The 56,530-nt window shown below is 68.3% G+C and carries 52 protein-coding genes and 1 pseudogene (2 of these 53 running past the window's edge); 22 read left to right on the top strand and 31 right to left on the bottom strand.

Translation table 11 applies throughout. From position 1 onward, the window contains the following. A protein-coding gene (locus ABN273_RS16465; protein ID WP_349449710.1) for an A24 family peptidase crosses the window boundary here: on the bottom strand, window positions 1–56 show its start. It extends 199 nt beyond the left edge of the window; only the first 56 of its 255 coding nucleotides appear in the window; the start codon lies at window positions 54–56; its stop codon lies beyond the left edge, outside the window. A 701-nt stretch (window positions 57–757) separates the two neighbouring features. Here ABN273_RS16465 and ABN273_RS16460 point away from each other — a divergent pair. Next, a complete protein-coding gene (locus tag ABN273_RS16460) occupies window positions 758–1,954 on the top strand; it encodes a tyrosine-type recombinase/integrase (RefSeq protein WP_349449709.1) in 1,197 nt (398 codons plus the stop codon). A gap of 244 nt (window positions 1,955–2,198) precedes the next feature. Here the strand turns inward: ABN273_RS16460 and ABN273_RS16455 are convergent, their stop codons facing one another. Next, window positions 2,199–2,432 (bottom strand): hypothetical protein, encoded by a 234-nt coding sequence (locus ABN273_RS16455; protein ID WP_349449707.1) that lies wholly within the window; start codon window positions 2,430–2,432, stop codon window positions 2,199–2,201. A 49-nt stretch (window positions 2,433–2,481) separates the two neighbouring features. Between ABN273_RS16455 and ABN273_RS16450 the strand changes: the two genes are divergently transcribed. The 3 genes from ABN273_RS16450 to ABN273_RS16440 all read left to right on the top strand — a co-directional run bounded on the left by ABN273_RS16450 (window position 2,482) and on the right by ABN273_RS16440 (window position 8,938). Next, entirely contained in the window at window positions 2,482–3,288 is an 807-nt protein-coding gene (locus ABN273_RS16450) for an AraC family transcriptional regulator (protein WP_349449705.1), read from the top strand. A 335-nt stretch (window positions 3,289–3,623) separates the two neighbouring features. Then, entirely contained in the window at window positions 3,624–5,843 is a 2,220-nt protein-coding gene (locus tag ABN273_RS16445) for an FAD-dependent oxidoreductase (protein ID WP_349449704.1), read from the top strand. Between the two features lie 173 nt (window positions 5,844–6,016). Beyond that, window positions 6,017–8,938, top strand: coding sequence for a hypothetical protein (locus tag ABN273_RS16440; RefSeq protein WP_349449703.1), 2,922 nt, complete (start codon window positions 6,017–6,019; stop codon window positions 8,936–8,938). Window positions 8,939–8,969: 31 nt separating this feature from the next. Here ABN273_RS16440 and ABN273_RS16435 read toward each other — a convergent pair whose 3' ends face one another. From ABN273_RS16435 to ABN273_RS16420, 4 genes are all read right to left on the bottom strand, one after another. Next, window positions 8,970–9,983: a LacI family DNA-binding transcriptional regulator gene (locus ABN273_RS16435; protein WP_349449702.1), complete on the bottom strand. Its 1,014-nt coding sequence runs from the start codon at window positions 9,981–9,983 to the stop codon at window positions 8,970–8,972. Window positions 9,984–10,053: 70 nt separating this feature from the next. Next, a complete protein-coding gene (locus ABN273_RS16430) occupies window positions 10,054–10,923 on the bottom strand; it encodes a carbohydrate ABC transporter permease (RefSeq protein WP_349449701.1) in 870 nt (289 codons plus the stop codon). After that, window positions 10,920–11,891: a carbohydrate ABC transporter permease gene (locus ABN273_RS16425; RefSeq protein WP_349449700.1), complete on the bottom strand. Its 972-nt coding sequence runs from the start codon at window positions 11,889–11,891 to the stop codon at window positions 10,920–10,922. Before ABN273_RS16425 ends, ABN273_RS16430 begins: the two co-directional genes overlap by 4 nt. A 46-nt stretch (window positions 11,892–11,937) precedes the next feature. Further along, complete coding sequence (locus ABN273_RS16420; protein ID WP_349449699.1) at window positions 11,938–13,314, bottom strand: ABC transporter substrate-binding protein; 1,377 nt, start codon at window positions 13,312–13,314, stop codon at window positions 11,938–11,940. Between the two features lie 205 nt (window positions 13,315–13,519). On the opposite strand from ABN273_RS16420, the gene ABN273_RS16415 reads away from it, so the two are divergent. The 5 genes from ABN273_RS16415 to ABN273_RS16395 all read left to right on the top strand — a co-directional run bounded on the left by ABN273_RS16415 (window position 13,520) and on the right by ABN273_RS16395 (window position 21,387). Further along, complete coding sequence (locus tag ABN273_RS16415) at window positions 13,520–15,931, top strand: glycoside hydrolase family 2 protein (RefSeq protein ID WP_349449698.1); 2,412 nt, start codon at window positions 13,520–13,522, stop codon at window positions 15,929–15,931. A gap of 5 nt (window positions 15,932–15,936) precedes the next feature. Then, window positions 15,937–17,601, top strand: coding sequence for a DUF8769 domain-containing protein (locus tag ABN273_RS16410; RefSeq protein ID WP_349449697.1), 1,665 nt, complete (start codon window positions 15,937–15,939; stop codon window positions 17,599–17,601). A 51-nt stretch (window positions 17,602–17,652) separates the two neighbouring features. Further along, window positions 17,653–19,215 carry a hypothetical protein gene (locus ABN273_RS16405; RefSeq protein WP_349449696.1) on the top strand — a complete coding sequence of 521 codons (1,563 nt, stop codon included), beginning with the start codon at window positions 17,653–17,655 and terminating at the stop codon, window positions 19,213–19,215. Between the two features lie 137 nt (window positions 19,216–19,352). After that, window positions 19,353–20,486, top strand: coding sequence for a Gfo/Idh/MocA family protein (locus ABN273_RS16400; protein ID WP_349449695.1), 1,134 nt, complete (start codon window positions 19,353–19,355; stop codon window positions 20,484–20,486). Next, window positions 20,479–21,387, top strand: coding sequence for a DUF6807 domain-containing protein (locus ABN273_RS16395; RefSeq protein ID WP_349449694.1), 909 nt, complete (start codon window positions 20,479–20,481; stop codon window positions 21,385–21,387). The genes ABN273_RS16400 and ABN273_RS16395 overlap by 8 nt, the downstream gene beginning before the upstream one ends. 514 nt (window positions 21,388–21,901) lie before the next feature. Here the strand turns inward: ABN273_RS16395 and ABN273_RS16390 are convergent. Continuing rightward, window positions 21,902–23,134 carry a molybdopterin-binding protein gene (locus ABN273_RS16390; RefSeq protein ID WP_349449693.1) on the bottom strand — a complete coding sequence of 411 codons (1,233 nt, stop codon included), beginning with the start codon at window positions 23,132–23,134 and terminating at the stop codon, window positions 21,902–21,904. A 195-nt stretch (window positions 23,135–23,329) separates the two neighbouring features. Between ABN273_RS16390 and ABN273_RS16385 the strand changes: the two genes are divergently transcribed. Further along, complete coding sequence (locus ABN273_RS16385) at window positions 23,330–23,848, top strand: site-specific integrase (protein ID WP_349449692.1); 519 nt, start codon at window positions 23,330–23,332, stop codon at window positions 23,846–23,848. After that, the gene (locus ABN273_RS16380) at window positions 23,772–24,065 is read left to right on the top strand and encodes a tyrosine-type recombinase/integrase (RefSeq protein ID WP_349449797.1); all 294 of its coding nucleotides are present in this window, start codon (window positions 23,772–23,774) and stop codon (window positions 24,063–24,065) included. The genes ABN273_RS16385 and ABN273_RS16380 overlap by 77 nt, the downstream gene beginning before the upstream one ends. A 964-nt stretch (window positions 24,066–25,029) precedes the next feature. Here the strand turns inward: ABN273_RS16380 and ABN273_RS16375 are convergent. Next, window positions 25,030–25,638, bottom strand: coding sequence for a TetR/AcrR family transcriptional regulator (locus tag ABN273_RS16375; RefSeq protein ID WP_349449691.1), 609 nt, complete (start codon window positions 25,636–25,638; stop codon window positions 25,030–25,032). A gap of 117 nt (window positions 25,639–25,755) precedes the next feature. On the opposite strand from ABN273_RS16375, the gene ABN273_RS16370 reads away from it, so the two are divergent. From ABN273_RS16370 to ABN273_RS16350, 5 genes are all read left to right on the top strand, one after another. Further along, window positions 25,756–26,577, top strand: a complete 822-nt coding sequence (locus ABN273_RS16370; protein ID WP_349449690.1) for a class II aldolase/adducin family protein — start codon at window positions 25,756–25,758, stop codon at window positions 26,575–26,577. A 61-nt stretch (window positions 26,578–26,638) separates the two neighbouring features. Continuing rightward, complete coding sequence (locus ABN273_RS16365) at window positions 26,639–27,196, top strand: HD domain-containing protein (protein ID WP_349449689.1); 558 nt, start codon at window positions 26,639–26,641, stop codon at window positions 27,194–27,196. A gap of 259 nt (window positions 27,197–27,455) precedes the next feature. Continuing rightward, window positions 27,456–28,337, top strand: coding sequence for a bile acid:sodium symporter family protein (locus tag ABN273_RS16360; RefSeq protein WP_349449688.1), 882 nt, complete (start codon window positions 27,456–27,458; stop codon window positions 28,335–28,337). Between the two features lie 46 nt (window positions 28,338–28,383). Next, on the top strand, window positions 28,384–30,366 hold the full coding sequence (locus ABN273_RS16355) for an acetoacetate--CoA ligase (RefSeq protein ID WP_349449686.1): 1,983 nt from the start codon (window positions 28,384–28,386) through the stop codon (window positions 30,364–30,366). A 287-nt stretch (window positions 30,367–30,653) separates the two neighbouring features. Further along, entirely contained in the window at window positions 30,654–31,031 is a 378-nt protein-coding gene (locus ABN273_RS16350) for a site-specific integrase (protein ID WP_349449685.1), read from the top strand. A 375-nt stretch (window positions 31,032–31,406) separates the two neighbouring features. Here ABN273_RS16350 and ABN273_RS16345 read toward each other — a convergent pair whose 3' ends face one another. From ABN273_RS16345 to ABN273_RS16290, 12 genes are all read right to left on the bottom strand, one after another. Next, window positions 31,407–32,768 carry a tyrosine-type recombinase/integrase gene (locus tag ABN273_RS16345; RefSeq protein ID WP_349449684.1) on the bottom strand — a complete coding sequence of 454 codons (1,362 nt, stop codon included), beginning with the start codon at window positions 32,766–32,768 and terminating at the stop codon, window positions 31,407–31,409. After that, window positions 32,765–33,025, bottom strand: coding sequence for a helix-turn-helix transcriptional regulator (locus ABN273_RS16340; RefSeq protein ID WP_349449683.1), 261 nt, complete (start codon window positions 33,023–33,025; stop codon window positions 32,765–32,767). Before ABN273_RS16340 ends, ABN273_RS16345 begins: the two co-directional genes overlap by 4 nt. Before the next feature lie 80 nt (window positions 33,026–33,105). After that, window positions 33,106–33,270, bottom strand: coding sequence for a hypothetical protein (locus ABN273_RS16335; protein WP_349449682.1), 165 nt, complete (start codon window positions 33,268–33,270; stop codon window positions 33,106–33,108). A 193-nt stretch (window positions 33,271–33,463) separates the two neighbouring features. Continuing rightward, a complete protein-coding gene (locus ABN273_RS16330; protein WP_349449681.1) occupies window positions 33,464–33,790 on the bottom strand; it encodes a hypothetical protein in 327 nt (108 codons plus the stop codon). Next, window positions 33,787–35,724 (bottom strand): helix-turn-helix domain-containing protein, encoded by a 1,938-nt coding sequence (locus ABN273_RS16325; RefSeq protein ID WP_349449680.1) that lies wholly within the window; start codon window positions 35,722–35,724, stop codon window positions 33,787–33,789. Before ABN273_RS16325 ends, ABN273_RS16330 begins: the two co-directional genes overlap by 4 nt. A 10-nt stretch (window positions 35,725–35,734) precedes the next feature. Then, a complete protein-coding gene (locus ABN273_RS16320; protein ID WP_349449679.1) occupies window positions 35,735–36,739 on the bottom strand; it encodes a hypothetical protein in 1,005 nt (334 codons plus the stop codon). After that, window positions 36,736–37,185: a hypothetical protein gene (locus ABN273_RS16315; protein ID WP_349449677.1), complete on the bottom strand. Its 450-nt coding sequence runs from the start codon at window positions 37,183–37,185 to the stop codon at window positions 36,736–36,738. The genes ABN273_RS16320 and ABN273_RS16315 overlap by 4 nt, the downstream gene beginning before the upstream one ends. Before the next feature lie 14 nt (window positions 37,186–37,199). Further along, window positions 37,200–37,733 carry a hypothetical protein gene (locus tag ABN273_RS16310; protein WP_349449676.1) on the bottom strand — a complete coding sequence of 178 codons (534 nt, stop codon included), beginning with the start codon at window positions 37,731–37,733 and terminating at the stop codon, window positions 37,200–37,202. Next, a complete protein-coding gene (locus tag ABN273_RS16305) occupies window positions 37,733–37,972 on the bottom strand; it encodes a hypothetical protein (protein WP_349449675.1) in 240 nt (79 codons plus the stop codon). The genes ABN273_RS16310 and ABN273_RS16305 overlap by 1 nt, the downstream gene beginning before the upstream one ends. A gap of 156 nt (window positions 37,973–38,128) precedes the next feature. After that, on the bottom strand, window positions 38,129–38,524 hold the full coding sequence (locus ABN273_RS16300; RefSeq protein ID WP_349449674.1) for a hypothetical protein: 396 nt from the start codon (window positions 38,522–38,524) through the stop codon (window positions 38,129–38,131). Next, window positions 38,521–40,125: a hypothetical protein gene (locus ABN273_RS16295; protein ID WP_349449673.1), complete on the bottom strand. Its 1,605-nt coding sequence runs from the start codon at window positions 40,123–40,125 to the stop codon at window positions 38,521–38,523. Before ABN273_RS16295 ends, ABN273_RS16300 begins: the two co-directional genes overlap by 4 nt. Window positions 40,126–40,433: 308 nt before the next feature. Continuing rightward, a complete protein-coding gene (locus ABN273_RS16290) occupies window positions 40,434–40,826 on the bottom strand; it encodes a hypothetical protein (RefSeq protein ID WP_349449672.1) in 393 nt (130 codons plus the stop codon). A 238-nt stretch (window positions 40,827–41,064) separates the two neighbouring features. On the opposite strand from ABN273_RS16290, the gene ABN273_RS16285 reads away from it, so the two are divergent. After that, window positions 41,065–41,847: a GntR family transcriptional regulator gene (locus ABN273_RS16285; protein WP_349449671.1), complete on the top strand. Its 783-nt coding sequence runs from the start codon at window positions 41,065–41,067 to the stop codon at window positions 41,845–41,847. 106 nt (window positions 41,848–41,953) lie between these two features. On the opposite strand, the gene ABN273_RS16280 is transcribed toward ABN273_RS16285, so the two are convergent. From ABN273_RS16280 to ABN273_RS16245, 8 genes are all read right to left on the bottom strand, one after another. Further along, on the bottom strand, window positions 41,954–43,069 hold the full coding sequence (locus ABN273_RS16280) for a hypothetical protein (RefSeq protein ID WP_349449670.1): 1,116 nt from the start codon (window positions 43,067–43,069) through the stop codon (window positions 41,954–41,956). Between the two features lie 2 nt (window positions 43,070–43,071). Further along, window positions 43,072–44,040, bottom strand: a complete 969-nt coding sequence (locus ABN273_RS16275; RefSeq protein WP_349449668.1) for a thiopeptide-type bacteriocin biosynthesis protein — start codon at window positions 44,038–44,040, stop codon at window positions 43,072–43,074. Beyond that, window positions 44,022–45,200, bottom strand: coding sequence for a lanthionine synthetase C family protein (locus ABN273_RS16270; RefSeq protein ID WP_349449667.1), 1,179 nt, complete (start codon window positions 45,198–45,200; stop codon window positions 44,022–44,024). The genes ABN273_RS16275 and ABN273_RS16270 overlap by 19 nt, the downstream gene beginning before the upstream one ends. Then, window positions 45,197–48,247, bottom strand: coding sequence for a lantibiotic dehydratase (locus tag ABN273_RS16265; RefSeq protein ID WP_349449666.1), 3,051 nt, complete (start codon window positions 48,245–48,247; stop codon window positions 45,197–45,199). The genes ABN273_RS16270 and ABN273_RS16265 overlap by 4 nt, the downstream gene beginning before the upstream one ends. 81 nt (window positions 48,248–48,328) lie before the next feature. Then, window positions 48,329–48,526 carry an FxLD family lanthipeptide gene (locus ABN273_RS16260; protein ID WP_349449665.1) on the bottom strand — a complete coding sequence of 66 codons (198 nt, stop codon included), beginning with the start codon at window positions 48,524–48,526 and terminating at the stop codon, window positions 48,329–48,331. Between the two features lie 279 nt (window positions 48,527–48,805). Beyond that, the gene (fxlM, locus tag ABN273_RS16255) at window positions 48,806–50,038 is read right to left on the bottom strand and encodes a methyltransferase, FxLD system (RefSeq protein ID WP_349449664.1); all 1,233 of its coding nucleotides are present in this window, start codon (window positions 50,036–50,038) and stop codon (window positions 48,806–48,808) included. Window positions 50,039–50,163: 125 nt separating this feature from the next. After that, complete coding sequence (locus ABN273_RS16250) at window positions 50,164–50,484, bottom strand: hypothetical protein (RefSeq protein ID WP_349449663.1); 321 nt, start codon at window positions 50,482–50,484, stop codon at window positions 50,164–50,166. Window positions 50,485–50,996: 512 nt separating this feature from the next. Further along, window positions 50,997–51,362 carry a hypothetical protein gene (locus tag ABN273_RS16245; protein ID WP_349449662.1) on the bottom strand — a complete coding sequence of 122 codons (366 nt, stop codon included), beginning with the start codon at window positions 51,360–51,362 and terminating at the stop codon, window positions 50,997–50,999. A 66-nt stretch (window positions 51,363–51,428) separates the two neighbouring features. Here ABN273_RS16245 and ABN273_RS16240 point away from each other — a divergent pair, with 66 nt between their 5' ends. Next, on the top strand, window positions 51,429–52,973 hold the full coding sequence (locus tag ABN273_RS16240; protein ID WP_349449661.1) for an NsdA family TPR-like regulatory protein: 1,545 nt from the start codon (window positions 51,429–51,431) through the stop codon (window positions 52,971–52,973). On the opposite strand, the gene ABN273_RS16235 is transcribed toward ABN273_RS16240, so the two are convergent. Continuing rightward, window positions 52,970–53,980, bottom strand: a complete 1,011-nt coding sequence (locus ABN273_RS16235) for an NAD-dependent epimerase/dehydratase family protein (RefSeq protein WP_349449660.1) — start codon at window positions 53,978–53,980, stop codon at window positions 52,970–52,972. The two genes, ABN273_RS16240 and ABN273_RS16235, sit on opposite strands and share 4 nt — an antisense overlap. Window positions 53,981–54,147: 167 nt before the next feature. Here ABN273_RS16235 and ABN273_RS16230 point away from each other — a divergent pair, with 167 nt between their 5' ends. The 4 genes and pseudogenes from ABN273_RS16230 to ABN273_RS16215 all read left to right on the top strand — a co-directional run bounded on the left by ABN273_RS16230 (window position 54,148) and on the right by ABN273_RS16215 (window position 55,926). Beyond that, window positions 54,148–54,522, top strand: a complete 375-nt coding sequence (locus ABN273_RS16230) for a hypothetical protein (RefSeq protein ID WP_349449658.1) — start codon at window positions 54,148–54,150, stop codon at window positions 54,520–54,522. 43 nt (window positions 54,523–54,565) lie between these two features. Continuing rightward, window positions 54,566–54,712 (top strand): annotated as a pseudogene (locus ABN273_RS59470) (GntR family transcriptional regulator); the annotation flags it as partial. Between the two features lie 165 nt (window positions 54,713–54,877). After that, window positions 54,878–55,321, top strand: coding sequence for a UTRA domain-containing protein (locus ABN273_RS16220; protein WP_349449656.1), 444 nt, complete (start codon window positions 54,878–54,880; stop codon window positions 55,319–55,321). A gap of 113 nt (window positions 55,322–55,434) precedes the next feature. Further along, window positions 55,435–55,926, top strand: a complete 492-nt coding sequence (locus ABN273_RS16215) for a hypothetical protein (RefSeq protein WP_349449655.1) — start codon at window positions 55,435–55,437, stop codon at window positions 55,924–55,926. Between the two features lie 69 nt (window positions 55,927–55,995). Here the strand turns inward: ABN273_RS16215 and ABN273_RS16210 are convergent, their stop codons facing one another. After that, window positions 55,996–56,250 (bottom strand): hypothetical protein, encoded by a 255-nt coding sequence (locus tag ABN273_RS16210; RefSeq protein WP_349449654.1) that lies wholly within the window; start codon window positions 56,248–56,250, stop codon window positions 55,996–55,998. A gap of 78 nt (window positions 56,251–56,328) precedes the next feature. Next, on the bottom strand, window positions 56,329–56,530 hold the final stretch of the coding sequence (locus ABN273_RS16205; RefSeq protein WP_349449653.1) for a CHAP domain-containing protein. It continues 530 nt past the right edge of the window; 202 of the gene's 732 nt are visible here — the last part of the coding sequence; the start codon falls outside the window, past its right edge; it ends in the stop codon at window positions 56,329–56,331.

Here is a 56,530-nt window from a genome sequence, read left to right as displayed (position 1 = left end):
ACATCACCGAGGCCGCTGCTGTCCGGCGCGACGAAGAGGAGCAGAGCGGCGAGCATGCCGAAGACCGCGTGCCGGAACGGCGCCCAGTCTGCCGAAAGGGCGAGCGTCGAACGCCATGACCGGGGCTCACGCCGGTCGGTGGACCCTCCAGCCGACCATGCGCTCAGGCAGCTTCGCCAGTGAGCCACGCCCACAGATTTCGAGGTCGCGCGGTCATCCCGGCCGGTCTCCATTCGCGTGACGTTCCGGCCGCTCCGCTCCGTACACCGGATCACGTACCGCCCACCTTCGCCACACAGTTCCAGCTCGACAGTCCGGCCGTCGCGTACATACGTGTGGTGACGGAGTACGCGGCTCGTGCGTACCCCTAGGTGGTACGGCTTCCACCGAACTTCGAGACCAGCGCTCACGGACACGAACCGGACACCCAACCGGGCTCGCCCATGATCACGACCTCGGGCTTCGGGGCAAGGGTGCTCTCGATGACCTCGAACGGGACCTGATGATCAGCCCACTCATCCGTCGGATGCGCAGTGCCTCAGCCATGGCCACCCGTCCGGTGTCACTTCCGGTGAAGCGCCCTAGAGGTCGCATATTGAGCGTTCGAAGCACTACTGGCTGCCGTACCCGCCGTCGCAGACGGTGGATGGTGGAGGTGGGGCAGATGGCGAAGGCTCGTGTGCAGGTCAGTAGGCGATGCGGTTGTGTGGATGCGGCGACGGGACGTCAGCGAGGCGTGACGTGTCCGCGTCTGCGGGTGGATGACGATCATGGCAGCTGGTATTTCGCGGTGCAGGTACGCGGCCTGGACGGGCAGCGGCAGCGCGCTCGCCGGGGCGGTTACGCCGACCCCGAGGAAGCGCAGGCGGCAGGCCGAGCCTTGGCCGCTGCTGACCGCGATGGCGCGGGGGCCGGATGCACGCTCGGTGAGTGGCTGGCACGCTGGCTGGCCACCAAGGACGCCCTGCGGCCGTCTACCCGGCAAGGCTACGCCACACACATCCGCCTCTACCTCATCCCGCAGTTGGGACGGATCCTGCTCCACCAACTCAGCTCGCGCGACGTCAACGGACTGCTCACGACGCTCGCGTCCCGCCCCTCGCCGACCGGCCGCCAACTGTCGCCCGCGACCGTGGTGCGGATCCACGCCACCTTGCGGACCGCGCTGAACGCGGCGGTCCGTGCCCGGCTGATCCCGGTCAACCCGGCCAACGGCGCCGAACTGCCCCATCCCCGGCGACCGCATCCAGTCGTCTGGACCGCCGGGCGCACGGCCCGGTGGCAGCAAGCGGGAGAACGTCCGGCGGTGGCGGTCTGGACCGAACAACAACTCGCGGCCTTCCTGACCGGCGTCGCGCAGGACCGCCTGTACGCCGCCTGGTGGCTGGCAGCGCTACGCGGACTGCGCCGCGGAGAGCTGGCCGGGCTACGCTGGACGGACGTCGACCTGCAGGCGGCGGAGCTGACGGTGACGCAGCAGCGGGTGCACGCCAATGGCCAGGTCGTGGTCGGCCCGCCGAAGAGCGCCGCCAGCTGCCGAGTGGTGGCCCTGGACGCGGAGACCGTGCGAGTGCTGATCCGGCACCGCGAGCGGCAACAGGAGCTGAGCGCGACGGCGGGCACACGCTGGCAGGACTCGGGATACGTGTTCACCACCGCGGACGGCGCGCCGCTACGGCCGGACTACCTCACCGGCCGGTTCCGCCGGCTGGTGGCCGCCTCCGGACAGCCGCCGATCCGGCTGCACGATCTACGACATGGCGCCGCCACGCTGGCGCTGGCCGCGCACACCGACCTGAAGGTGGTGCAGGCCATGCTCGGGCACGCCAGCATCGTGCTCACCGCCGACACCTACGTCTCGGTGCTGCCCGAGGTGGCTCACCGTGCCGCCCAAGAGACGGCCCGGCTGGTGCTGAGCGCCGCGTCCGCGCTGGGGCGGGAACTTGGCGCGTGACTCAGCTTTGCCTCACAGTTGCCTCATGCCGCCGCAGTACGCGGACCAGATGCGGGTTTCCGCAGGTGGAGAAGCGCGCCCTGCAGGATTCGAACTGCGACCGTCGGACCAGAAGCCGTTCCGGGGCGTACGAGCACGCACCGAGCACGGCCGACATCACCCACGATCATTCCACCGATGACGACAGCTACCCCTGATCCTGTCTCCGCTGTTCCAGTCGGCGGTCTCGCCCGAGTCGGCACGCTCAGCCGTCCTGCATGACGTAGCGGATGGGGAGGCGTTTGAGTCCGCCGACGAATGTGGTGGCGGTCCACACGGGCTCGCCGTCGAGCTCGACGCTCGCCAGCCTGGGGACGAGTTCGGCGAAGAGCGCGCGGATCTCCATGCGGGCGAGCGCGGCGCCCAGGCAGTAGTGGACGATGGAGCCGAAGTACCGCCGTACGGTTCCGCCCCCATGCCGATTGTGAGCCATGGTCATGCCCGGGTTAATCTTTGCACCCAATCGGTACGGTGCTAGGAGCCGTGTCATGGACGGGCAGGACCGGCGACGCTGGCTGGCTCAGCTGGCGAACAACCCTGACTTCGGACTGTTCGCGTACGAGCCCCTGCCGCGTCCGTGGTCCGTCGACTTCCCCCGCGGACTGCGCGAGCATTTGGTCTATCTCGTGGTCTCCGGATCCTGCGAAGGCACCGCAGGGTCCGAGATGATCAGGCTGGTTCCCGGATCGTTGATGTGGCTGCAGCCCGATGTGCCCTTCGGGCTGCGCTCCAGGGATGACCGGCAGCCGATCTCGCTCTACCGCTTCCGGTTGCGTCCTCTGCAGGCCGTGGCGGCCGACCGGAATCCGGTGCTGGTGCTCCACGGGGCATGGGAGCTCCGGGCCACCTTCGACATGCTCATCGCGGAGCTCTCCACCGCCTTGCCGTACCGGGAGGAGCGGATCCCGGCACTGCTGCTGGTGCTGTTCAGCGGGATCTTCAGGCTCGCCGACGGACAGCGCGGCGGCGGGCGTCCGCTCGACTTTCCCCAGCGCAGGCTGCTGGAGCAGTACGTGGACCGCCGCATCACCCAACGGGTGCTCCCCTCGACGCTCGCTCGCCTGGTCGGCCTGTCGCCGGAGTACTTCACCCGCAGGTTCCGGCACACCTTCGGCATGTCACCGAAGGTCTGGCTGGTACGGCGGCGGGTCCACCAGGCGGCCCTGCGGCTGGACGAGACGACCGACTCCATCGCGGAGGTAGCGGCGGACTTCGGTTACCCGGACGTGTTCCTGTTCAGCCGACAGTTCAAGGCCGTGATGGGCGTGTCGCCGCGGGCGTACCGGGCCAGGTAGGTCGACCCGGCCGACGACGGTTCGGTGCAAAGAAACCCCGGCCTCGGCTATGTCGTGCACAAGGTCACGATGCCATTGTGGTGTCACCCGCCGAGAAACGCCGGACATTCAGGGACGAACGGCACATGCGCGGATAGAGCAGACAGATCCGATTTCAGTACGACAAGCACGCCAACATCGGCTACTTCCGCTGGTTCCGCGACGTCCACTTCGTCGGCGATGTCTGGGCACTGCTGCCGTTCTCCACCGCGCTCAGCGACGCCCAGATGGCAGGCCGTGGCCGGCCACCTGGCGGCTGCCACCGACATCCCCACCTGATCCGAGAAGGGTTCCAAATGCGAGACGAAGTCGTACGAAGCGACCTCACCGTGGTCGGGGGCGGCCTGGCCGGGGTGTGCGCCGCCATCGCCGCCGCCCGCCTCGGCCGTTCCGTCGCGCTGGTGACCAACCGCCCGGTGCTCGGCGGGAACTCATCGAGCGAGGTCCGGGTATGGGTGTGTGGCGCCACCGGACACGGCATCCAACGCTACGCCCGCGAAACAGGCATCATGGGCGAGCTCTTCGTCGAGAACCAGTACCGCAACCCTGACGGAAATCCGTACTACTGGGATCTCGTGCTCCTGGACGCCGTCCGCGCGGAGCACAATATCCGTACCTTTCTGAATACGGACGTACGCGAGCTGGCCGCGCACGGCCCGGAGGACGACCGGCGCATCGACTCGGTCACTGGCTGGATGATGGGCTCGGAGCGGCGGATCCGCTTCGACTCCCCGATGTTCGTGGATTGCACGGGCGACGGGCTGGTCGGCTTCTTGGCGGGGGCGCGGCACCGCGTCGGGCGCGAGGCCCGCTCCGAGTACGGCGAGCCCTGGGCACCGGAGACCGCCGACGACATCACCCTCGGAAGCACCATCCTGTTCTACACGAAGGACGCCGGTCACCCGGTGAAGTTCGTGCCCCCGTCCTTCGCCAAGGACATCGCGTCCACATCCATCCCCGAGCGCCGCATCATCAAGTCCGGTGACAACGGCTGCGCGTACTGGTGGATCGAGTTCGGCGGCGAGCTGGACACGGTGCACGACAACGAGCGGATCCGAGACGAGTTGTGGTCCGTGATCTACGGCATTTGGGACCACATCAAGAACTCCGGCCGGTTCGACGCCGACACCATGACCCTCGAGTGGGTCGGGGCGGTGCCCGGCAAGCGTGAATACCGGCGCTTCGTCGGCGACCACACCCTCACCCAGCACGACATTCTGGAGCAAACGCCGTTCGAAGACCGGATCGGCTTCGGAGGATGGTCCATCGACCTCCACCCGCCCGGCGGGGTGTATGCGGCGGAGGCGGGTTCCAAGCACTGGCATCCCAACGGCACGTACCACATCCCCCTGCGCTGCCTGTATTCGGTGAACGTGTCGAACCTGTGGTTCGCGGGCCGGGACATCAGCGCCAGCCATGTGGCGTTCGGCAGCACGAGAGTGATGGCCACTTGCGCGCTCACCGGCGAGGCGGCGGGTAGCGGCGCGGCGCTGGCCGTCGAGCGCGGCGTGACACCGCGCTCCCTCGCCCGCGACCACCTCACGGAGCTCCAGCAGACGATGCTCCGCCAGGACGCCGCGCTGCTGGGCGTGCCGAACCGCGACCCCGCCGACCTGGCCCGCCAGGCGACCGTCACCTGCTCCGGTGCTCTCACGAGGCTCGTAATTGAGACGCCGGCCGAACGCGTTCCCATGGACACCGATCTCGCGCTGCTGCTGCCGGTGGATCCCGTGATCGGGTCCGTCGAGCTGCTGGTGGACGGTCTCGGGGACGGAACCGAGCTGGCCGCGGACCTGTTCGACACCGGGCACCCCCAGAACTGCGTGCCGGCGCGGCGGGTGGCAGAAGCCCGCGTGCGCGTGGCGCCCGGCGACAAGCAGTGGCTCCGCCTGCCCCTCCCCTGGCGGCCGGACACCCCCCAGAACGCCTTCCTGGTCATCCGGAAGAACCCGCACCTGGCTCTGTACGGGTCCGGGACCAGCGAGCCCGGGGTGCTCTGCTTCCGCCGGGTTACGGTCGCGCGGGAGTTCGACCAGCCCATCCTCGACTGGCGCCCTGACCAGGCACATCGGAGCTGGTGTTTTCGCATGTCGCCCCGCACGGAGGCGTACGGCCCGGGCAAGGCCGTGGGGGGCTACGCGCGGCCGTACGCAGGGCCGCAACTGTGGGCCTCGGATCCGCTCGGAGAAGAGCAATGGCTGCAGCTGACCTGGCCCGCTCCCGTCACACCACGACAGGTCAGGCTGGTGTTCGACGACGACGTCAATGACGACCTGATCAACCTGCACCACCACAGGACGCCGTACGACGTGCCGCCCACGCTGGTCCGCGACTTCCGAGTTGAGGCGCTGGTCTCCGATCGTTGGCGGCCGCTGGTCCGCTGCACGGACAACCGCGCCCGGCACCGGGTCCTCTCCCTGGCCGCACCACCTGCCACCTCCGCGCTGAGGATCGTCGTCGAATCCACGCACGGCAGCCGCCGGGCACACATTGTCTCCGTCCGGGTCTACGAATAGCTTTAGCGCTTAAGAAATTAAGCTCAGAAGACGTTTGACATTTCTTCAGGATTTCGTGATCGTGTCGTCTATAGGAAGCAGATTCCGCTGGTAAGAGCTTCGACAACATCGCGGACCGGTCGACTCCCGGTGGGACCACGATGCCGCGTCGCTGAACTGAAGGGATTCAGCTCGTGTTATCCAGACTGCTAATCGCGCTGCTCATGCTGGCTGTACCGACGCTGGTCTCCACGTCGGCGTGGGCGGCGCTCGAGCCCGCCCTCACCGTCGGTAACTACGCTTACGATCAGCCGCCCAACGCCGGCGACGCCCCCGACAAAGGCGAGAGCGGGCTGCTGGCCTTTGGCCAGGGCAAGCTGGCGGACGCGTCGATCACCACCCGGGCCGAATGGTTCGGCGACGGCGTGGCCAAGTACAAAGTGGTCTCGATCGTCATCGACCTGCTCCGGGACTACCCCGTGGACCAGATCTCGATTGTCAGCAACGCGCCCAACCGCTACTACGGCATCAGAGCCGTCTCGGTGCGCGCCCGCGCGGAGGCCGAGCCCGACTACACCTCGATCAGGGCCCAGACGTGGTACGGCACGGCCAGCCCGCTGCCGGACGACGTGCCGTTGAACAACGCCCTGACCGTGAACATGGGCAACCGCACCACGCGTCTGGTCATCATCAGGATCGCCCGGTTGCACGAATACCAGCACATGGCGCTGAACGAGATCTCGGTCCACCCGGGCACCGGCGAGCCCGCGCAGGATCCCGCACCGCCGCTGTCCGCCGACCAACTGCGCGGGGAAATCGCCAAGCCGGTCAAGCAGATCCCTCGGTCCGGCGTGGTCGACGTGGGCAACTACCTCGCCGGGGTCGCCCCCGAAGACGGCGTGCCGGACAGTTCCGGCGGCGTCGTGCCGTTCTTGTACAGCACCCTGTTCAACCGCGACCGGACCGACTACGTCGGCTGGCGTGGCAGCGCGTCCGCGCCGAAGACGGTGTCGCTCGTCTTCGACCTGCTGGCGGACCATCCTCTCGACAAGATCAGGCTGTTCAGCAGAGCACCCAACCAGTACTGGAGCTTCGACGAGATCACCGTCACCTACCGGGCGGAAGCTGACACCACCTACAAGATCGCCGGAAGGGAAAGGCGTGATCGCGCCGACACCGACTACGCGCTGGACATCTCGATGGCCGGCAAGAAGACACGGTTCGTCCGTATCCAGCTCACCCGGGCGAACCAGTACCTGCACATCCCGCTGTCGGAGGTCGAGCTCGTCCAGGGCAGCGGGGAGGTCGGGCAGGACCCGGAGCCGCCGTACGACGAGAACGCCATGCGCCAGGAGCTGACCAGCTACACCAGGCTGGCCGACCAGTACGGCCAGTACCTCTACCAGGATTGGCCCGGAAAGGTCACCTCCGACGCCCAGCTGAACAGCGAGCGCGACCAGGAGTGGGAGCACCTGCGGTCAGTTGTGCTCGACCCCGGCAAATACGACACCTACGGCGGGTTGAAGGCCCTCGGCAAGCAGCCGTCCGACGGGTACTTCCGGCTCAGGAAGATCGACGGCAAGTGGTGGTTCGTCACCCCTGACGGCTACCCGTTCTTGCTCAAGGGCGTCGACTCGGTCTCCCACGACGAGTGGGGGTACGGCACGCTCTACAAGGAGCCCGACGGCAGCCTCCGCGACGTGTTCGAGTCAGTGCCCGACCACGACCGGTACGCCGCGGCCTACAGCACCACCGATGACGGCGAGGTGCTGAGCTTCGTCAAGGCCAACCTCATGCGCAAGTACCCGGGCGACTGGAAGGCCGCGTGGCGGCAGGTCACCGGCAAGCGGCTGATCGACTGGGGCTTCAACGGGCTGAGCAAGTGGGCCCGCGACTCGGAGGTGCGCCTGCCATACATCGATCAGGTGCCGGCGCCAGCGGACGCCGTCCGCGTGAAGTGGGCGATCGACCCGTTCGACCCCGGATTCGGGGCCAAGCTGGACCGCAAGATCGAGGAGATCGGCGTCGCGGGACGGAGCACCGCCCCATGGCTCATCGGCTACTTCTTCGACAACGAGCGCGGCTGGGACGCCGAGGTGGTCAAGGAGATCCTGCTGAACAAGGGCACGCTCCCTGCCAAGGGAGCCTTCGTGGACTACATGGCCGACGCCTACGGGCAGGACCTGGCGCGGGTGAACGCCATCCTCGGCACGAACGCCCTCGAGTTCGACGCGCTGGTCGGGATCCCGATCGACGTGGGCAGGCTGCCGGCGCAGGACATGAAGGGGTTCATCCGCCTGGCCTCCAAGACGTACTACGCCGCCATTCGCACGGCCATCCGCAAGGAGGACCCCAACCACCTGTTCCTGGGCTCGGCCTTGGTGCCCACCTGGCGCACCAGCTTTGACTGGAACGTCGGCGCCATCGACCAGCTGGACGCGGTGTCGTTCGACGTCTACAGCGACAGCGCAGACTACCTGAACGAGTACGCGAATCTCGACAAGCCGGTGCTCAACCTGGAGTACTCCTTCAGCACCGCCGACCGGGGCCTGCGGGCGATCAACGCCGCGACACTCTCGGAGACCATCGCCGAACGTGGCGCGAAGTACCGGACGTTCATCGAGGCGCAGGCCAGCAGCCCGGTCTTCGTCGGATCCGGCTGGTTCGTATACTACGACCAGGCGGTCACCGGGCGGCCGGGTGACGGGGAGAGCTTCAACTTCGGCCTGCTCAACCAGCAGGACCAGCCCTACACCGAGATGACCGACATCATGCGCGACACCAACACCTCGCTGGAGCTCGTCCACAAGTACGGCACCAGCCGGCTCACCGCGGAGATGGTGGCGGACTCCATCAGCCGGTTGGCGCCGGTCGACGCGCACGAGCCTGTGGTCCCGCTCCCCCATGTACCGGAGGCGTTCTCGCTGGAGATCGCCTCCACCACCCGGGCCGACGTGGTCGCGCTGGACGGGACCGTAAGGCCGTCGTCCGCGAAGACCCTCGTCACGCTCGTCCTGAAGGTGGTCAGGAAGAGTGACGGCAGCACGGCGTCAACCCGGCCGCTGAGCCTGTGGGTGCCCAAGGCGTTCAAGAACAAGGACAAGGACAATAAGTAGGCGGTAGGGCGGCGCCGCCTTACCGCCTGCGTCAGGCGGGCGGGCCCGTGCTCCCCCTCGCGGTGAGCCGGGCCGGTTCGGTCTCGATGTCGGGGAGCGGATCGCCGTTGATGAGGGACAGCAGGTGACGGGCCGCGGCCGCGCCGAGCGCCGGCACGTCGCGCCGGACCGCGGTGAGGGCCGGCCGCACCACCTGGGCCAGAGGAGAGTCGTCCCATGCGACGAGGGACAGGTCGTCCGGCACACGCAGCCGCATCTCCTGGGCGACCGACAGGCCCGCGACCGCCATGATGTCGTTGTCATAGATGATCGCGGTTGGCCGGGTGGTGGAGCTGAGCAGGCGGCGCGTCGCGCGAGCGCCCTCCTCACCGGTGTAGTCGGTGTACAGCGTGACGCATTCCGGCAGGCCCAGCCGGGCGCAGGCCTCGGCGAACGCCTCGTCCCGCACCTTGGTGTGCACCAGATGTGGCATGCCCGCCACGTGGCCGAACCGGCGATGGCCGAGCGCGGCGAGGTATTCCACGGTTTCGCGCACCGGGCCGCTCTCGTCGGAGCGCACCGACGGCAGCGAGCCGGTGCCGGGCAGCCCGCCGATCACCACGGCGGGCATGCCGAGATCTTCGAGCACCGGCAGGCGGCGGTCGGAGACGTGCACCTCCACCAGGATCGCACCGTCGATGCGGCCCTCCGCCCACCAGCGGCGGTAGACCTCGATCTCGGCGTCCTCGTCGTCGGCCATCTGCAGCATCAGTGCGGACGAGTGCGGCTTCAGCGCCGTCTCGATCCCGCTGAACAGCTCCATGAAGAACGGCTCGGCGCCGAGGATGCTCGGTGGCCGGGACAACACGAGGCCCACCGCGCCGGCGCGAGCACTGGTGAGGGCACGGGCCGCGACGCTCGGCCGCCAACCCAGCTCCTTGGCCACTCTCAGCACCCGCTCGCGCGTGGCCTCCGACACTCCCGGACGGCCGTTGAGCGCGTAGGACACCGCCCCCTGGGAGACTCCTACCCGCTGGGCGATATCCGCGATGGTCGGCCGCTTCACGCTCGTACCTTAAGGTACATGGCGACGATGAGAACGCCGAGCGTGGTACGGCTGCGCCGTACGGTGTGCTTCATCCCTTGAGTCCGGTAAAACTGATGCCGCGGACGATGTGCCGCTGGAAGACGAGGAAGAGCAGCAGGGGCGGGATTATCGCGACGAGCATTCCGGCGATCACCTGGTTCTGCTCGGCTGTCTCGGCCAGCCGTGGCAGCGCGACGGCCAGCGGTTGTGTGTCGGCGTCTGTGATGGCGATCATCGGCCACAGGAAGTCCTTCCATCCCTCCATCACCGCCAGCAGCGACACCACCGCCAGAATGGGCCGGGACATCGGCAGCACGATATGCAAGAACAACCTGACCGATCCGGCCCCGTCGACCTGGGCCGCCTGGTACAGCTCTTTGGGCAGGCCGTCGAAGAATTGCTTCATGATCAGCACATTGAAGGCGTGCGCCCCGGCGGGTAGCCACACCGCCCACGGGCTGTCCACCAGCGACAGGTCCAGCACCGTGAGGTACAGCGCCACCAGCGAAACGGTCCCGGGCACGAACAGAGTCGCGAGCACCGCGCCGTAGACCAGCTTGCCGAAGCGGGGCCTGAGCACCGAGAGCGCGAATGCGCCGGTGGTGGCGACGAACAGTTGCACGAACCATGAGCCTCCGACCAGGACGACGGTGTTGAGCAGGTAATGGCCGACCCGAAGCTCCGTCCAGGCGGCCGCGAGGTTCTCCCACCGCACCGAGGACGGCCACAGCCGCAGCGGATCGCGCAGCAGATCCTGGGTGGGGGAGATCGCGCCCTTGGCGGTCCACAGCAGCGGCCCCAGGCCGATCAGCGCAGTGGCCAGCAGCAGGACCCCCTGGACCAGATGCAGGGACCAACGCACCCCGGGCCGCCGCCGGTCGATGCCGGAGACGATGCCACGGCCGCGGTCTTCGCTCATGTGCGACTCCATTTCCTGGTGAGGCGCAGATAGACGGCGGAGATGACGCCGAGGCCGATCGCCAGTAGCACGCCGAGTGCGGAGGCCACGCCGTAGTCGCCGTAGATGAACGCGTAGCGGTAGATCAGCAGCAGGATCGTCACGGTGGAGTCCTCAGGGCCGCCGTCGGTGAGCACGAAGGGCTCGGTGAAGATCCGGAAGGTGCCGAGGATCTGCAGCAGCAGCATGATCAGAAGGACGCCGCGCAGCTGAGGCAGGGTCACGTGCCAGATCCGCTTCATGATGGTGGCGCCGTCGATCTCGGCCGCCTCGTACAGCTCGCCGGGCACCGAGGTCAGCGCGGCCAGGTAGATCAGTACGGTGGATCCGGCGGCGGCCCAGGTGGCCTCGAGCACCAGGCTGGGCATGGCGGTCGAGGTGTCCTGCAGCCACGGGAACGGCCCCAGCCCCAGCACGCCGAGGGCCTCGTTGAACAGGCCGAAGTCCGGGTCGTAGAACCATTTCCACATCAGCACGGCCACCACCGGAGGGACCACCACCGGCAGATAGACCAGCACGCGGAACAGGCCCCCGAATCTTCGCAGCTCCGACATCACCACGGCCAGCATGATCGGCAGCGGGAAACCAAAGAGCAGCGCCAGCACCACGAACCAGACCGTGTTGCGCACGGTGGTCCACAGCAGCGGGTCGGCCAGCAGGTTGGCGAAGTTGTCCATGCCGACCCACGTGGGCGCGTCCACCAGATTGGTGCTCTGGAAGCTCAGCACGACGCTGCGTACGATCGGCCACCACGCGAAGCAGCCGAAGGTCGCGATCAGGGGCAGCAGGAACAGCCAGCCCGCCAAGAGCGGGCGACGGCGCGGGCGCCGCCGGTCGAGGGGCGGCTGTTCCTGGGTGGATGGCACACCGGGCTCGGCCGCCATCGGGTGGGGCCGATCCTGCGTCTCGCGCCGGTGCTGCGTCGTCATCGGCGGCGCTCTCGCCTTGCGGTCACCACCGCTTCTCGTCTTCCGTTCACGGCCGGACCCTGCTCAGCGCGGCGGTGGCCTTCTCCTCGGCCTTGCCGAGCTCCGTTGCCGGGTCGGCGTCCTTGCGGGTCAGGACCGCCTGCAGCACGGTGTCCATCGCCGCGTACGTGTCCTGCGCCGCGACCGCGGGCTCGGTGACGAACTCCTGCTCGGCCACGCCTGTCTCGTACGGCTTGAAGTTCTCCACCGGCACGCTGGCGTGCTTGCGCTCGGCCGCGACAACCGGGTCCGTGACCGCCGAACCGTACAGAGAGACGTACGGGAAACCGACCGGCACCTCGTCCTTGGCCTTGGCCGCGGCCAAGGTCTCCGCGATCGTCGCGTCGTACCTCGGCTGCAGGAAGTAGTAGTCGATCCACTTCACCGCCGCGGCCCGTTCGGCCGGGGTGGCCTTGGGGCTGACCACGGCCACCTGTCCGCCGAGCAGCGTGGCGGACGTGCTCCCCTTCGGCATCGCGGCCATGCCGAAGGCCTCCGGCTTGCCGCCGTACTGGGTGGCGTACTCGTTGTAGAGGCTCGGAGTGCCGATCATCATGGCGACCTTGCCGGCGGCGAAGTCCTTGGCCAGGTCCTTCGCGTTGCGCAGCTGCTGGGAGCCCATCGAGTCGTCCTGCCAGCGCATCGCCTTGAGCAGGTCGAGGACGCCGCGGGATTGCGGGGTGTCGAGGGTGGCGACGGTCTTGCCGCCGTTGCTCTGCTGCAGGCGGCCACCGTAGGTGTAGCTGATGGCGGTGAAGATCCAGCCGCCCGTGTTCTCGGTGGTCGGCACGGCCAGGCCCGCCACCCCCGTCTTCTCCGCGATCGTCTTGGCCGCACCGCGGACCTCGTCCCAGGTCGCGGGCGGCTTGTCGACGTCGAGGCCGGCCTTGTCGAACAACTCCCGGTTGTAGATCAGGCCGAGGGCGAACTCGCTGGTGGGCAGGCCGTAGATGTGGCCGGCCGAATCGGTGGCCGGAGCGAGCGCACGCTTGTCGAATTGGGCGGCGTGCGGGAGCTTGCTGACCTCGGCGGAGATGTCGGCGACCTGGCGCCGCTTGATCATTCCGGCGGGCTCGGTGAGCGGCACCTGCATGACCGTCTCCTGCTGGCCGCCGGCCAGGCGGGTGGCGAAGGTCTTGGCGTCCCACTTCGTCTCGCGCGGCTCGATGTCGATGTTCGGATTGGCCTTCTCGAACGCCGCCACCCGGTTGAGGAACTGCTGGCGAACGTTCTGCTGGGTGGAGGGTGGGAGGTCGGCGACGGTGATACGCGTCTTGCCGCCCGAGGAGGGCTCGGAGGAGGAGCCTGCGGAGCCGGACCCGCATCCGGCGGCCGTGGCGACGACGAGCGTGGCGGCGAACAGCCCCGGCAGTCGTACTCGCATATGGAGCTCCGTTCAGAGGGGTGAGGCCTTCCTGTACGTGGCCGTCACTATGGGTTAACAACCGCGCATTTGTCAATGGCCAAATGAAGCGCATCAGCAGGTGAGTTCACGCGAGTATCCAGGTTGTTGACGTGAATCGGCCCCAGCCATATGGTCGCTTTACTTATGCGCTTAAGGTGCAATGTCGTAGAGGCTGGGAGAGCATGTGAGTGCGTATCACCCGCTGGACCGCGGCTGGACCGCGACCGCCGTCCCGGCCGAGCCGCATCTCAAGGGTGTGCCCGCCACCGTCCCCGGTTGCGTCCACGCCGACCTGCTCGCGGCCGGTCTCATCGACGACCCCTACCTCGACGACAACGAGGACCGGCTCGCCTGGGTGGGCCGCACGGATTGGCGGTACGAGAGCGAGTTCACCTTCGCCGACGACGGCCACGGCCGGGCTGACCTGGTGTTCGAGGGCCTGGACACGATCGCCACGGTGATCCTCAACGGGATCGAGGTCGGGACCACGGCCAACATGCACAGGAGCTACCGCTTCCCGGTGCGCGAGCTGCTCCGCGAGGGGCGCAACAGGCTGACCGTGCATTTCTCCTCGCCCCACGCCTACGCCGAGGAGCGGCGGGCCGAGCTCGGCGCGCTGCCCGGGCCGTACCCGGAGCCCTACCAGTTCATCCGCAAGATGGCGTGCAACTTCGGCTGGGACTGGGGCCCCACCCTGGTCACCTCAGGCATCTGGCGGCCGGTCGGCCTGCACACCTGGACGACCGCCCGGCTCGCCCAGGTGCGCCCGGAGATCACCCTCGACGGGCGCGACGGCCTGGTGCGGGTCCACGTCACCGTCGAACGCGCCGCGGGACCAGCCGCCGACCTCCCGCTGACGCTGTCCGCCGAGGTGGCCGGGGCCTCGGCGCGGGCGTCGCTGGCGCCGGGGGCGTGCGAGGCCGTGCTGGAACTGCGCGTGCGCGAGCCCGCCCTGTGGTGGCCGCGCGGGTACGGCGAGCAGGCCAGGCACCCGCTCACCGTGACGCTGGAGGAGACCGGCGATTCCTGGCGGCGCGAGGTCGGGTTCCGCTCCGTCCGGCTGGACACCACCCCGGACGCCGGCCCCGATCCGAAGGGGTCCGCCTTCACTCTGTTCGTCAACGACGTGCCGGTGTTCGTGCGCGGCGCCAACTGGATCCCCGACGACTGCTTCCCCGCCCGGGTGACCCAGGAGCGGCTGGCCGAGCGGTTCGCCCAAACGTGCGAGGCGCACGTGAACCTGCTGCGCGTGTGGGGCGGCGGACTGTACGAGGGCGAGGAGTTCTACGACCTCGCCGACGAGCTCGGCATCATGGTCTTCCAGGACTTCCCGTTCGCCTGCGCCGCCTACCCCGAGGAGGAACCGCTCTATTCGGAGGTCGTGGCGGAGGCCGGCGAGCAGGTGGTGCGCTTGGCGCCGCATCCGAGCCTGATGATGTGGATCGGCAACAACGAGAACTTCATGGGCCACGCCGACTGGGGCTGGGAGGAACAGCTGTCGGGCCGCGCCTGGGGCGAGGCCTACTATCTGGACGTGCTGCCACGCGTGGTCGCCGAGTTGGATCCGACCAGGCCGTACTGGCCGGGCACGCCGTACTCGGGGAGCGGCCACCATCCCAACGTGCCCGAGCACGGTACCGTGCACATCTGGGACGTCTGGAACGACATCGACTACGTCCACTACGCGGACTGGCGGCCGCGCTTCGTCGCCGAGTTCGGCTTCCAGGGCCCGCCGACCTACGCCACTCTGCGCCGATCGGTCACCAGCGGCCCGCTCACCCCCGACTCCTCCCACCAGAAGGCGGTCGACGGCCAGGGCAAGCTCCTCCGCGGACTGGGAGAGCACCTGCCGCGCCCCGAGAGCTTCGACGACTGGCACTTCTACGGCCAGCTCAACCAGGCCAGGGCGGTGACCTTCGGCGTGGAGCGGTTCCGCTCGCTCATGCCGTACTGCATGGGTGCTATCGTCTGGCAGCTCAACGACTGCTGGCCGGTCACCTCCTGGGCCGCGGTCGACGGGGACGGGCGGCGCAAGCCCCTCTGGTACGCGCTCCGCCGGGCCTACGCCGACCGCCTGCTGACCGTTCAGGAAGGCGACATCGTCGCGGTCAACGACAGCCCCGACCCCTGGTCGGGCGATCTGGAGCTGATCCGGCACAACCTGGCCGGCGAGCCGCTGGCCAAGGAGTCCGTGCGGGTCCGCGTGCCGCCCCGCGGGGTGGCACGGATCCCGCTGCCGCGGCACGTCGCCTCCCCCGCCGATCCGGCGTCCGAGTTGCTGGTGGCCCGCCTGGACGAGACGCGGATCAGCCACCTCTTCGCCCAGGACGCCGCGGTCGCCTTTCCCTCGGCCGACTACGAGGCCGAGGCGCGGCCGGTGACCGACGGGTACCTCCTCACCGTCACCGCCAGAACGATCCTGCGCGACCTCACGCTCTTCCCCGACCGGCTGGATCCGGACGCCACCGTGGACGACATGATGATCACGCTTTTGCCCGGGGAGCGCGCCGTCTTCCACATCCGCAGCTCACGTGATCTCGACCTCGCCGCGCTTACCTCCGCTCCGGTGCTGCGCTGCGTGAACGACACGAAGTAGGTCCGATGCGACTTGAGGAGTACGTGGCCCGGCTGGACGCCCGCTACGACGAGGACGTCCGAATGCCCTGGTGTCACGCCACCGGCCCGGGCTACCACACCCGCGTCCCCGAAGGCGCCCGGGCGCACCAGACGAGGGAGGCGGCCGACTACGCCATCGCGCTCTTGCGGCTGGGCCGTACCGGCCGTGCCGCCGAGGTACTGAGCGCGCTGGTCGACCTGCAGGTGACCGACCCCCTCGCAGCCCACTACGGGATCTGGGGATGGTTCATGGAGGAACCGCCCGAGCAGATGCGACCGGCCGACTGGAACTGGGCGGACTTCATCGGGGTACGGCTGGCGCAGGTCCTCGCCGTCCATGATGCGCAACTCGCCCCGGACCTGAGGGGGCGAGTACGCGCCGCGCTGCACCACGCGGCGATGTCGATCTTCCGGCGGAACGTCGACCCTGGCTACACCAACATCGCGGTGATGGGCGCGGTGACCACCGCCGCGGCGGCGGAGATCCTCGGGGGCACGGTCCCCGAGGCCCCCGACACGAAACTTCTGCTGGACTTCGCCCGACGGCGGCTGCGCACCGTGCTTGCCCTGCACGACGAGGCGGGCGGGTTCACCGAGTACAACTCGCCCGCCTACGGCCGGGTGGTGCTGGAGGAGCTGGAACGCGCCGCACTGATCGTGACTGATCCCGGGGTCAGAGCGGTCGCGGAGCAGCTGCGGGAGCGCACCTGGGCGGCACTGGCCGAACGGTTCCATCCCGGCACCGGCCAGCTCGCCGGCCCGATGAGCCGGGCCTACCACGACTGGCTGCAGCCGGTCCTGGCCGAGTACCTCCAGGCTCAGACGGGGGCGCCAGTCGTGCTCCGTGAGGAGACGGCGAAGGCCGCGCCCCGCATGCCGCTCCTGGTGCCGCCGCTGCCGTGTCCCCCGGCCATCGCCGAGCGGTTCGGCGCGCTTCCCTCCGTGCCCTTCCAGGTGCGCACCCGCTTCGGCGCCGAGACGGCCGGCACCTCGTGGCTCACGGAGGACGCCTGTCTCGGCTCGGCCGACGAAGAGTTCGCCTGGGTTCAGCGGCGCCCACTGCTCGGATACTGGCGGACGCCCGACGACCCCGCCGTGGTGCTGCGCGCCCGTATGCTGCTCAACGGTCACGATCTGAGCGCCGCCTGGTGCCGCCAGCACCAGGACGGTCCGCGCGTGCTGTCCGCCTGGTGGCTCAGCTACGACTCCGGCGACTTCCACCCCGCTCTCGACAAGCCCGCGGGCAGCGTCTTCCACATCGACGACCTGAGGCTGAGCATCACAGTACGGGGGCGCGGGGTGAAGGTCCGCGAGCTGCGCGACGGCGTGTTCGCGCTATATGCAGGGGACCGCCAGGCGGTCGTCCACACCGTGCCCGCGGAGTTCCTCGGCCTGACGAGGACCTGGCGGGCCGTGGAAGAGGAGGACGAGGCACGCGCCGAGGTGAGGCTCTACGCGGGGCCGTCCACCGCCGTCGACTTCCACCAGGCCAGGCTGCGCGCCGCCTTCGCCCTGGAGCTGGTCACAGCGAGTGCGGCGCCCCGCATCGCCCCCCTGACCGGCGAGCAGGATGCGGCGGGCCGGATTTGCTGGAGCTGGGACGCGCTGACCGTCTCCACGCCGGTCGACCCGACACCCTTCGGCAGGTAGGGCACACCTGCCACGGATTTCTCCACCCCCCACCACGAAGGAGCCCTCGTCATGCCCTCGATTTCGCGAAGGAACCTGATCGTCGGCGTACCCGCCCTAGCGGCGGCCGGCGTGCTCGCCGGGCGGCATCCCGCGCAGGCCGTAGCCGACACGAAGCTCGTCGACAGGTACGGGCAGTACCTCCACCAGGACTGGCCGGGCAAGATCACGTCGGACGAGCAGTTGCAGCGCGAGTACGCCGAGGAGGCGGCGCGGCTGTCCGGCGTCGGATGGGACAGCGCAACCTACGACCGGTACGGCGGGCTGAAGTCGCTCGGACGCCATGAAGCGACCGGATACTTCCGGCTGAAGAAGGTGGACGGCCGCTGGTGGTTCGTCACACCCGACGGTCACCTCTTCTTCCTCAAGGGGGTCGACGCGTTCTCCTACGACGAATGGGGCTACGGCACCCTGTACAGGAACGCCGACGGCAGCCCGCGAGATGTGTTCGAGGAACTGCCCGACCCCGCCCGATTCCCGGACGCGTACGCCGTCGTCCAGCAGGGACTCCAGACGGTGAACTTCATCAAGGCCAATCTGAGGCGGAAGTACGGCGACGACTACCAGGCGAAATGGCGCGACATCAGCCGGCGCCGCATGATCGACTGGGGGTTCAACACGCAGAGCAAGTGGCAGCGGGATCCCACCGTCGCCATGCCGTACATCGAGCGGGCGCCGACCCCCGTCGACGTCATCAAGGTGCAGTGGGGCATCGACCCGTTCGACCCGGACTTCTCCGCGAAGCTGGACCGCGCCTTCACCGACTTCGGCCTGAGCAAGTATCGCGACGACCCGTGGCTGATCGGGTACTTCTTCGAGAACGAGCGCGGCTGGAACGACCAGGTCGTCGCCGACGTCGTCCGGCAGAACTCCGGCCTGCCGGCGAAGAAGGCGTTCGTCGCCTACCTCGAGGAGACCTATGACCGCGACCTCGCCCGCGTCAACGAGATCCTCGGGACCTCCGCGGCCTCGTTCGACGCGCTGCGCGACGAGGCGATCGACATCCGCAGGGTGCCCGCCGGCGACGTGCGGGCGTTCATCACCTTGGCTTCGAAGACCTACTTCAGGAAGGTGGGCACCGCGATCAGGCGTCACGACCCGCACCACCTGTTCATCGGCTCCTCTCTGGTGCCGACGTGGCGGACGAGCCAGGAATGGAACATCGGCGGGATCGACCACCTCGACGCGATCTCCTACGACTGGTACTCCGACAGCACCAGCTACTTGAAGCAGTACGAGGTGTATGACAAACCGATCCTCAATCTCGAATTCTGCTTCTGCCACCCCGAGCGGGGTCTCAAGGCGCCCAATGCCGCGACCACTGCGACCAGCATCGCGAACCGCGGTGAGAAGTTCCAGGCGTTCGTCGAGGCGCAGGCGAAGAGCCCGGTGTTCGTCGGGTACTCGTGGTTCGCCACGTACGACCAGGCGGTGACGATGAAGCCCGGCTCCACCGAGGCGTTCAACACGGGACTGATCAACCAGCAGGACCAGCCGTACCTGGAGATGGTCGACCTCATGCGCCGAACGAACCGGAATCTCGAAGCCGTCCGCCTTCAGGGCGGGCAGGGGTGACCGGCGATCATCTCAGGAACCGCGCGCGCCGGTGAATGCCTCCTCCCGAGCGCTGATCTTGGCGCGCATACCGGCTCAGTCCAGCTGAGCCCGAGTTAAGTGATCGATCACTTTCTTGCCCCTCCGAGGGAGGATCTGTGTCCGAATTGTCGTCCCCGATCCGAGTCGCGATCGTCGGGGCCGGGGGCATCGCAAGGATCAGCCACCTGCCTGCCTTGGCCGCGGCAGGCGACAGGGTGCGGGTCGTCGCAGTCTGCGACGTCGATCCCGCTCGTGCGAACGAGTTGGCCGAAGCCCACAACATCCCAGGGCGCTACACCGATCTGGCGGACATGCTGGCGCGGGAGCGTCCCGATCTCGTTGTCGTCGCGACGCCGCCGGTCGCGCATCGCGAGGCGGTGATCGCCGGCCTAGACGCCGGCGCGTGGGTCTGGTGTGAGAAACCGCCGACGCTGTCGCTGGCCGAGTACGACGAGATCACCGCCCACGAGAAGGACGGCGGCCCGTACGCCAGTTATGTCTTCCAGCACCGCTTCGGCGGCGCAGCACAACGGCTGCGTCAGCACATCCGCACCGGCGAGTTAGGTGCGCCGCTCGTCGCCGTGTGCAACACCCTGTGGTACCGCGGCCACGACTACTTCGAGGTGCCGTGGCGCGGCGTGTGGGAGACCGAGGGCGGTGGCCCGACCATGGGCCACGGCATCCACCAGATGGATCTCCTGCTCAACCTGCTCGGCGACTGGCACGAGGTGCACGCCGTGGCGGCGACGCTCGGCCGCCGGGTCGAGACCGAGGACGTGTCATTCGCGATCGTCCGGTTCGCCTCCGGCGCCATCTGCTCGATCGTCAACAGCGTCCTGTCCCCCCGGGAGACGAGCTACCTGCGCTTCGACTTCACCGACGCCACCGTCGAGGTCGAGCACCTCTACGGCTACGACGACTCCTACTGGCGCTGGACGCCCGCGCCGCACGTCACCGACGAGGACAGGATCGCCGGCTGGGCGCCGGCCGAGAACAGGCCCAGTTCGCACCGTGCCCAGCTCGCCGCTCTGCTGGCAGCCAGGGCGGCCGGCGAACGCCCGCCCGCCGGCGGCGCCGACGGCAGGCGCGTCATGGAGCTGATCACGGCCATGTACCAGTCCGCCATCACGCAACGTCCCGTCACCCGAGCCGAGCTCAATGGGGCGAACCCCTTCTACCACTCGCTCAACGGCGGCGACCTGCCGACCGCCATCAGCCGCCTTCAGCAGAAGGAGTCCCCCCGTGCTTGAAACGAAGCTCGGCGTCCGCGACGAGGACAGGTCCCTGATCATCACCGCCGGCGACGTAGAGATCGCACAGTACGTCTACCACCCTGACGCTCCCGACGCCGAGGCGCCCAAGCCATATCTGCATCCCATCCGCAGCCTCACCGGTGCGCCCATGTCGGTCTACCGCCCGTGGGACCACCGCTGGCACAAGGGCCTGCAGATGACCTGGGCCCACCTGTCAGGGCAGAATTTCTGGGGCGGCCCCACGTTCTCGGTGGAGAAGGACTACCACTGGCTCGACAACCTCGGCCACATCAATCACATCGACTTCATCGATGTCTCGGGGGATGGGGAACAGGTCACGATCGACGAGACCCTGCACTGGGTCACGGCGGCGGGCGAGCACTGGATCACCGAGCAACGCCGGCAGGTCGTTCACGGCGCGGACGCCGATCGCGGCATCTGGGCGCTGGACTTCACCACGCAGCTGCATAATGTCCGCGGCGCCACGTTGGACTTCGGCAGCCCCACCACCCACGGCCGACCGGCGGCCGGATACGCGGGCTTCTTCTGGCGGGGCCCCAGGTCCTGGACACAGGGAACGATCATCGGCGCCGGTGGGCAGGGCGGCGAGGAGATGATGGGTGCCGAGGCCACGTGGCTTGCCCTCGCCGGTCGGCACGACGAGATCGACGGCGGCGGCACCGTGCTGGCCATCGCCGGCCACTCCAGCGCGTCCGTACCTATCAAGTGGTTCGTACGCAGAGACCCGTTCGCCGTGATCAGCCCCTCCCCCACCTTCGACGAGGAGATCGCGCTGGCCGATGGAAACACCCTCGAACTCGCGCACCGCTACGTCTTCGTCGACCACATCTGCGAGCGCACCGAACTCGACGACCTCGGCACGGAGTTCGCTCTATGACTCCGCTCTTCCCTGGTGGAACCTAGTAGATCAGCGAGTTGGCGGTCCACGACTGCGAATGTGCCGACAGCGTCCACGGCGGCACTCGGCACCTGCACACCGTCTCAACCGAGGCGTATGTCGCGACTGCGGGCCGCGGGGGTCCACACCCTCAGTACCGAGGGCTTCGCCCGCGATCGGCTCGAAGCGGGCACGGTGAGTGGTTGCGCCTGCCGATAATTACATCCGCCCAGGTCATAACCCTGCGAAGCTTTGCGTGGCATGCGCGAGCTCCGGCCACCAGGAGACGGAAACGCGGGCGGCATGATGATCGGCCGTGCTCCTTCGCCTGGCCTACCTGACCGTCACGAACACTTTCGCCGCGCTGCGGCTGCGGGTTTCCTGACGATAGGGCGCATCCTGAGTGTTCATTCAACGGTGACGCCCTCATTCTGCTGGCCGCCGCGGTGGAGGACATCGGATGGTTTACGTACTACGGCGGACCTCGGGCAACGTGCCCGAGGCCCGCCGGGCGTCATCGCAGGTTGTAGGCGCGGATGACGGTGTAGTCGACGGTGCCGCCGTCGGCCCGCTCCGCGTGCGCGCGCACGGACACCGACCCCTTGTCCGGGTGGTTCAGCGTGGCCAGCCACGTGTCCGTTCCGGTCGGGATCAGGGCCGCCTTCCGCCACGTCGCGCCCTCGTCGTAGGAGACCTCGACACTGACCCGCCGCGTCCGCGAGGCGGCCGAGCCCGGCTGAGCCTTCAGGCTCACCGGCACCATGAACGGCCGGCCGGCCGGTGCGCTGTTGGCCAGGTCGACCTGCGGCGTGAAGGAGAACGACGCCAGGGGCAGGTACGTCCACTTGTCCGTGCCCACCTCACCGGACTTGAACGTCCACGCACCGCTGATCTTGGTGGAGGCGTTGAAGCCGGTCGTACGGTCGACGCTGTACTCCAGCCGATAGGTGCTCTCAGCCGACGGCACCGGCCCGCTGGCGTCGTAGAAGTACTTCGGTATCTCGGCCAGCTGGACGCCGTCGCGGTAGAACCCGACCCGGCCGCCGTCGAGCAGCGAGTAGCCGGTGTGCCCGGAGTCGTCGCCGAACGGCGGGATGTTCAACATGATGGTGTTCCCGGCTCGGGCGACGTACGTGCGCGGGTTGAACTTCGGCCCGGCAGGTCCGCGTTGCCAGTCGACCACGTATTTCCTGCCCGGCTGCCAGGTGGTGTCGTCGTACCAGAACTGCGTCTGGCGCGCTCCGCTCGTCTCCCACCGGTTGTCCCAGACCACGCCCTTCGCGCTGTAGTAGATGGTCCGGGTGCTGGGCACGTCATACCTGATCGGTCCCGACATCGCGCTGCCGCCCTCGGGCGGGAAACCGAAGTTGTGCATGTAGCCCTGCTGCTTATCCGGGGTCACGTCGTGGTTGCGGTTGACCACGGTCGCCAGCTCGCCGGGGCGCACGGTGTGGCGGTAGCCGGTGAGGAACCGCCCGCGGACGAACTGCACGATGTCATACTCGTACGGCGAGCCGTAGAACGTGCCGTCGGCGCCCGGCTCGGCCCAGACGCTGCGCACCTCCGACACCAGCGTGCCCTGCTCGGCCGTCACCTCCTCCCCCAGATCCGCAGTGAACAGCTTGCCGAAGTCGGCGCCGACGATCCGCGTCGCCAGGCCGTATCCGCGCGGCAGGCCGCGGAAAGAAACCGGCCGCGGCCAGCCGGGTCCGCGCCGAGAACTCCTCGACCGGTGCCTCCTGTGCAACGAACGCCACCTGCGGCATGCCCTGCGCGAGTACGAACGGTTCTGCAACCAGCACCGCGCCCATCAAGCCCTGGCCCAAGCGGCCCCGCTGCGCGCCGTCCCCGATCCGCTCACGGACCCCGAGCCAATCACCGACCTGAACATATGCCGACGAGACCGGCTCGGCGGAGTCCCCTACGAGTACTCGCATGCGGCTTGAACTGTACGGATGGAATTTTCGGCAAGCGCAGGGTCGACCCGATCAACGCCTACACCAGCGTGCCCCGCCCCTCCCCCGTCATGGTCTGGACGCCCGCGCACACCCGCCTCTTCCTTGAGGAAGCCCAGCGGCATCGGTTGTTCGCCCTGTACCGGCTCATCACTCTGCGTGGCCTGCGCCGGGGCGAGGTCTGCGGGCTGCGCTGGAAGGAGGTCAACCTCGACGGCCACACCCTGACCGTAAACTGGCAGCTCGTCCAACTGGCCCGGCAGGTCCACGAAGGCACCCCGAAGACCGACGCCTCAGTACGGACCATCGCCCTGGACACCGACACCGCCCAGATTCTGCGCACCCACCGACAACAGCAACTCCAGGAACGCCTGACCATGGGCCAGGCATGGACCGACACCGGATTCGTCTCAGCCCGACGGCAGCCGCCTGCATCCGCAGCACGTCTCCGACCAATTCCTCTGGCTCGCCTACCTGGCCGGGCTACCGCCCATCCGTTTGCATGACCTCCGCCATGGCGCGGCCTCGCTGATGCTGGCGGCCGGGGTGGAGATGAAGGTGGTGCAGGAAACGCTGGCCCACACCTCCAGTGCCTTCACCGCCGACACCTACACCTCCGTCTACCCGCAGGTCGCCACGGCCGCGGCCGAGAAGACCGCCGCCCTGCTCTTCGGTGACGAAGACCAGGCTAAGCCCGGGAAGCTCATCTCACTGCGAGGCTGAGAGGCCGACAGTCGGATTAAGCATCCGGCCCCGCACTCACCGCCTTCTCCCGGCGAGGCGGGGCCGCTGCTCTTCCTGCAGCAGCCGGAGATACCGAATGGATCATGATGTGTGCAGGGTTGGTGCACGCGAGCACGCACGGAGCACGCAACCACCAGAAGAAAATTCTGGAACGCATCCGATCCCGCGTTGCCGCAGGTCAGAACATGATCAAAGCGCGCCCTGCAGGATTCGAACCTGCGACCGTCGGATTAGAAGCAAGATCCTTTAGTGTCGCGGAGTGTCATTTGACGGTAGTTCATACCACCTCCGCGCACATTGCGTGTCAAGCGGTGCCGGGCCCTGACGACGCGTGACGGGGCGTACGAGCACGCACAGAGCACGGCGGACACCCTCCTGATCATTGCATCGTGGCTGCGCAAAATGATTCCGCGCTCCAGACCACAGGTAGAGATGACGCCGCTGTGCTCGGCGCGTGCTCGCACGCCCGAACGGTCCCTCTGGCGCCCCACGGGCAGGCCGCTGTCCGACCTGCCTTTAGGAGCGTCATGCCCTCCGTTCAGACCCGCCACGAGCAATCCGAGCCCTTTCCGACCGCGGATGCCCCATTCCGTATTTGCGCTACCACGAGCGAGGACGGCGAGGCGGACGATTGAGCGGGCGAGCCGTTCGGCATCGCGCAAGCCATGCCTCCATCAACCACAACACGGCAGGTGCCGCGCCGGGTGCTAGCGGATCATGATGAGGCGTATTGCACTGGTGAACAGCATCGTGAAGTCTTCGTCGCTCGCGGCCACGCGGCACGGGCTGTATCGCTGGTGGACCGCCTGATTTCGGCGTGCTGCGGCACGATATGACAGCACCGGGCAACGTGGCCCGACCCGCTTGGTCTGGTCATCGGCCGACCCGGGCCGGGCACGTTCGGACTTCGGCCGCCCGCGGGCGCGGAGTTTCCGGAAGCGGCTCAGCGCACCGATCTGGTGAAGGCATGCAGGATCGGCGGCAGGAAGGTCCTTTCCAGCCGGCCCGGCGGCAGCTCGTCGGGTTGGACGTAGCTTTGCGCGCGGGCGCCTTCGATCACTGCGATGACGAGGCGTGCCAGGTCATCCAGGTCTGTGGACGGTTCGACGCCCAGTTCGGTGCACAGGTCGCCAAGGAGTTTCGCGACGGCTTCGCGGAGCCGGTTCTCATGCACCGCGAGTGCGCGGGCGGCATCGGGATTCCGGATGGCGTACAGGGTGAACTCGGTTGTGATCAGATACCAGCGCCGTTCGTCGTCGCTGGGCTGAGTGGCGGCCGAGATCACGTTGGCGAAGACGTCCCCGTCGCTCTCCGGTGGATCGATGGCGCGGAGACGCTCCAGGACCCGCTCCGTATGCGCGTCGAACAGAGCCAGGAACAGCTCGTCCTTGGTGGTGAAGTTCGAATAGAACGCGCCACGGGTGAAGCCTGCGTGGTTGCAGATGTCCTCGATGGAGGTGCCGTGGAAGCCGCGGTCGGCGAAAACGGCGAACGCCGCCTCCAGCAGCCGGGCCCTGGTGCGCGGACGGCGTTGTGTCGGTCCTCGCGGCATCTGCCTTCTCCTACCCGTTGACACGCTCTTCTCGCGGCCTCCATGATACAGACATGTATCCGATACATGAACGTATCGGATACATGTCTGTATGCCGTTTCGGCCAGGAGGAACAACATGAGCGTTACCGAGACGATGAGCGGCGCCGAGACCGCCGCCGTCGGCGTGACGTCGGCGGGAGGGCAACTCAACCTTCCCCTGCCGCCACAAGGCCTGACCATCGAAGAGGAGCGTCTGCATCGCAAGCGCGAACTGGCCGCCGCCTTCCGAATCTTCGGCAGGTTCGGCTTCTCCGAAGGCGTCGCCGGCCACATCACCGCACGCGATCCGGGCAACCCAGAGGCCTTCTGGGTCAACCCGTTCGGAATGAGCTTCTCCCAGATCAAGGTCTCCGACCTGATCCTGGTCGACCACGAGGGCAACGTCCTGCACGGCACCCGGCCGGTCAACCGCGCGGCGTTCGTCATCCACTCCCAGGTGCACGCCGCCCGGCCCGACACGGTCGCCGCGGCACACGCGCACTCGCTGTACGGCAAAGCCTTCGCGAGCCTCGGCGTCCGGTTGGACCCGATCATCCAGGACGCCTGCGCCTTTTTTGAGGATCACGCCATCTACGACGACTTCGGCGGTGTGGCCAACGACGTCGAAGAGGGCAGGCGCATCAGCAAGGCGCTCGGACCGGCGAAGGCGGCGGTGCTGCAGAACCATGGGCTGCTGACGGTCGGGCAGTCCGTGGCCGAGGCCGCCTGGTGGTTCGTCACCATGGAGCGCTCCTGCCAGGCACAACTTCTGGCCATGGCGGCCGGCACCCCGAAGCTCATCGACCGCGAGACCGCGCTCACGGTGCGTGAGCAGATCGGCACCCCCTTGGCCGGTTGGTTCCAGTTCCGTCCGTTGTGGGATCAGATCCTCGTGTCCGACCAGGACCTGTTCGACTGACGTGGAGACCGAGATGAGCCAATCGGGCAATCAAGCCCCTTCACGCGCGACCTTCCACGCGATGACCGAGTCCACGGCGGAGGACTACCAGATCATCGTGGCCGAGGCGATGAACTACATGCCGCGACTGCCGTCGCGGATCCTGGCGCACCTGCGGCTCCTCGGCGGGGACTACGGGGGCTTCGCGGTGGACCGGCTGACCCACTGCCTGCAGACGGCGACCCGTGCCTATCGCGCGAACAAGGACGACGAGTATGTGCTGTGCGCCCTGATCCACGACATCGGTGACACTCTCGGATCGTTCAACCACGCCGACGTCGCCTCGGCGATCCTCAAACCCTTCGTCGACGAGCGCAACCACTGGATGGTGAGCCATCATGACGTCTTTCAGGGTTACTACTTCTTCCACCATCTCGGCCTCGACCCGAACCTGAGGGAGAAGTTCCGCGGCCACGAGCACTTCGACTACACCGCTGAGTTCTGCCACGAATTCGATCAACCGTCGTTCGACCCCGGCTACGACACACTGCCTCTGGAGCACTTCGCGCCGCTCGTACACGAACTGATGAAGGCGCCCAAGCGCAGCATCTACCTGCCCTCTGGTGACAAGCCGGCCTGATCGGGCACCGGCGATCGGTTCGAAGGACTACGACCACTCATCGACCGAGCCCGCCTGCGGGGCATCGTGCTTCTTAAGACGCCGGCCGCGTCCCGCCCGGCCGGCGAGGCCGGATGGCAGTGGAGCTGACCTGCCGACCGCATTTCCCCTGTCCGCGTGCGACCTCCCCGTTGTGACGACCTGACGCTTCACGGTTCCAACGCGGCTCCTTTCCGGGACGGCGTGGGTCGGCTCTCGCTCGCTTCTCTAAGGAACTGGCATGAACACAGCCGGTGTAGCGATCTTTCTCCCTGTGGCGCTCGCCATTGTCATGCTGGGACTCGGCATGACACTCACCGTGCAGGACTTCAGACGGGTATGGGAAGTCCCCAAAGCCGCGCTCGTGGCGCTCGCCCTGCAAGTCCTCCTGCTCCCTGCGATCTGTTTCGGCCTCGTTCTCATCTTCGATCTGGCTCCTCCGCTGGCCGTCGGCATGATGCTGCTCGCGGCCTCTCCCGGTGGGACGGTCGCGAACCTCTTCAGCCATCTCGCCGGCGGCAACGTGGCCCTGAACGTCACCCTGACCGCGATCAACTCGGTCATCGCCCTGATCACTCTGCCGATCTGGGTTGATCTCTCAGTGTCCTTCTTCATGGCCGACGAGGCGAGCAACGTCGGGCTCCAGCCCATGAAGACACTGCAAGTCTTCATGGTCGTGCTGATCCCGGTAGCGGTCGGCATGTGGGTGAACCAACGCCACCCCGGCTTCGCGGAGAAGACCCAACGTCCGCTCAAAGCCGCTTCCGCCGCCATTCTGGCACTGGTCATCATCGGCGCACTGGCCGGAAGCCCCGAGATGCTGCTCGACCATTTCGCCTCCATCGGCACCGTTGCACTCCTGCTCAGCACCATCAGTCTCACCCTCGGCTACTGGACGCCCAGGCTGGTGCGCATCGACCGTCCTCAGGCGATCGCCTCGGCCTTCGAGATCGGCATCCACAACGCCACGATCGCCCTTACCGTCGCCGGCCTGCTCCAAGACCCCGATATCGCTCTGCCTCCGGCCGTCTACGGAGTGCTCATGTACATCCCGGCGGCGGCGTTCTGCTACCTGTTCACCCGCCGCAAACCACAGATAGACATCTCGCACGCGAATCGCTGATCGAGAGCACACGACTCCGGATCGCGGCCCTCACCAAGGAAGCACCATGATCGAACCCTCTGCCGAGGCGGCGAAGCCCCCGCTCATGTGGACGCCTGAGCCGCATCACCCGTACAAGATCAAAGATTTCATGCGCTGGCTGACCGAGCACCGCGGAGTCGACGCCGGGGACTACACCGAACTGTGGAAATGGTCCGTGGCGGAACTGGAGGCGTTCTGGGCCGCCGTCTGGGACTACTTCGAGATCCGCTCGGCCACGCCTTACCAGCAGGTCCTGTCCGGCGAAGGCATGCCGGGGGCGCGCTGGTTCACCGGCTCCAGCCTGAACTATGTGGATCACGTTCTGCGCAACGTGCGCCCCGGAACTCCGGCGATCATCGCCCTCGACGAGAACGGCACCGCCGCCGAACTCGACTGGGCTCAATTGCGAGCACAGGTCGGCTCCGTCGCCGCGACACTCCGCGATCTGGGCGTGCGGCGGGGAGATCGGGTTGTAGGTTACCTGCCCAACACACCACACGCAGTGAGCGCCTTTCTCGCCGCTGCCAGCATCGGAGCCGTCTGGTCGGTCTGCGGACAGGACTATGCGCCGAACGCAGCAGCCGACCGATTCGTTCAACTGGAGCCGGCCATCCTGGTCGCAGCCGACGGATATCGCTTCAACGGCGTGGTGCACGATCGCCGCGACGCCGTCCAAGAACTGCGCAAGGCGTTGCCGACGTTGCGGGCGACACTGATCGTCGACCACGTCGGCTTCCCCTGGCCGGGCGACGACACGACCGTGACCTGGGCGGATGCCGCCGGCCGCGCGGAGGAACCACAGTGCGAACCGCTGCCTTTCGACCACCCCTTGTGGATCGTCTTCTCCTCGGGCACGACCGGCTTGCCCAAGGGGATCGTGCACGGACACGGCGGCGTCCTGCTCGAGCACCTCAAGACCGTCGCCCTGCAGTTCGACCTGGGGCCCGAAGACCGGCTCAGCTGGTACACCACGACAAACTGGATGATGTGGAACCTCGTCGTTTCCGGCCTGCTCACCGGCGCCACGGTCTGCACTTTCGACGGCAGCCCGCTGTATCCGACACCCGGCTTCCTGTGGGAGCTTGCCGCGCGGCATCGCATCACCCACTTCGGCACCAGTCCCCAGTATCTGCTGGCGTGCGCGAAGATGGGCGTCGAACCAGCCGAGTACGATCTCTCAGCGCTCAGGGTGATCGGCTCGACCGGCTCGCCGCTGCCAGGGTCCGCCTATCCGTGGGTGCGTGACCACGTCGGCGCGCACATCCAACTCTCCTCCGTCAGCGGCGGTACCGACATCGTCTCGGGATTCGCGGGCGGCGCCCCGATCGTGCCGGTCAGGGCCGGCGAGATCTCCGCTCCGCACCTCGGCGTCGCTCTGGCCGCCTTCGACGATGACGGCCGACCGGTGCTCGACCAGGCCGGCGAACTGGTGGTCACGCGCCCCATGCCGTCCATGCCCGTGTCGTTCTGGAACGACCCGGACGGCAGCCGATATCACGACGCCTACTTCTCCACTTATCCAGGCGTATGGAGACATGGCGACAGCATCACGTTCAGTTCGTACGGCTCGATCGTGGTACACGGCCGATCGGACTCCACACTCAACCGCAACGGCGTCCGGCTCGGCAGCGCCGACATCCACGAAGTGGTGGAGAAGCTGCCGGAAATCGCGGAAGCACTGGTCATCGGCGCTGAGGAGCCGGACGGCGGATACTGGATGCCGCTGTTCGTGAAGCCGGCCGACGGCGTCGAACTCGTCGAGAGCCTGCGCGAGAAGATCCGCCACACCATCCGCACCCAGCTGTCACCGCGGCATGTTCCCGACGACGTCATCGTGGTGCCCGGCATCCCGCACACCCGCACAGGAAAGAAGCTCGAACTCCCCGTCAAACGCCTCCTGCAAGGTATGCCTGCCGAACGGGTCGTGGATCCCAGCGCGGTGGACGCGCCCGAACTGATCCGCTTCTACGCGGACCTGGGCTCCAGCCATCGCGAGGAAAGCCGGTAGGAGAGCAGGTGAGCATGGCCGGAGCCCTTCCGCCGGGTCGGCGGTCAGCGCGACCCTGATCGCGTCCCGCGGGGTTCCTGCATTCGAGGCGACGTGGCCCGGGTGGCCAAGTCCCTGGCCAAGGCCCACATGAGCGACGCCGCCCGGTTCGCCAAGCCGTTCGCTGGATGGCCTGTCCAGTCCTCAGTACTATCACGACCTGCGCCGACTGCCTGTACCCGACCTCTTCAGGCCTGTTGCGCCGGCCATCATGCTCTTGATGCCGCGGTCGATCGACCCCGCCGACGATGCTGGTCACGAATATCCCGCCCGAACTGGTGGCCATCCTCCGCGATCACATCGCATCGTTCGGGGCCGGCGAGGACGGCCGGCTCTTCCGCACCCGCACGGGCGGCGTGATCTCCGGATCCGCCTACGCCAAGGTCTGGCAGGAAGCTCGGACGTACGCCCTCACGCCCGACCAGGCAGCCTCTCCCCTGGCGGGTAGGCCGTACGATCTTCGGCACGCGGCCGTCTCACTCTGGCTCAACGCGGGCGTGCACGCCCCGGAAGCCGCCGAACGAGCGGGACACGGCGTGGACGTGATGCTCCGCGTCTATGCCAAGTGCATCGACGGCCAACGGGAAGTCGCCAACCGGCGCATCCTGGACGCGCTCGCGGCGTGACCCACAACCCACGGCAGGACCCCGGGAAACCTCGGGGTCCTTTCGCCGTTCCGGGCCTCGAAACCGCCGCGCCCACCTGGGAAAACGGGGCTGCCAGCATTCCGCGTATGTTCCGCGACCAGTGGCACAGGGCTGCTTTGGGCCGCCTCCCCGCTGCCTACGAGCCAAGACCACCGATCATGCAAAAGACCAGGTCAACCCGCAGATTGCCTGGTCTCGGTTGCGCGCCCTGCAGGATTCGAACCTGCGACCGTCGGATTAGAAGTGGAAAGTCGCTTTGGGCGAGAAAAGACCCTCCGACCTGCGGCGGAGGGCGCAATGGGGAGCGTGGTGGCGTTGGTCATGCCGCGAATAGTCCATAGGCCGGGTTGTGAGTCATGAACCGTCCAATGCGTTCTCGATACGTTGATTGGCGACTTCGCGCTGGCCGTCGATGCACTTGGCGTAGATCTTCAGAAGCACGTCCACGCTGTGCCCGGCCCGCTCGGCGACCTCGGGCGCGTGCACGCCGGCGTTGAGCCACAGCGACACTGCGGCGTGCCTCAGGTCGTAGGGGCGGCCCGCCAGCGGAGAATCAATCTGGTCCGGGGTGAGCGCGAGCTTCCTTGCCTCCTGCCAGACCTTCGCGTAGGCCGAACCGGAGAACGTGCCGCCGCCGCGGGTGAAAAACAGCCGGCCGTCAGTAGCGGTGCCGAAGGTCTCGATGTGCGTTCGGAGGATGGCGACCAGCTCTGGTGGGATCGGCACCGGGCGGTCTTCCTTCTCCTCGCGGTGCTTGAGACCTCGGACATCGTAGAAACGGCCGGAGTTGGTGTACCGGCTGTTGCTCTGTGGTCGAGTCTTCGTTGGTGTCACCTGTCCCCACCCTTCGGCTGGCAGGACGCAGTCCGTCTTACGTAGCCCTTGCGCCTCGGCCGGGCGCAGGCCGCCGAAGTACATGCACGCGAACATCGCCGCCAACATCGGCCCGCGCGTACGCCCAACCAGGGCCACGGCGGCCAGGAGCGTGCGCGCCTGCTGGGGGTTGACGACCACACGCCGATCCACCCCGTTGTTCGTCTTCGCAGGCTTCCACTTGACGCGATCGAGCGGATTCGCGCTGACCTCGCCAAGTTCGAAGGCATACTCCAGGGCATGGTGGAACACCATCCGCTTGCGCCGGAACGTCGAGTTCGCGGCTGCGGTGCCGTCCAGACATACGGATAATGCCTCCAGAGCTGCGCGAGCGTGGCGGGCCTCGTTCAGCTCCGTCATCGGCAGCGACGCCGTCTCCAGCCAGCGCAGCGCCGCGGCGGCGGACCGCTCGTCAGGCTTGGACTGGCGATCCTCAGGCAGGAAGACGTGCTGTTGGAGCACCTGGCGCAGCAGTTTGTCGTCGGGGCGGCCTTTCTGGTCGCCGGTCAGAGCGAGCGTCACCGCGACCATGGTTTCAACGAGTCCTTCCCGGGACGTGGCAGCCTGGTGGGGCCAGCGCTTGTTCACGTAGTCCCGGGCAAACGCGAGCCAGGTGCGCGACTTCTTGGCCTTGAGCATGGATTCGGGCAGGCCAGTGACAGTGTCAAACCACTCGCCCTTGCGGGCCGCCTGGCGGAGTTCAGACAGGAAGTTCTCGGCCTGCTCCGACGTGCCGTGCGTGCTGCACTGTTCTTCGTCTTCTACGACCCAGCGCACCTGGTACTTCGGCTTCTTGGCGGGGGTGCGCCGGGTCTTCCAGAACTTGACCCGGTAGGACTTCACGCGCTCACCTCGAGCTCGGCGAGCCACGTCTGGTAGTCGTTCTGGTGGATGCGGAACTCGCCATTGGGGAGCCGGTGCATCTTGGGCGTGCGGTTTCGGGTCCGCCAGTGCTGCCAGGTCCGCCGCTTGATCTTGAGCGTTCTCATGATCTCGGGGACGGTGAGCCACACGTCTTCGGCGTGATTCGCCTCGGTCGCAGGCGTTGCCGAGGTGTCACGGGTCTTGGCAGGTTGGTTACGGCGGGTGGATGCGGCCATGATGGAGCCACTCCTATTCGTTCAAGGCGGTAGGGGTGCGGCCCCGGGTGGTGCTTGCCGGCTTGCCCGGGGCCGTCGCGCTACTTGGCAGGCTGCGGAAGCCGTACCTCGGTGTAGATGCGCACGTTGCGGGTGTTGCCTCGACAGGGCAGCGGAGCAGAGATCTCGATGACGTCGAACGTGCAGGCGATGAGGTCGGCGGCCTGGGTGACTTCGTCAGGTAGGCCGATGATGCGGATCTTCAAGAGGGTTCCTCCAGGTGACTGGTGCGGCGCGTGTCGTGCGTTGGTGATGGGTGCGGTCTGAAACCGTCGGGGACGAGGGGGCGCGCGAGCTGCGATTCGTGGTGCTGCGTGGCGTGAGATGTTGCATCTTGTGGCACTCGTTCGCAACTGTTGCAACAGGGACACCATAGCGCTCATATGCTGTTTGTCCAGCTCACGACGTCACACGTCCCTTTTGTCGTTTTGTCGCGACGCTGGAGTCTGCGATCACGGGCAGCGCCACGCACGCCGTGACGAGCAGGATGCTGGCGCTGACCAACCCCCACGTAGCGACAGCCAGCAGCCATGCAGCCGTAAGCGTCAGCGCAACCGCATACGGTCTTGCGCCCACGCCGACCAGCGGCACGAGGCAGGCCGCCACCAGCACCACGGCGGGCACGACGATCATCGAGTCCCGGTCGGACACGCCGGCGAGCACGCCAAGGAGCTGCGACCAGGCCAGCCACACCGCCACCAAAGCGCCCCGCAGTAATACGTTCATGACGCCCTCCGCATCTCCACATAGCGGCCATCGACCATCCGCGCCTGGCCCTGCTCAACCAGCGACGCGGCCACCCGGAACGCCACCGGCAGCGTCAGCCCCGAGCGCACCGTCAGCTCCGCCCCCGTCAATCCCTCGCTGGCGTCGGCCAGCAGCGACAGCACCTTCTCCTGCGCCGCGGCGACGTCGGACGGCGTGAGGCTCGGCATCTGTGCGGGCGCGTCGAGGTCGACGACGTCGGCTGATGCGATGGCGGGCGAGCGGCGTCCTTTGCCGCCCTTGCTCCGGGCTGGCGCGGCGTCGTCCGGCAGTGCGACCTTCGGCAGATTCACCGTCATCGCAGGCATCCCGCGCATGACTGCGCTCATCTTCGGGATGTGGCGGGCGCGCATCATCACTGGCCGGTCGGTGGCGCCCAGCAGGTAGCCGCAGCCCTTCGTCTTCTTCTGCGTGCCTGGGAAATGAATCTTGATCAGGTGCGGGTACGCGGTCATCCGCTCCCCGAACGTGGCCGACGCGATCCGGCGATCGCTGACTCGCAGCACCACGACGTTGCCCGACATGACCAGGGCGAGGATGTCGCCGCCGCCCATGCCGGCCACGTACACGTTCTGGTCGAGCGTCCACACCGTCATGCCGCACTTCGACCCCTCGGCGAGGATGTCGTGCACGATCGTGGCCAGGTCCTCGTGCCGCGCGATCAAGTGGAATTCGTCGATGGCGATGACCAGCATCGGCATGCCGTGCACGCCTGGGTGGTCGTACGACTGCACTCCGCGCTGGGTGATCCCGTCTTCGTCGGTCCATTCGATCTGTGACAGCAGCGCGCGGCGCCGCTGCATCTCTGCCTGGTAGGCGTACAGCCGCTGACGGATGGCGTCGATGCCGAGGGCGTGCGGCACGTACGGCAGCAGCGACGGGCAGCTCTGCCCGTCCTGCGGGTCGAGGTAGTCCAGCACGATCCGGCCTTCGGTGCGGGCGAACTCGGCTGCGGCGATCTTCAGAATGGAGCTCTTGCCCGTCCTCATCGCGCCGAAGATCCCGACCGGCAGCGGGCCGCTACCGGGCTCCCACACCTGCAACGCGGCGTCTCCCCAGCCGTCCTCGAACGGGCCGACCGGCAGGATCCCGGTCTCCAGGTCGAGAAGCGGCTCGGTCCACAGCTCCGGCTCGACGACGGCCAACCTCTTGAGGAACGTCACCGTGGCGGCGTTCTGCGCGCCGTCGTCCGGCTCCTCCACGTGCACGAAGTTGATGGCCACCCCGAAGTCGGAGCAGATCCGCTTGCGCGCCAGCATGGCGTCCTCGGTCGTGTGCCCGTCCAGGACGATCCGGTAGCGCGTCCCTTCGGCGCCGCCGCGCACGAACTCCTCGCGGTTTGCCAGCTTGGAGTCGGGGAGTGCGCCCTTCTTGCCCGCCGTCTTCTGACCCCAGCGGATCACGATCGGGTCGGCCGCCTCCAGCTCCTTGGCCTGCGCCGCCTCCAGCTCGCGGCGCTTCTTCTCCGGCCGGACGATGTAGTCGCGGTTGCGCCACACGTACGGCACCGTCCACAGACCGGCGGTCGCGAAGTACAGGCTCTGCATCGCCCCGAACGGGCCGAGCACGTCGGCCGCGGGCAGCCACAGGCCCGCGCCGGCCTGCCACCAGCGGAACGCGAGAGGCTTGCGCGTCGCAGGTATGAGAGCGCGGACCGTCGCCGCCGCGGCGTAGGCGGCTGCCTCTCCGGCGAGGACCTGCCAGGCGGGCACGTCTGCGAGGTGCAGGGCCATGCCTGCGCCCCACACGCCGAGGGCGGTGGCGTGTGGGGCGATGGCGTGGCGGTAGCGGAACATGGTCTTGCGGGTGACGGCGGCCGCGGCCTTGGCGAGGGCCTCCGTCTGCTCGTCCTCCTGCTGCTCGGGCTGCTGGTTGGGCGTGGTGTGGCGGGCCACGTGGTGCTCCCTAGTTCTGGTACCAGCTGAATTTGCGGACGACCCGGACGGGTGCGGAGTGCACCGCGCGGGCGATGTCGCCGTGTCCGTAGTCGAGCGCGCTGATCACGGCCGCCACGGTGGGCTGGCCACCGCCGCACGCGGTCACCGTCTGGGCGGTGGCGTGGGTGGCCAGCGCGGCCGCGGTGGCCTCCTGCTCGGCTTGGGCCAGCGCCTCCCACATGCGGGTGATCGTGCGGGGGTCCAGGCCGTCCGCCTGAACGGCCTGGAACGCCTGCAGTGCGAGGACGTACTTGTTGCGGGCCCGCGTGGCGACGTTCATGGCGTCCTCGTGCACGTTGCGCGCGTCGGCCTCGAGCACGCCCGACGCCCTGAGGAAGGCGCGCAGCCAGGTCATGAACCGCTCGAACCCGCCTGTGGCCAGCGCTTCCTGGAGCTGGGGGACGGTGGGCAGGTGGGTCGGGGTGCCATCACCGGCAGGCACGAGAGGGGCCTGCGACATGTCGATCCCTTCGAGCTCAACGAGTGGTGTGGGCCAGCCGTCCGGGCGTGGCCACTCGACGACGTCGGCGGCCTTGACGCCGCCCTCGACCTCGGGCGGCCGGGGCGTGCTGGTCCGCTCGACGGTGACGTCGACCTTTGTCGAGGGCGGCGGGGCGAGAGCTGGACGAGCAGGCGCCGCAGGCTGCGCCTGTGGCGGCGGGGCCTGCGGGCGTACCTGCTCGACGTGCACGGGCTCGACCGGCTGCAGCTCTGCGTCGTCGCCCTGGTCGTCGCGGGCGCCCGGGGCACTGCCGGGGGCTGCGGGCCGCTCGGGCCTAGCCGGCCCGAGCGCCCGCTTGAAGAAGCCGATCGCGATGTTCGTGGTCTTCGCGGTCCATGTCCGCTCCACGGTGTACGTGTCCGGCTCGGCTGGCTGCTCTGGGTCTGGCTTGCGGAAGAAGAACCAGCCGCCGACGACGAACAGCGCGAACGACACCACCACGGCGAACACCGCGGCGAGAGAGTCGATCACGACCAGCTCTCCACGGTCGCCCGCATCACCTCGGCGGTGAACGCGTCGTACTCGACCGGACCCCAGACAGCGCCGAACGCGATCCCGCCGAACATCCACAGCAGGCAGCAGGCGATGAACGTGGGCTTGTCGGGCTTGGCATCCTTGGCGATGTCCTTGACGACGGCGCCTGCCAGGAAGGTGAACGCGGCGGCGAGCAGGAACAGCGCCAGCGACCCGAGCAGGGTCGCCAGCGCGCCGCGCATGGCGAGCTCGACCAGCAGCGCGCCGAAGTTGACGAAGATCAGGCCGGTCGGCAGCACGAACATGCTGGCCGAGAACAGCAGCAGTAGCACGACGGCGAACACGCCCAGCGGCTTGCCGGGCAGCTTGTCCTTCTTGCGGATGCCCGCACAGATGAGGCCGAGGCCGAAGGAGAAGCCGCCGCCGAGAACGAAAGCGATCATGAGGGGTTGACCTTTCAGAGCAGTGCCAGCAGGAGCGGGAGAGAGATCATCAGCAGGTAGAACCCGGTCGTGATCGGGCCCCAGAACTTCAGGCCCGGCCAGCACACGGCAGACCAGGCGGCGACCCACACGCGCGGGAATCCGGACAACGTCTTGAGCGGCGGGAGCTGCGCGCGGCACAGGCCGGGAAGTCCTTCCTCCCGGAAGCGACGCCAGCGGCGGCGGTAGTCGCCCGCGCCGAGGAAAGCCATGGACGTGCAGACGAAGCACCAGCAGACGGCGAACACGCCGTGCACGCGCGCGAACCCGTCGAGCAGTCCGGCCTCGCCCGGCACGTACTCGCGCTCGCGGTGGTAGTCGCGCACCGTGGCGACCGAGGGGAGCCGCGCCGTGCGCAGGCCGCGCATCCGTGCCCGGTCCTCCAGGACCTCGACCCAGGAGGTCCGCGGGGCTCGCGCCGGCGAGGGCTCCGGGGCGGGGGCGGCCTGCTCGGCGGTCTCCTCCGGCTGGTCGGCGGGCACACCGGTGGGCGGGCTGTACTGGAACATCACTGGCCACCGCCCGCCTCGTCGTTGAGCACCTCGGCGAACTGGCGCGTCTGCTTGGCCAGATCCACGCACGCCTGCTGCGCCCGGCGAGAGTCACGCTTGTGCAGCTCGGACAGTTCCGACATCAGCCAGCAGGCCGTTCTCCAGTACAGCCGCCACGGCTTGGACTTCTCCTTGGCGGCGGCCTCGATGAGCGCGACGTGCTCGGCACGCCGGTTCGCGGCGCGGTTCGACACCATCTGTCCCCCGTCACTGTGCGTAAGTCGTGTTACGGTGGCCTCGCGCGCGCAACGCGCAACGCGCAACGCGCAACGCGCCCACGCGTTGGAACCCCCGCACAGCGGGCCTCGGCCCGACCTGCGGCATCCCGCTCCTCCGAACGCGGTCACGAACAGTCACGACAAGCCCTCGGCGCACGCCCGCGCGAACGCGTCCCAATCCGACTCGCGAGCGACCTCCGGCAGCGACGCCAGGTGCCACATGAGCAGCGACCGCGACACCCGCAGCGCGACCGGCTCGCACCCGGGCGTCCGCACGTCCCACCGCTCGAACTCCCAATCCAGCGGGAACGCGGTCAGCGCCGCGCACTCGGCCCGCCCGGTCAGGCCCGCCGTGAGCACGTCCAGCGGCACATCCACGCCGACGTGGCCCTCGACGGTGAGGCGGACGTGGTACGGGCTGTCGGCGCGGAACTCCAGCTCGACCATGACGACGGTCGCGATGTCGGCGAGGTGGTCCCAGGTGGGGACCGGCATGTAGCGGGCGACGGTGAGCTCGCTGTTGGGGGTCATGCGGGTTCTCCGTTGGTGTCGTCGATGGTGTCGTCGATGAGGACGGGACAGGCACTCGTCCCCACCTCGTCCCCGAGAGGCGGAGAGGACGAGAGGTCGTTCGTCCCCGCCTCGTCCCCACCGGGGACGGGGGACGGTCCCCGATTCGTCCCCTGGGGACGGTCCCCGTCCTCCGTCCTCACCGGAGGCTCGGCCGGAGCTTCCGCCCGCAACCTCTGGAGAAGGACCGTGGCGCGCTTGGTGGACACCTTCGTCCCCGCGGCGCGGATGGCGTCTCGGAGGGTGTCGCGGGTGAGGTTCGTCCCCGCCTTGTGAAGGTCAGCGACGATGCGCCATCCGAGCGGCATCAGCTCGTCAACGCTGTCCCACTCGGGAGGACGGTCCCCCGTTCGTCCCCTGGCTCGTCCCCTTCGGACGCTAGGGACGGTCCCCTCCTTCGTCCTCCGCCTCGTCCTCTCCTGCGGCCGGGGACGGTCCCCGGTCTCGTCCCTCGAGTTCGACGGGGACGAAGCGGCGTTCGTCCCCGCGCCGTCCCCACTGCGAGGAGAGGACAAAACAGGTTCCGTCCCCGAGGGAAGGACGGGGGCAGACGGGCCAGCCGACAGGTCTGCGGCCCTCTGCTGCGGGAGGACGACAAGCGGGGGGACGACCGGCATGAGGTGCTTCGCCTCCGCGCGGCCCTGAGCCCGCGCGATCGCTTTCATCGCCTCGATCGCCTCCGGGGGGACGGGCGTCTCCTTCTTGGCCCACGGCGAGGCGGGCTCGGCGTCCACCAGCGCGGCCGTGTTGTAGAGGGCAGCGATCTGCGAGAGGAGGGTCTCCTGCCGCTCCTGGTCCACGGCCAGGCCCGTGTGCTCAACCGCTGCGTCCATCGCCTTGTCGAGCTTGGCCAGCGCGGCGCGAAGCTTCCGCTCGGAGGCGCCGGACCCGCGCAGCGTCTTGGCGCGCTTCGCTGCCAACGCGACGCGAGTCAGGCGGCGGTGAGCGTCCACCTCCTGCGCGGTGCGGTCCTTCGTCTCGGCCAGACCGATCCGGACCAGTACCCGCTCCGGGGTGAGCCGCCAGTTGATCCGGCCGGTGCCGCGGATGCGGTGACGTTCGATGGCCATGCCGCGCTCCCACAGCCACGCGGCCACCAGGGGCGCAGCCAGCCTGAACACCGCCTCGGGCAGGGTTTGCGCGTCCATGCTCGACAGCACGGCGGTCAAACAGGTCAGCGCCCACACGGCGATGCCGTCGAGGCCGGCGGCGAAGTTCTCCCGCATGTTGCGACGGGCTCGGACGGCTGAGGTGACGATCGCGACTTCGACGAACGCGAACAGCAGCACGCGCAGCGGCCCGTCGAGACCAAGCACGTCGCCAGAGAAGCGCCACATGCCTTGTGCGGATACGCCGGTCGCGATGGAGGCGGCGACGACGGTCAGCACGTCCTCGACTGGACGCGGCGCCACGAACCGACGCCATGCGCTGCTGATCAGGCGCTTGATGACCCGCCCGGCCCGGTAGGCCAAGACGAGGACGACCAGGCTGAGCGCTCCGATCACCGCCGTGGCGATGGGGTGGGCTTCGGCCCAGGCGATCCTGTCGAGGACCGTGTTCATTAGTTGATCTCCTAGCTTTGTAAGCGATACCGCTTACGAAATTGTGGCTGGGTAGCTCGGTTGAAGTGACGGTTGCGAGCGCTATTCGGGTGGCCTGCACGTGGTGGCGTGACGATGTGCTTCGTAGGCGGTGCCAGGGATGTCAGTCTGGTGGCAGGCAAAGCAGGCGTAGTGGCCTGGCGTGTTGAGGGTGGGACACGTGGGGCCCGTGGCCTCCCATGCCACGGTGTCGAAAGTGCGCACCACCCCGTGCTTGGAGCCCTTGATGAAGTAACAGAGCCCGCCGTCCGGCGCACGGTGAGGCTGCATCATGCCGCCGACCTTGCCTTCTGGGGAGGGCACAGCTTCTTGAGGAGGGCCTTGACGTGCGGGACACGTCTTTTCGCGGTGAAGCCGCCGCGCACGCCAGCGACCTTGCGAATGGACCCGCCGTTGGCGAAGAGATCCATGGTGTCGTCGAGCACGGCGAGGCGGAAGCACGCTTCTCGGACCCAGCATCCGGAACACAGGGCGCCGGCCTGCCTCGGGTTGAGGCCGGATTCGTACCACTGGGCGTCGTTCCGGCCCTTGCACTTGCCCTCGCGTGCGACCTGGTCGGCGAAGGCGCGGCGGTCGTGGGCAATCTTCCGCAGCAGGTGAAGCCTGGGTGCGTCGAGTCGGCCGTTTCGACTGGATGGCGGAGATGCCATGATGGTGGACATCGGGATGACCTCCATGAATCTTTTCGCGAGGACGATTGGGTGGGTTGCCTGATTCGGCGGCCTCCGGTGGTGCTACACCGGGGGCCGCTTCCGTTTGATCAAGAGCTTCTGGTGGTGCTACACCGTCGGCTCCATGTCATCGATGTATGTACTTCCTACTCCTTCAAATGATGTTCGTCAATCCAGCTATCGCATAGGTAGCACGTAGTGTGTGAGAGGTACCACTAAGGTGGGCTCCATGAGTTCCGCGAGCAACGAGAGCCTGTATCGCGAGGTGGCGCGCAAACTTCGCAACAAGATCAAGGACGGCGTTTACCCCCTCGGCTCCAAGCTCCCCACAGAGGTCGAGCTCGCCGAGGAGTTGGGCGTCAATCGCGTCACCGTGAACCGCGCTCTGGCCACGTTGCGCGCGGAAGGATGGACGCGCACTCACCGCGGCGTCGGAACCTTCGTCCGCGACTTCATGCCGATCACCCGCGAGACCCCACGCAGGTTCAGCCGAGCCCGGCGCGAGCAGGGCGGTGCGCGCGGCGCCTTCGCCAGCGAACTGGCCGAGCAGGATCTCAGCTACGAAACGCGGACCGTAGTTGAGCGCGTCCGACCTCCACAGCACGTGGCCGACGTGCTCGGCGTCAGCGCCGAGGAGATCAGCGTCGTGATGCGGGCCCGCTACATGTCGGTCAAGGCTCCAGCAGGTCGGACCGTGCCCTACCAGATCGCCATCACCTACGTTCCACTGGAAATCGCGGAAGGTACGGCCATCGAGGAGGAGGACACCGGAATCGGCGGGCTCAGCAGCCGACTCGCTGACCTCGATCAGACCCAGGCAGAACTGGACGACACCATCGAGGTCCGGCCGCCTGAGCCAGAGGAGGAGTTCCTTGGGCTGAACGAGGACCAGCGGGTATTCGACATCTTCCACATCGGTGAAACCCGCGACGGCCGGCCCGTGAAAGTAACGACGTTCGTCATCCCGACGCATCTGTCCAAGCTGCGCTACCGGGTTCAACTGAAGGACTAAGCCAGTCACGCCGATAACGGCGCATCCGGCGAGCACAGCTCACACGCCGAGCTGGTCAGCGAGCTGTCGGTGCCTCCCCCGCCGCGTCGAGCAGTAGACCGCCGGGTCAGGCGCTTCGCACCGCAGAGGCAAGCATCTCGCCTGCGGCTTTTACGGAGGTGGTCAGCGTGTCGAGCAGCGGCGCCGGTATTGTCCCCGCCCTCAGGCCGGAAGCCGCCACGATGCTGCTCAGGGCCTGGCGATGAGCCTCGGACACCCGCGCCAACGGGTCGGGGTGTGTGAGGACGTCGCGGGCGGCGTACCCGTTTCCGCTCTCGATCACCTCGGCGGCCACCTGGGCGTGAACCTCCTCGGCCGTGTGCGGGTGGCTGCTGCTGGCGATGGTGGCCACGGTCAGGCCGAGCCGGGTCCGGAACACCATGAAGTCGGGCGCGGGCTTCGCCGAGAGGAACAGTTCGACCATCGACCGTACGTACTGGCTCACCGCCGTGTCGGGGTCGGCACACATCACGCGCAGGCATCCGGCGACCTGCCGCTCCCACGGCGCCGTGAGAACGCTCTCCCCCAGCACGTCGTGCGCCGCCCGGGTGGCACCGCGCAGGCAGTGGGCAACGATCACGACTTGCCGTCCCTCCATGAGGTGGTCGCCCACCCCTTTGTGTGCTCGGGCGTGGGTGACCGCTTCATCCCAGCGGCCGGCGAGCGCCAGCGTGCGGATCCCGTCCGCGATGTACTGCCGCCACGCCCATTCGCGTAGCTTGTGACGCTTGTCTCGGGGGCCGGTGAGGCCGGACAGCGGCAGGGTGTGCCCCTCGATCACCAGGTCGGTGCTGTTCCTGACCGCCTGATACATCGCATCCAGCAGCCGCATCGCGGGCTCTCCGGCGTCGGCGCGGATCTGCAGCCGGGCGAGGTTGTGAACCGGTTCGAGCATGTACCTCGCTTGGCGCGCGGTGAGGGGATGGCTTGCCTGCCGGTAGATGTTGATGTGCTGCCAGCACAGGTCACGGGCCAGATCAGGCATGCCGCAGTCGCTCGCCAGGAGCGCGGCCTTATTGAGCGCGTGCGCCCCCTCGTGCAGCCGATCGGCGCCTGGCCTCCTGGCGGTCTCGGCGATGCTGGCGATCTCGGCGACGCGGTCACTGAGTGGGGGGTAGGCGGGGCGGGCCCAGCCGACGAGCGGGAAGCGGCGAGCGACGGCGTGCAGCGTGGTGAGGTCCATGGTCAACTCCCGGGAAGGAAGGCGGCCGTGGTCGCGCGGGCGAGGATGCCTTGCGTGGCGGCCGACAGGCCGAGCCGGTTCCAGTGGAAGATCACGACGTGGGTGAGGAGGGCGCGTAGCCCGCGGTCAAGGCGACCTTCGGCCGCCGCGCAGCCCAGCTCGTGGCCAGCAGCCTGCCACGCGATGAGCCACGGTGCGGCGAACGCGGCGGGCCCGCCGGGGGCGAACGGCTCGCTGTCGGCCTGGGCGGGGATGGCCAGCAACGTTCGCACGTTGGCGGCGAGCTTTTCGACGCGGGCGGCGTCGGCGTCGGAAGGTGCGGGCCGCATCTGGGCCACCCGGGCGAAGACGTCGCCGCGCTCGAACCAGTCCAGGCCCGCGGCCCGGAGCAGGGCGTTGATGAGCACGATGGACAGTTCACGGCGGCCGAGATCGGGAGCGGTCTGGCGAGCGTAGTCGAGGACGCCGCGGCTGTCGGCGTAGAACAGGTCATGCGCGGCCTGCGCTCCGGCCGGACCGCCGAACGCGGCGGTCTCAGGCTCGTACACGGTCGGCCACCAGCGGGTGAGCGCCCCGGCTGCGGTCAGCTCATCGAGCACCTGGTCTACGGCCGGGATGTCCGCGTCGCGCAAGCGCAGCCGCCAGCCCGGGGGTTTGCGCAGGAACCACCACCCGGAGATCGCGCCGCCCGCCTGGAGTTGCTCCAGGCACGGCCCGAGCAGCTCGGCCCCGATCTGCTCGGGGTTGTCCCAGTCGGGGAACTGAACGCGTAGCTGGTACCAGCCGGCCTCGGCGCGTCGTTCGAGTGCCGCGAGCCCGGCGGCTTGGTACGCGATGGCGGCTTCGTCGAGGTCGACGGGATCCACGCCGATGTCGGCGGCGGCGGTGTCCAGGTCTGCCCCTGCGAGGAGGGCGAGGACGCCGGCGGCGAGCTGATGCGGCGCGGCGGTGGTCAGGTGATGAGGAGGCATGCGTCCCATCCAGAGCGCGGGGGTGTGTTGTGCCGTGCGGTTTCCAGGGCCAGGCCCACCCCGGCGGCTCCGGTCAGTAGCCCTTCGGTGTCGTCTTGACGGGTCGCTGCCTGCTGTGTGAGCGCGGCTGCGAGAGCGGGGAGCCGGTGCCCAATCGCCGGGCTGGCAGCGTCGAGGGAGGCCCGGTAGGCGGTCTGATACACGCCGGCCATCCCATGGCACAGCCCCGCGTCGGTGATGTTCTGAAGGTGCTGGTCGGTCAGGCATTCGACCATGGCCTTCTCTGCAATGCCGCGCCGGACCGGGTCGTTGGTGGCGAGGGCGGCGAGTTGCTGGGCGCGGGCGATCCCGGCCGTGCCGTAGCACCAGGACGGCCGACCCGGGCCGGGCTGGGCGGTGTGGCCGGTGCGGAGGTCATCGCGGGTGAGCCACTGCGGCCACCAGGTTCCGTCTGCCGAGTCTTGCCGCCACCGGTCGAACCATCCGCCCAAGGCGTCGATCGCGTCGGTTTGGCCGGGCACCGTGCAGCCACGCAGAGATGCGAGGGAGAGCAGGGCGAGCAGCCCGGCCGCGCCGTGCGCGAGGCCGAGGTTGACGTGCCCGCCGGGGGTCGGCATGAGCGGATCGGGGTCGTGGTCGACCCACCAGCCCGGCAGTTCCACGCCGTCCACGCGGCGCGGTTTGGTCAACGCGGTCAGGTAGCTGAGGACGGCGCCGAGTAGGTCGCTGCCGGGCGCCCGCAGGAGCAGTAGAGCGCCGATCCCGGTCAGGCCGCGGAACAGGTCGTACTCGGCGAACGCGGCGGGGGCTCGTCGCCTCATCCGTTCCGCAGCGGTGGCCAGGCGGCGTTGGGCCAGCCGGGCGACGTGCTTGTCCAGGGTGCGGGCCGCCGCCTGGTAGCGGGGTTTGCCCGTGTTCGCGGTGTGCAGGACGAACGCGATGGCCGGTGCCCCGTAGTAGAGCCCGGTATGTGGTGCGCTGTCGATGGGTCCGGCCGTGGCCTGCCGGATGTGCGCGTGGGCGCTCTGCCAGTCTCCGGTGCCGGACAGGGCGCGCTCGATGTGCAGGAGCGCGGCTGCGGCGGTCGGCTTGGTGAGGGATTGGCTCGCCATCTCGTGTTCGCTGAGCTCCACCGGTTCGGGGGCTGGGCGGCCGTTCACAGGGCACCTGCCAGGGCGAGGCAGCGCAGGGCGGCCGCGCGGGCGAGGCGGCCCGTGATCTTCTCAAACTCCGGGTCGACGCCGAGTGCCCGCACGTGGTGGTCATGCAGCAGGGTTCGCAGCACGGTGGCCGGGTCGCGCTGCTCGGCAAGCGCGCGGTGGTAGGCAGCCAGCGCCGTATCCCGGGCCCGCCAGGCGGCGGCGACGGTTTCGCCGCCCGGGATGGCGCGCACAGCCTGGTAGTCGTTGGCGGGGTCGCCCCAGCAGAGCGCATGGTCGCGCAGCGTGCGATCCAGCGGGCCGGTCTGCTGCTCCAGGCAGCGGAGCAGCGCCCGGTAGCCGGCGATGGTGTCGGGGGCGAACGTGGCGGCGAGGTGCGCCATGGACGCGGCGGCCAGCGCCTGGCCAGACAGCCGGGCAGCGTCGGCCACGCTGATCTGCGCGATGGCGGCCTTGGTGTCGGCGGCGAACGCCTGCTCGGCCGCCGCCAGTGCCGCGGCTTCGCCATACCGGCCGGGCTGCTCGTAGTGGGTGGCGACGGTGAGCTGCGCGGGCATGCCGAGCGCCTCCAGCCGGGCAGCGAACGCGGCCAGGCGTGCCGCAACCGGCCCGTACTGGCCGGGGTCGGCCAGGCGCAGGAACACGGCGAGATGCTGGTCGGCCTCCAGCCGGATCATGTCGCGATGCCTGCGCACCCACCAGGAGGTGACCAGGTCAGCAAGCTCGTCGGCGAAGGGCGGCAGATGCCGGACCAGGATGTCGTCGAACCGCGCCGGGTTGCCGACCAGGTGGGCACACACCAGCGCGGCGGCGCCCGGGGCCGCAGTCACCGGGAGACGGCGCTGCGACGGGTTGACCACGGTCATCGGGATCAGCAGCTCGGCCGGTCGGCCGATCCAGTCCAGCCCGTGCGGTGGGTCGTCTTCTTGCAGCTCGATCCGTCCGGCCTGCTCCAACCGCCTCTGAAGTACCGCTCGGTCCATCGGCTGATCGAGGTCGAGCGGGAGACGCAGGTCCTCATGGCAGAGCAGGACACGCGCCGGTGTGCGCCACCGCTGTCGCCACGCCTGCAGCGCCGCATCCCAGCCCTGCCCCGTGCCGGGTACGTCGGTGGTGGTGAGGAGCCAGCGGGCGGCGGCCAGGATGGTGCGCCGGTAGCGGATGCGCGGAAGGTACGGCATGGTGCGGGCGGCGCCGTAGTTGAACGGCTTGTAGACGGCGCTGCGGGCGTCGGCGACTTCGGCGAGGAACCGGGCCAGGGGCGGAGTCTGCACGGTGGTGTCCAGCGCATGGGGGATGCGGGCTATGACACGCCGGCCGGTGGAGCGCTGCACCAGGTACATGTGGGCGGAGTCGGCGGTGACCGCCAGGTCGTCGACGCCGATCGCGCCGCTGCCGGGGTGCTCGCCCAGGTGCACGACGTCGGGGACGAGTGGCGGGACCCGCGTGAGGTTCTCGTTGCGGGGGCGGCGGGGCGGGAAGGAGAGCTGCACTACCACGGCGTCGTCGCCGGTGTGCTCGCGGCCGGTGCCGTAGGAGGCGGCCAGCCGGGCGCGGTCGTCCTTGTCCAGCAGGTAGGTGAACCGCCCGGTCATGCTGGTGTGGGCGCGCGGGTTGGCGGTGATGTGCAGGTCGAACTCTCCGCGATCAATCGCTTCGGTGGAGGGGGCGGTCAGGGCGACGCCGAGCTCAATGCGGTGGGGCAGCACCACGGTGTCGTGGTCGCCCACGGTCAGCGCGGTGACGTCCGCCTCCGTGAGCGTGACCTCGTCGGCTCCGGTCAGGGCGGCTTTCTGGAGGAGGGCCAGGAGCGCGGCGTCTCGCTCGGTGAGCGTGCGCCAGGTGGGCCGGGCGCGGAGGGCTCCGAGATAGCCGCCGGGGAAGCCGAGCCCAGAGTCGGCCACCAGCTCCTTCACCGGGACCAGAGCACCGGGGCCGTAGCGGGCGAGGAACCGGGCGTGGTAGTCCATCCATGCCGTGCGGCCGAAGGGCTCCGTGGAGAGGCGCAGCAGGACGGTGGCGGCTCGGGCGGCCTCCTTCAGCACGACCTCGGGGACGGCGATTCGGGCGTCGAGGGTCACGTCGGTGACCAGCCCGGCGCCCGGGGCGAGCGCGGCCAGCTCCACGCGCGTCGCGGTGCGGAGCGCGGCGGCCCGCTCGGGGGCGGTGGTGTTGTGGCGCGTCAGCAGGTCGCGGATGCGTTCGAGGTGACGCAGCAGCCCTTTGACGTCGGCCAGGTCACCGCCGCCCGCGTCATGCAGGACGTCGATCAGGTGTTGCAGCGGGTCGGCGACCGTCATCGGCGGACGCAGGTTGGTGATCAGAATGCGCTGGTCCACCAGCGTGTGCAGCAGAGCGAGGATCTTCCCCGGCGCGGTATCGGGGAAGCGCGCGGTCAGCTCGGCGGCGAGCTCGTCGAACTTGACCGGTGTCGCGGCCGCAGCCAGAGCGATTTGCACGGGCCGGGTCAGACGCACGGATACCTCGCGCATGGGGCCGGGGAGCCGGGCGCCGCCCTGTGCCCGAGTGGCGACGATGAAGCGGCCGTCGCGGGCGATCCCAAAGCTGTCGGCGATCACCGTCAGGCGTGGCCGCAGGCCCTGATGCCGCTCGATCTGATCGGTCAGGTGGGTGACCCAATCAGCGTTCACCCGCGCGTACGCGCGGTGCTGGGTGCCGATGTCGGCTCTCGCGGGCCCAATAGCGGCTGTGGCGACTCCGGCGAACAGCCCGAACGGGGTCGGGCGGCGCTGCCAGCGCAGCAGGTAGGAGGCGGTGGCCATGACGGCGCGGCGCACGTCGCTGCCGGGCGCCGTGGTAGAGCCGAGCAGGTCGTCGACGCGGGTACCAAGATCGGGACTGGCCATCTGCAGGGCCTCGCGCACTTCGCCGCGGGTCCACACCTTCGCCAGCCATGTCCGGCCTTCCTGCTGGATGGCGGCGGGGTCACGCAGGTTGAGGCGGGTGGGTAATTCGAGGTCGCCCGGGTCGGTGCTCGCTCGCACCATCACCAGGCCGGTGTGCCGGTAGCGCGGGGGAACGCTCATCGTGATCCCTCTGCTGGGTCGGTAGTGAGCCGCGCCGCCGGCGCCCACACGGGATCGTGGGCGCCGGCGGCAAAGAGTGGTTCAGGAAGGGTCGTTGGAGCTGGTGGTGCACGCGCTGGTGCTGCACGAGGTGCCGCACCCGTCGCTGGTGTCGCACATCATGATCACCAGCGGCGTGCTGGCCTCCACGACGCGCATGTCCAGCTCGAACTCCTCGTCGGCCGCGACGTCCGCGGGGTTCAGGACGTCGGTGGCGTCGAGGGTCAGCGTTGGAGCCATCGGATCACACTCCTCACATCGGGTTGGGTGTGGGGCATCTGAGACTTTTCTCGGTAGATGGCACCGACGAGACGGCTGGCCTGGGACAAGCCGGCCCGCTTTTCAGGCAACTTGGCACTGATCTTTCACCCAGGTTGGCCCCCGAGCTTCGGCCGTACAGCGACTCCGCATCGGCTGACGAGGACAACTGCCCCGCGACCAAGATCAGGTGCCGTCTTGCGCGAAAAGGTGCCGAGTACCACGAAAAGTCTCAGCATCCTGGCCCGTCTGAACGGCCGATCAGCCGGTGGGCCAGGAGATCGTGACAAGACCGTGGGTCTTGTTGAGGGCCGCCGTACCCTCGGGCAGGTCGGCGGGGATGTGGCCGGTCGGCCAGTAGGCGAACGTGGGCTCCGGCCGGTTCCGGGCCTGCTCGTCCCACGCCCGGATCTGCTCGACCATCACGGTTGCCGCCTCCTGGCCGTGCGGCCCGTAGGCGCGGGCCCCGAACTCCGAGCCCGCGCCTTCCATCGCGGGCCGCACCGACAGGTAGGCAAAGGAGTCGTCGCGCACGCTGGCGAACGGGAACCACGTCTTGCGCTCCTGGGCGAGGTCGGTTCCCTCCTCGGCGGCCAGTCTGCAGAAGCCGGGCAGGAAGCTCGCGAACCACAGGTGTAGGTCGGCGAACGACACGCCGTGCTTGATTGTGACGTCGGACCACACTTCGCTGCGTTCGCTTGCCAGAACGCCGTCCAGCAGTGCGGGATTATCGGGCGCCCCGCCGTCGAACCGTAGGGTGATGGCGTGCCCGTGGGGGTCGGGCAGCCGGAACTCCCTGTCGACGTGCTGGCCGGCTCCCTGCATGGGGACGAACCCAGCCACCACTGCGGATGTACTGGTCAGGTGGTCGTTCGTGCGGCGGAACGCGATCGAGCGGCTGACGCCGTTCATCCGCAACGGCACCACGAGCGTGCCGTCAGGGGCCAACTGGCGCCGCCACGCCGGGGCCAAATCCCACGCGCCGACCGTCACGATGATCGCGTTGAATGGCCCGACCCCGGGAATCTCGTGCTCGGCATCGGCCGTGATCACCTTGACCCGGTCGCCGTAGCCGACGGCGTCCAGCAGCTCGGTGGCGCGGGCGGTCACCTCCGGGTCGATGTCGACGCTGACCACCTGGCCGTCCGGTCCGACGATTTCGGCCAGCATCGCCGCGTTCACACCGCCCGAGCCGATTTCCAGCACGCTCATGCCCGGCGCCAGATCGGCTTGCTCGATCATCGCGACCTGGATGTACGCCGCGCTGACGGAGGAGATGGCCGTGCCGTGCTCATCCCTCTTGGTCACGACCGCGCTGTCGGCCTGGTAGGTGACCTCCAGCGGGGTGTCGGCCGGCACGAACGCGTGCCGGGGCACCGTGCGGAACGCCCGGTCGACCTGAGCCGACTTGATGTACCCCGCCGTGGTGAGCTCGTTGGCGAGCTTGTCCCTCAGCTCGGCGGCCTGCGCCTGGTCGATGGTCTCGTCATTCACTGAATGGTCTCCCCTGTGATGTGTCTTCTGGTCAGCGGCTTTGCGAGGGGCTTGGTACGGCGCGGGTTCACCGTGGCGGGGCCGGTCACCCCTGTCCACTGGACACGCCGGGACTGGCGGGCTCGTCATGGCATCCTCGCCGCAGGGAAGTCGTCGGGCTCCGGCCTTTCCCCGCTGCGCGCATGCTCGGCGTGGTGCTGCTCGGCGAGGGCGATGTAGACGTCGAGGACCTGGCGGTAGCGGCCGCGTCCGGTCTCCTCGTAGCCAGCCTCCTCGGCCTGGCGAAGCACGAAGAATTGGCCGCCCTCGGATGCCAGCTCGTACCGGCCGCAGCATGAGGTGTGGGCGACTCGGAGGATGCCGCCGCGCGAGACGTACGGCGTCCACTCGAACGTGTCGGCCGTTGGGGCGTCAGCTCGCCGCTCGTGGCGAGCAGGCTGTGTCATCTGCTGTCTCCGTGCTCGATTCGGCGCATGGTGGTGCGGGCGATCGAGCGGTAACCCGAGAACGGGCTCCCTCTGCGGGCATCGGACTGCGGTAGGCAAACAGGTAGCCGCGGCGGAGCGCGGCCATGATGACGGCATCCATGACACAGCCTTTGCTGGCGGGGTCGGGGCGTCGTACGCCCCCGGGTGATCCGAGGAAGGCGGACGAGCGCACATCCAGGTGTCCGCCTTCCCCGGCCAGGTCGCCCAACCACGGCGAACCGGCCAGGCTCGCGCAGTGGGGAAGAGGACGACCGAGAGGTGGATCTCGCGGCCCACGGCCGGGCGTGGCCCCGTACGTGGGCCGCGAGACGAATCGGCGCGGGTCCGAGTGAATGGAGAGTTCGGACGGTTGGCCCGCGCCGGAGTGCACGACCGTGGAGGAGTTCGCCCCTCCGGCCAGTCGCGCCGGGACGTGGGGAGTTGCTGCCGGACCTTGCGGTGGGCAGCGTGCTGGGCCACGTCTCGCTTGGTCACCCGACCATCTCCTGAAAGAAGCCGGGGGAAAAGTGGACGACCGTGGGAGGGTGCGCCGGGATGGCCTCGGCCACGGCCAGCAGCAGTTCCTGATCGACGTTGAGGACGTTGCGCCACAGCTCGCGGAGGCTTCTGCCATCGACTGGAGTGTTGACGTCCATGTCGTACGCCGGGAACGCCCGGAACTTGCGGCCCCACGGCTCCCACATCACCTGCCAGCGGCCGCCCCACGACTCCTGCAACTGTGCGGCCAGGAACTGGGCATTCTCGTCGCTCAGCACCTCGTTGGCGCGATCCTTGCCGCCCAACCTGGCGTCGTATGGCGGTGCGATCGCCAAGAGGTCGTCAGTCTGGCTGTCCATGTCGTTCGGTCGTCTTCCTAGTCCACGGGGTGAATGGGGTTGGCCTTCGCATCGTGGCCTCCCGTAATGGACATCGCCACGTGGCGCGAGGGGCCATCTTGGACAGCACCTGGACATCTGCCGGACTTGTCCCGACTTCTAGCCGATCGTCGATGGCGCGGCTTCTTCTCACTGGGTCGGGTCGGCCCTACCGTGAGGGCAAGAGCTGTCGCGTCCGACAGGAAGGCCAGCATGGATGAAACTGTGCTGTGGCAACTCGCTAGAGACCAAGGGTTGCTGCCCTACCGTTCGTTCTCCCGCGCCTTCCATGAGACGGGCAAGAATCGCGGCTACCCCGGGCTGTCGATCAGTTCAAGGCAGTGGAAGCGGTGGCTGCGCGGCGAGGTGCAAACTGCGCCTTACCCGCAGGCATGCGATGTTCTTGAGCACATGTTCAAGAGGCCGATCGCGGAATTGCTTGCGCGGCGGCCCTCAAGCACCAGTGACGGTCCACCCGAGCTAGGCAGGGCGCCGCGACTGCCCGTCCGGCTGCTCGGCGCGACCGTTGATCAACCCAAGGGGATGTACGAAATGATGATGGACGCCGCCGACCAGTCGAGGGAGGCCGCCGCCGAGGCGGAACTCGAACTCGGCCAGGCGGCGATGGAACAGCTAGAAGATGACGTCGTCCTCCTGGCTCGCACCTACCTGCTGCGGCCGCCCATGGAAGCCTTCCCGGACCTGGTCGCCAGGCGGGACCAGGTGCGCGCCATGCGGGAGGAGACCCGCAGGCCCGACCAGCTCAGCGACCTGTACCGTCTGGAGAGCGTGGCGAGCATCCTGATGGCCGAGGCGTGCATCGACCTCGGCCAGACCCGCCACGCCACCGACCACGCCCGCGCCGCCTGGTCGGCCGCCAAGAACATCGGCCACGTACCGCTGGCCGTGTGGGCGCGCGGCATGATGGCCACCAGTGCCTACTGGTCCGGCCAGCCCCGCGACGCCGTCACCGCCATCACCCGAGCCGAACAGCATCACCCAGTGGGGATCGCGGCCGCGCGCGTCCACTCCATCGCGGCCCGAGCGTGGTCCCACCTGGGCGACAAGGACAAGACCGTGGCGGCGATCCGCGCGGCGATGGAGGCCCGCGCCGCCGATCGAGGAGGCGACGACCTGCAGGCGATCGGAGGCGTGTTCGACTGGGACCCGGTCCGGGAACAGCGGTGCTTCTCCTCGGCGCTGCTGCAGCTGCTCCAGGTGCGCGGGCAGGAATTCGAGCCGGCCGCGGTGCGGCAGTTCACCAGTCGGATCTTGGAGCACACGCGGACGGCGCTCGCCGACGCTCGGGCACTCCCAGCGGATCAGCGTTCACTGATGGTGGAGGCCACTATCGGAATCGAGATGACCACGGCATTCGTCATCCTGGGGGATCTGCTCAACGCCCGCCAGACCATGAACGATGTGCTGGAGTTGCCCGCGAACAAGCGGACCTTCCCCGTCGTGCACCGGCTCAAGGGGCTGCATCAGCAGTTGGTCCTGACGCAGCAGACACAGCAGGCCGAGTCACTGAACTCTGATGTGACGACGTTCATGCAGGCGTCCACCGTGCGCGCCCTCCCCCCAGGGAGTTAGCCGACGCGGTGGGCGGCCCAGGCTGCCAGGATGGCCGCCTCTCGCTCCGGTGTGATGCCCAGCTCCGAGGCGCGCTCATGGTCGAGGCGCGGGCCTGCCTCGTTGAGCCACCGCCATGTGTCGGCCACGGTGTCGGCGAGCGGGCGGCAGGTCAGTCCGGCGGCGCGGGCACGAGCCGCGTTGACGCGCCATGTGCCCGGGTACGGCCGCCACAACGGCAGCTCCGTCCACTCGCGCACGCCCTGAGCGATCAGGAAATCGTGCGGCACCCACTCCAGGACCGCCGGGATGCCGGTGACCTGCCGGCACGCTTCGAGTAACTCGCCGAACGTCGCCGAGCCGATGGGCGCGGACAGATTGAACGAGCCGCCAAGCTGCTGCTCAGCCGCGTGCAGGGCGAACGCGGCGACGTCGCGGACGTCGATCGGCTGGATCGGCCGGTCCGAAGTGCCGGGCGCGAGCACCAGGCCGCCCTTGGCGATGCGGCGCAGCCACCACGGGATGCGGCCCACGTACTCGTACGGGCCGAAGATGACGCTGGGCCGGAGGATGGTGGCGCGGTCGCCGAACACGGTGGTGACGGCCTGCTCGCATCCGGACTTCTCGCGGCCGTACTGGTCGGCGCCGGACTCGCCAGGCGGCCCGTACGGCGTGTACGGGCGGACAGGCGAGTCGTCGTCGAGCGGGTCGGTGGGCCACCCGGTGTAGACGTTCACGGTGCTGACGTACACATAACGGCCTGTGGCGTCGGCCAGGGCTTGCGTGGACCGCTGGACCAGGTCCGGGGTCATGCCGCTGGTGTCAATCACCACGTCCCATGGGCCGGCGGCTGCGAGCTCGGCCATGTCGCGGTCGCTGGCGCGGTCGCCACGGTGCGGTGCGGCTCCTGGGACGTCGCTGCCGGACTTGCCCCGCGTGAAGGTCACCACGTTGTGGTCGCGTTCGAGGGCTTGTTCGGCCAATGTTCTGCCGAGGAACCATGTGCCGCCGAGGATCAGCAATCGCATGCCCACGATCCTGGCTCATGACGTCGGATTCAGGGAAGACTCGCGCGCCAACCCGCGCGTGACCGCCGCTCTCGTTAGGGCTGGACACCAATGCCGCAAGCCGCAACCGCGAAAGCGGACGCAAGAGAGGGTTGCCCTACGCCGCGATCGTCCATCACCCTGTGACCATGACGGCGTGGCTGGTGTCAGAGGATGCTCTACAGATGTTCCGCATGGACGACGTCGGGTCCGTCCGCCTGGAAATCACGGATGAGCGCGGTGGCGATGATGGAGTGCACCCGACGAAGCGCCTTGCTCGGGCCGAGCGTGTACGGGTCATGGTCGGTACGCGCGCCGGCGAGGTGATGTGCGCGCTGACGTGCCCCGGCCGCGATGCGCTCAGTGCGCGACAGGAGCTGGTGGGCAAGCTGGATTCCGTGGAGCAGCAGCCCGGCGTCACGGTGTACTTTCATCCTCCGGCCGGTGCGTGGCCGAGAAAGAAGCCCGTGGAGATCTGGACGATGTCACGCACCATGCCGGAGCCCGACTTCGTGCACCGGTAGAGCAACCCACACGGAGCGCACGTTATGCGTATAACATGACCCTATGCCCGCTCCCCGCTATCAAGAAGTCGCCGACGACCTGCGAACCAAGATCCTTGACGGAACCTACAGAGTAGGCGAACCCCTCCCCAACGTCCGAGAACTGATGATGAAGTACGGTCTCGGATCCCAGAGCGTCGTCAACCGCGTATACAAGATCCTCAAGGATGAGCAACTCATCCGCCGCAACGCCGCCGTAGGCATGATCGTCCAAAACCCCCGCCCGATCGTGGTGGACCTCATCCTGCACGGTCAGCACGGCCACGGCCCCCTCCCCTGGGCCCAGTGCTGCGAACGCGCAGGCGTCGAAGGGCACATGATCACGGACAGGGTGCGACAGGAGCCCGTCACCGAAGTCAGCGCCGAGGCAGCCGAACTCCTGGACCTTTCCGATGGCGACAAGGTCATGATCCGCGCCCGGCACGCGACCATAGGCGACACCGCCGTCCGCCTCGACGAGGCCATCTATCCGCTCTCCCTCGTCCGCGGCACGCCGATCACCGAGCCGGGCCAGGTCAAGGGCGGCGTCTACAACACGCTCGCCGGCGCAAGCATGGAACCCGCCACAATCACGCGGCGCGTCATCAGCACACGACCCGCCACCGACGACGAGGCGAAGGCGATGAAGCTGGCACCCCGCGCGTACGTCCTCACCTACGACCAGGTGATCGCCGACCAGCGCGGACGTCTGGTCGAGCTGCTGAGATTCGTCGCCAACCCGGCCCGAGTCAGGTTCGTGGACGAGCAGGTACAGCTGTAGACCTTCCACTTGATCCCAATAGGACAAGCCATGAAGTGGATAGAACATGTGGCGATACTGTAGAGGCGACGTCTGACCTTCGCTGCCGACATGGCCGACCACCGGGAGACCACGTGACCTCCGACCCCTGCGGACTCTCCGATGCTCTGCGCGCACGCTTTGCCGCCTCGCCCCTGCGAATCGGCGCTGGCGACTCCACGACAGCGGAGTTCCAGGCCGGCCACGTCGTCCGTTGCCTCACCACTCTCCTGCCGAAGGAAGTGGCCATCGAGGTTGTCCTCCTTCCCCTCAGCGGCGATCCACAGGACGACGATGCCCCGGGCGGTCTCGACGACGAAAACGCCTTCTCCAGTACCGTCGATCGGGCTCTCATGGCCAAGGAGATCGACATGGGCATCCACGGACTGATGGCCGTGCCTGATGGCGTACCGCTCTCGGAAGGGACCGTGTTCGGCGCGTACCTGCTGTGGGAGGGCATATCGTGGCCAGAGCTTCCCGCCAGCGTCGTCGGCATCCAGGCCCGCACCGGCGACGCCCCGGTCATACAGCTCCTCCAGGATCTCAACCGCCACCCGGACGCGGTCGGCCGCGTACATGGAGCATGACCACTGTCCAGAAACGCGAAAGAGGCCCTGCCGTCCCGAAGGACGGCAGGGCCTCTTTGTGATCTGCGGCTACCGCTGGTCGAGCGGCAGGTCGGGCCTCGCGGTGTGCTTGGCCTTGTAACCGGACACGTACGTGATCAGGCCAGGCAGCAGTGGAATCGCCAGCGACTCCACCCAGTCGGGCAGAAACGCGATGAGGTCCAGGTCGGCGTTGACCGCCTGCAGGACGGTCAGGACCGCCAGAAGTCCAAGGTAGGAGCCCGCCGTCGCGGCGGTCACCTTCCGCTCGACCGGCTTGCCGTAGGCCACGGGCTCTCCATGCATGGTTTCCTCCAAAAGGGGTTCGACATGCGAAAGGCCCACCCGGACGGGTAGGCCACCAAGATCAGTAGGCGCGAGCGATCAGTCCACGCGCAGAAGCGCGGGCCAAGTCTTCGGGCCGCACTCGCCGTCCACCTTCAGCCCGGCCTCCGTCTGGAAGCGGCGCAGCGCCTCGTCCAGCGGCTCGCCGAACACGGTGTCGTCGATGTTGCCATTCAGGCCCATGCCGCGTGCGTGCAGCAGGTAGAACAACGTCTTGACGTCGTAGCCGCGCGAGCCGCGG

The organism is Nonomuraea sp. B19D2, assembly GCF_040137845.1.
In the GTDB taxonomy this organism is placed as follows: Bacteria; Actinomycetota; Actinomycetes; order Streptosporangiales; family Streptosporangiaceae; genus Nonomuraea.
This window is presented reverse-complemented; position numbering and strand designations above follow the sequence as displayed.

What these genes read in the sequence shown, in the direction of transcription:
- ABN273_RS16455 (WP_349449707.1), bottom strand. Translation starts at nt 2,432, where the DNA reads ATGACCATGGCTCACAATCGGCATGGGGGCGGAACCGTACGGCGGTAC.
- ABN273_RS16450 (WP_349449705.1), top strand. Translation starts at nt 2,482, where the DNA reads ATGGACGGGCAGGACCGGCGACGCTGGCTGGCTCAGCTGGCGAACAAC.
- ABN273_RS16445 (WP_349449704.1), top strand. Translation starts at nt 3,624, where the DNA reads ATGCGAGACGAAGTCGTACGAAGCGACCTCACCGTGGTCGGGGGCGGC.
- ABN273_RS16430 (WP_349449701.1), bottom strand. Translation starts at nt 10,923, where the DNA reads ATGAGCGAAGACCGCGGCCGTGGCATCGTCTCCGGCATCGACCGGCGG.
- ABN273_RS16425 (WP_349449700.1), bottom strand. Translation starts at nt 11,891, where the DNA reads ATGACGACGCAGCACCGGCGCGAGACGCAGGATCGGCCCCACCCGATG.
- ABN273_RS16420 (WP_349449699.1), bottom strand. Translation starts at nt 13,314, where the DNA reads ATGCGAGTACGACTGCCGGGGCTGTTCGCCGCCACGCTCGTCGTCGCC.
- ABN273_RS16410 (WP_349449697.1), top strand. Translation starts at nt 15,937, where the DNA reads ATGCGACTTGAGGAGTACGTGGCCCGGCTGGACGCCCGCTACGACGAG.
- ABN273_RS16405 (WP_349449696.1), top strand. Translation starts at nt 17,653, where the DNA reads ATGCCCTCGATTTCGCGAAGGAACCTGATCGTCGGCGTACCCGCCCTA.
- ABN273_RS16375 (WP_349449691.1), bottom strand. Translation starts at nt 25,638, where the DNA reads ATGCCGCGAGGACCGACACAACGCCGTCCGCGCACCAGGGCCCGGCTG.
- ABN273_RS16370 (WP_349449690.1), top strand. Translation starts at nt 25,756, where the DNA reads ATGAGCGTTACCGAGACGATGAGCGGCGCCGAGACCGCCGCCGTCGGC.
- ABN273_RS16365 (WP_349449689.1), top strand. Translation starts at nt 26,639, where the DNA reads ATGACCGAGTCCACGGCGGAGGACTACCAGATCATCGTGGCCGAGGCG.
- ABN273_RS16360 (WP_349449688.1), top strand. Translation starts at nt 27,456, where the DNA reads ATGAACACAGCCGGTGTAGCGATCTTTCTCCCTGTGGCGCTCGCCATT.
- ABN273_RS16355 (WP_349449686.1), top strand. Translation starts at nt 28,384, where the DNA reads ATGATCGAACCCTCTGCCGAGGCGGCGAAGCCCCCGCTCATGTGGACG.
- ABN273_RS16350 (WP_349449685.1), top strand. Translation starts at nt 30,654, where the DNA reads ATGCTGGTCACGAATATCCCGCCCGAACTGGTGGCCATCCTCCGCGAT.
- ABN273_RS16340 (WP_349449683.1), bottom strand. Translation starts at nt 33,025, where the DNA reads ATGGCCGCATCCACCCGCCGTAACCAACCTGCCAAGACCCGTGACACC.
- ABN273_RS16330 (WP_349449681.1), bottom strand. Translation starts at nt 33,790, where the DNA reads ATGAACGTATTACTGCGGGGCGCTTTGGTGGCGGTGTGGCTGGCCTGG.
- ABN273_RS16315 (WP_349449677.1), bottom strand. Translation starts at nt 37,185, where the DNA reads ATGATCGCTTTCGTTCTCGGCGGCGGCTTCTCCTTCGGCCTCGGCCTC.
- ABN273_RS16310 (WP_349449676.1), bottom strand. Translation starts at nt 37,733, where the DNA reads ATGTTCCAGTACAGCCCGCCCACCGGTGTGCCCGCCGACCAGCCGGAG.
- ABN273_RS16305 (WP_349449675.1), bottom strand. Translation starts at nt 37,972, where the DNA reads ATGGTGTCGAACCGCGCCGCGAACCGGCGTGCCGAGCACGTCGCGCTC.
- ABN273_RS16300 (WP_349449674.1), bottom strand. Translation starts at nt 38,524, where the DNA reads ATGACCCCCAACAGCGAGCTCACCGTCGCCCGCTACATGCCGGTCCCC.
- ABN273_RS16295 (WP_349449673.1), bottom strand. Translation starts at nt 40,125, where the DNA reads ATGAACACGGTCCTCGACAGGATCGCCTGGGCCGAAGCCCACCCCATC.
- ABN273_RS16290 (WP_349449672.1), bottom strand. Translation starts at nt 40,826, where the DNA reads ATGTCCACCATCATGGCATCTCCGCCATCCAGTCGAAACGGCCGACTC.
- ABN273_RS16285 (WP_349449671.1), top strand. Translation starts at nt 41,065, where the DNA reads ATGAGTTCCGCGAGCAACGAGAGCCTGTATCGCGAGGTGGCGCGCAAA.
- ABN273_RS16280 (WP_349449670.1), bottom strand. Translation starts at nt 43,069, where the DNA reads ATGGACCTCACCACGCTGCACGCCGTCGCTCGCCGCTTCCCGCTCGTC.
- ABN273_RS16275 (WP_349449668.1), bottom strand. Translation starts at nt 44,040, where the DNA reads ATGCCTCCTCATCACCTGACCACCGCCGCGCCGCATCAGCTCGCCGCC.
- ABN273_RS16265 (WP_349449666.1), bottom strand. Translation starts at nt 48,247, where the DNA reads ATGAGCGTTCCCCCGCGCTACCGGCACACCGGCCTGGTGATGGTGCGA.
- ABN273_RS16260 (WP_349449665.1), bottom strand. Translation starts at nt 48,526, where the DNA reads ATGGCTCCAACGCTGACCCTCGACGCCACCGACGTCCTGAACCCCGCG.
- ABN273_RS16250 (WP_349449663.1), bottom strand. Translation starts at nt 50,484, where the DNA reads ATGACACAGCCTGCTCGCCACGAGCGGCGAGCTGACGCCCCAACGGCC.
- ABN273_RS16245 (WP_349449662.1), bottom strand. Translation starts at nt 51,362, where the DNA reads ATGGACAGCCAGACTGACGACCTCTTGGCGATCGCACCGCCATACGAC.
- ABN273_RS16240 (WP_349449661.1), top strand. Translation starts at nt 51,429, where the DNA reads ATGGACATCGCCACGTGGCGCGAGGGGCCATCTTGGACAGCACCTGGA.
- ABN273_RS16235 (WP_349449660.1), bottom strand. Translation starts at nt 53,980, where the DNA reads ATGCGATTGCTGATCCTCGGCGGCACATGGTTCCTCGGCAGAACATTG.
- ABN273_RS16230 (WP_349449658.1), top strand. Translation starts at nt 54,148, where the DNA reads ATGACGGCGTGGCTGGTGTCAGAGGATGCTCTACAGATGTTCCGCATG.
- ABN273_RS16220 (WP_349449656.1), top strand. Translation starts at nt 54,878, where the DNA reads ATGATCACGGACAGGGTGCGACAGGAGCCCGTCACCGAAGTCAGCGCC.
- ABN273_RS16210 (WP_349449654.1), bottom strand. Translation starts at nt 56,250, where the DNA reads ATGCATGGAGAGCCCGTGGCCTACGGCAAGCCGGTCGAGCGGAAGGTG.